This window comes from Streptomyces sp. NPDC018026, from assembly GCF_044327745.1.
Lineage (GTDB): Bacteria > Actinomycetota > Actinomycetes > Streptomycetales > Streptomycetaceae > Streptomyces > Streptomyces rubrogriseus.
The window spans coordinates 1-55281 of the sequence record NZ_JBIRFY010000010.1 but is presented as its reverse complement, the minus strand read 5'-3'; the positions used below and the strand labels follow the sequence as shown (position 1 = coordinate 55281).

Annotated in this window: 55 protein-coding genes (1 of these 55 only partly in view); 26 read left to right on the top strand and 29 right to left on the bottom strand. The window is 72.8% G+C overall.

All coding sequences use genetic code 11. From position 1 onward, the window contains the following. On the top strand, nucleotides 1–482 hold the final stretch of the coding sequence (locus ACH4D3_RS27775) for a TRAP transporter large permease subunit (protein WP_398327233.1). Its footprint begins 799 nt before the window's first position; only the last 482 of its 1281 coding nucleotides appear in the window; the start codon falls outside the window, past its left edge; the stop codon is at nucleotides 480–482. Between the two features lie 40 nt (nucleotides 483–522). Then, a complete protein-coding gene (locus ACH4D3_RS27770) occupies nucleotides 523–1527 on the top strand; it encodes a twin-arginine translocation signal domain-containing protein (protein ID WP_398327230.1) in 1005 nt (334 codons plus the stop codon). 80 nt (nucleotides 1528–1607) lie between these two features. On the opposite strand, the gene ACH4D3_RS27765 is transcribed toward ACH4D3_RS27770, so the two are convergent. The 3 genes from ACH4D3_RS27765 to ACH4D3_RS27755 form a co-directional block, all read right to left on the bottom strand. Then, complete coding sequence (locus ACH4D3_RS27765; RefSeq protein WP_398327830.1) at nucleotides 1608–3179, bottom strand: MDR family MFS transporter; 1572 nt, start codon at nucleotides 3177–3179, stop codon at nucleotides 1608–1610. Between the two features lie 96 nt (nucleotides 3180–3275). Further along, nucleotides 3276–3935 (bottom strand): TetR/AcrR family transcriptional regulator, encoded by a 660-nt coding sequence (locus ACH4D3_RS27760; RefSeq protein WP_398327228.1) that lies wholly within the window; start codon nucleotides 3933–3935, stop codon nucleotides 3276–3278. 79 nt (nucleotides 3936–4014) lie between these two features. Then, nucleotides 4015–4599, bottom strand: coding sequence for a rhodanese-like domain-containing protein (locus ACH4D3_RS27755; protein WP_398327225.1), 585 nt, complete (start codon nucleotides 4597–4599; stop codon nucleotides 4015–4017). 110 nt (nucleotides 4600–4709) lie between these two features. On the opposite strand from ACH4D3_RS27755, the gene ACH4D3_RS27750 reads away from it, so the two are divergent. Beyond that, nucleotides 4710–4988 (top strand): metal-sensitive transcriptional regulator, encoded by a 279-nt coding sequence (locus ACH4D3_RS27750; RefSeq protein ID WP_398327222.1) that lies wholly within the window; start codon nucleotides 4710–4712, stop codon nucleotides 4986–4988. 17 nt (nucleotides 4989–5005) lie between these two features. Here ACH4D3_RS27750 and ACH4D3_RS27745 read toward each other — a convergent pair whose 3' ends face one another. Next, entirely contained in the window at nucleotides 5006–5749 is a 744-nt protein-coding gene (locus ACH4D3_RS27745) for a sulfite exporter TauE/SafE family protein (protein ID WP_398327219.1), read from the bottom strand. Continuing rightward, nucleotides 5746–7131, bottom strand: coding sequence for a rhodanese-like domain-containing protein (locus ACH4D3_RS27740; RefSeq protein ID WP_398327216.1), 1386 nt, complete (start codon nucleotides 7129–7131; stop codon nucleotides 5746–5748). The genes ACH4D3_RS27745 and ACH4D3_RS27740 overlap by 4 nt, the downstream gene beginning before the upstream one ends. 431 nt (nucleotides 7132–7562) lie before the next feature. Here ACH4D3_RS27740 and ACH4D3_RS27735 point away from each other — a divergent pair, with 431 nt between their 5' ends. Both ACH4D3_RS27735 and ACH4D3_RS27730 read left to right on the top strand, forming a co-directional pair. Beyond that, nucleotides 7563–9953, top strand: coding sequence for a phosphoketolase (locus ACH4D3_RS27735; protein WP_398327213.1), 2391 nt, complete (start codon nucleotides 7563–7565; stop codon nucleotides 9951–9953). After that, nucleotides 9950–12325: a glycoside hydrolase family 65 protein gene (locus ACH4D3_RS27730; RefSeq protein ID WP_398327210.1), complete on the top strand. Its 2376-nt coding sequence runs from the start codon at nucleotides 9950–9952 to the stop codon at nucleotides 12323–12325. Before ACH4D3_RS27735 ends, ACH4D3_RS27730 begins: the two co-directional genes overlap by 4 nt. Before the next feature lie 49 nt (nucleotides 12326–12374). Here the strand turns inward: ACH4D3_RS27730 and ACH4D3_RS27725 are convergent, their stop codons facing one another. After that, complete coding sequence (locus ACH4D3_RS27725; protein WP_398327207.1) at nucleotides 12375–12833, bottom strand: hypothetical protein; 459 nt, start codon at nucleotides 12831–12833, stop codon at nucleotides 12375–12377. Nucleotides 12834–13115: 282 nt separating this feature from the next. Between ACH4D3_RS27725 and ACH4D3_RS27720 the strand changes: the two genes are divergently transcribed. Beyond that, nucleotides 13116–13400 (top strand): hypothetical protein, encoded by a 285-nt coding sequence (locus tag ACH4D3_RS27720; RefSeq protein ID WP_398327205.1) that lies wholly within the window; start codon nucleotides 13116–13118, stop codon nucleotides 13398–13400. Nucleotides 13401–13411: 11 nt separating this feature from the next. On the opposite strand, the gene ACH4D3_RS27715 is transcribed toward ACH4D3_RS27720, so the two are convergent. From ACH4D3_RS27715 to ACH4D3_RS27675, 9 genes are all read right to left on the bottom strand, one after another. Next, the gene (locus tag ACH4D3_RS27715; protein WP_398327202.1) at nucleotides 13412–14674 is read right to left on the bottom strand and encodes an arginine deiminase; all 1263 of its coding nucleotides are present in this window, start codon (nucleotides 14672–14674) and stop codon (nucleotides 13412–13414) included. A gap of 102 nt (nucleotides 14675–14776) precedes the next feature. Further along, nucleotides 14777–16231: a basic amino acid/polyamine antiporter gene (locus ACH4D3_RS27710; protein ID WP_398327199.1), complete on the bottom strand. Its 1455-nt coding sequence runs from the start codon at nucleotides 16229–16231 to the stop codon at nucleotides 14777–14779. Between the two features lie 73 nt (nucleotides 16232–16304). After that, the gene (locus ACH4D3_RS27705; RefSeq protein WP_398327196.1) at nucleotides 16305–17069 is read right to left on the bottom strand and encodes a sulfite exporter TauE/SafE family protein; all 765 of its coding nucleotides are present in this window, start codon (nucleotides 17067–17069) and stop codon (nucleotides 16305–16307) included. Between the two features lie 31 nt (nucleotides 17070–17100). Next, nucleotides 17101–17871 (bottom strand): GntR family transcriptional regulator, encoded by a 771-nt coding sequence (locus ACH4D3_RS27700; protein ID WP_398327193.1) that lies wholly within the window; start codon nucleotides 17869–17871, stop codon nucleotides 17101–17103. 100 nt (nucleotides 17872–17971) lie between these two features. Beyond that, complete coding sequence (locus ACH4D3_RS27695) at nucleotides 17972–18835, bottom strand: DMT family transporter (protein WP_398327190.1); 864 nt, start codon at nucleotides 18833–18835, stop codon at nucleotides 17972–17974. 85 nt (nucleotides 18836–18920) lie between these two features. Next, the gene (locus ACH4D3_RS27690) at nucleotides 18921–19823 is read right to left on the bottom strand and encodes a hypothetical protein (RefSeq protein WP_398327187.1); all 903 of its coding nucleotides are present in this window, start codon (nucleotides 19821–19823) and stop codon (nucleotides 18921–18923) included. Nucleotides 19824–19978: 155 nt separating this feature from the next. Beyond that, entirely contained in the window at nucleotides 19979–20317 is a 339-nt protein-coding gene (locus ACH4D3_RS27685; protein WP_398327184.1) for an SCO0607 family lipoprotein, read from the bottom strand. A gap of 73 nt (nucleotides 20318–20390) precedes the next feature. Next, complete coding sequence (locus ACH4D3_RS27680; RefSeq protein ID WP_398327181.1) at nucleotides 20391–21365, bottom strand: hypothetical protein; 975 nt, start codon at nucleotides 21363–21365, stop codon at nucleotides 20391–20393. A 195-nt stretch (nucleotides 21366–21560) separates the two neighbouring features. Beyond that, complete coding sequence (locus ACH4D3_RS27675; protein WP_398327178.1) at nucleotides 21561–22496, bottom strand: GlxA family transcriptional regulator; 936 nt, start codon at nucleotides 22494–22496, stop codon at nucleotides 21561–21563. A 214-nt stretch (nucleotides 22497–22710) separates the two neighbouring features. Between ACH4D3_RS27675 and ACH4D3_RS27670 the strand changes: the two genes are divergently transcribed. Then, nucleotides 22711–23886, top strand: a complete 1176-nt coding sequence (locus ACH4D3_RS27670) for a GDSL-type esterase/lipase family protein (protein ID WP_398327175.1) — start codon at nucleotides 22711–22713, stop codon at nucleotides 23884–23886. Between the two features lie 17 nt (nucleotides 23887–23903). Here the strand turns inward: ACH4D3_RS27670 and ACH4D3_RS27665 are convergent, their stop codons facing one another. Together ACH4D3_RS27665 and femY are read right to left on the bottom strand one after the other, a co-directional pair. Then, the gene (locus ACH4D3_RS27665) at nucleotides 23904–24605 is read right to left on the bottom strand and encodes a type 1 glutamine amidotransferase (RefSeq protein WP_398327172.1); all 702 of its coding nucleotides are present in this window, start codon (nucleotides 24603–24605) and stop codon (nucleotides 23904–23906) included. Nucleotides 24606–24650: 45 nt separating this feature from the next. Further along, nucleotides 24651–25772 (bottom strand): peptidoglycan bridge formation glycyltransferase FemY, encoded by a 1122-nt coding sequence (femY, locus tag ACH4D3_RS27660; protein ID WP_398327169.1) that lies wholly within the window; start codon nucleotides 25770–25772, stop codon nucleotides 24651–24653. A gap of 250 nt (nucleotides 25773–26022) precedes the next feature. Between femY and ACH4D3_RS27655 the strand changes: the two genes are divergently transcribed. After that, nucleotides 26023–27078, top strand: a complete 1056-nt coding sequence (locus ACH4D3_RS27655; RefSeq protein ID WP_398327166.1) for a Ku protein — start codon at nucleotides 26023–26025, stop codon at nucleotides 27076–27078. Between the two features lie 14 nt (nucleotides 27079–27092). On the opposite strand, the gene ACH4D3_RS27650 is transcribed toward ACH4D3_RS27655, so the two are convergent. The 3 genes from ACH4D3_RS27650 to ACH4D3_RS27640 all read right to left on the bottom strand — a co-directional run bounded on the left by ACH4D3_RS27650 (nucleotide 27093) and on the right by ACH4D3_RS27640 (nucleotide 29347). Beyond that, a complete protein-coding gene (locus ACH4D3_RS27650; protein ID WP_388515498.1) occupies nucleotides 27093–27938 on the bottom strand; it encodes an RNA polymerase sigma factor SigF in 846 nt (281 codons plus the stop codon). Between the two features lie 129 nt (nucleotides 27939–28067). Then, complete coding sequence (locus ACH4D3_RS27645; protein ID WP_398327163.1) at nucleotides 28068–28997, bottom strand: anti-sigma factor RsbA family regulatory protein; 930 nt, start codon at nucleotides 28995–28997, stop codon at nucleotides 28068–28070. Further along, nucleotides 28994–29347, bottom strand: a complete 354-nt coding sequence (locus ACH4D3_RS27640; protein ID WP_398327160.1) for a hypothetical protein — start codon at nucleotides 29345–29347, stop codon at nucleotides 28994–28996. Before ACH4D3_RS27640 ends, ACH4D3_RS27645 begins: the two co-directional genes overlap by 4 nt. Before the next feature lie 183 nt (nucleotides 29348–29530). On the opposite strand from ACH4D3_RS27640, the gene ACH4D3_RS27635 reads away from it, so the two are divergent. Continuing rightward, nucleotides 29531–29887, top strand: a complete 357-nt coding sequence (locus ACH4D3_RS27635) for a PRC-barrel domain-containing protein (protein ID WP_003978264.1) — start codon at nucleotides 29531–29533, stop codon at nucleotides 29885–29887. Between the two features lie 70 nt (nucleotides 29888–29957). Here the strand turns inward: ACH4D3_RS27635 and ACH4D3_RS27630 are convergent, their stop codons facing one another. Beyond that, nucleotides 29958–30521, bottom strand: a complete 564-nt coding sequence (locus ACH4D3_RS27630; protein WP_398327157.1) for a Dps family protein — start codon at nucleotides 30519–30521, stop codon at nucleotides 29958–29960. 94 nt (nucleotides 30522–30615) lie between these two features. Next, nucleotides 30616–31221: a flavodoxin family protein gene (locus ACH4D3_RS27625; RefSeq protein ID WP_398327154.1), complete on the bottom strand. Its 606-nt coding sequence runs from the start codon at nucleotides 31219–31221 to the stop codon at nucleotides 30616–30618. Nucleotides 31222–31265: 44 nt separating this feature from the next. On the opposite strand from ACH4D3_RS27625, the gene ACH4D3_RS27620 reads away from it, so the two are divergent. From ACH4D3_RS27620 to ACH4D3_RS27610, 3 genes are all read left to right on the top strand, one after another. Next, on the top strand, nucleotides 31266–32006 hold the full coding sequence (locus ACH4D3_RS27620) for a class I SAM-dependent methyltransferase (protein WP_398327151.1): 741 nt from the start codon (nucleotides 31266–31268) through the stop codon (nucleotides 32004–32006). 106 nt (nucleotides 32007–32112) lie between these two features. Next, complete coding sequence (locus tag ACH4D3_RS27615) at nucleotides 32113–32904, top strand: hypothetical protein (protein ID WP_398327148.1); 792 nt, start codon at nucleotides 32113–32115, stop codon at nucleotides 32902–32904. 170 nt (nucleotides 32905–33074) lie between these two features. Continuing rightward, complete coding sequence (locus ACH4D3_RS27610) at nucleotides 33075–33797, top strand: FAD binding domain-containing protein (protein ID WP_398327145.1); 723 nt, start codon at nucleotides 33075–33077, stop codon at nucleotides 33795–33797. A 27-nt stretch (nucleotides 33798–33824) separates the two neighbouring features. Here the strand turns inward: ACH4D3_RS27610 and ACH4D3_RS27605 are convergent, their stop codons facing one another. Both ACH4D3_RS27605 and ACH4D3_RS27600 read right to left on the bottom strand, forming a co-directional pair. Next, nucleotides 33825–34670 (bottom strand): lysozyme, encoded by an 846-nt coding sequence (locus tag ACH4D3_RS27605; RefSeq protein WP_398327142.1) that lies wholly within the window; start codon nucleotides 34668–34670, stop codon nucleotides 33825–33827. A 69-nt stretch (nucleotides 34671–34739) separates the two neighbouring features. Further along, the gene (locus tag ACH4D3_RS27600) at nucleotides 34740–35600 is read right to left on the bottom strand and encodes a PhzF family phenazine biosynthesis isomerase (protein ID WP_398327139.1); all 861 of its coding nucleotides are present in this window, start codon (nucleotides 35598–35600) and stop codon (nucleotides 34740–34742) included. 85 nt (nucleotides 35601–35685) lie between these two features. Here ACH4D3_RS27600 and ACH4D3_RS27595 point away from each other — a divergent pair, with 85 nt between their 5' ends. From ACH4D3_RS27595 to ACH4D3_RS27570, 6 genes are all read left to right on the top strand, one after another. Further along, nucleotides 35686–36573, top strand: a complete 888-nt coding sequence (locus tag ACH4D3_RS27595) for a LysR family transcriptional regulator (protein WP_398327136.1) — start codon at nucleotides 35686–35688, stop codon at nucleotides 36571–36573. A gap of 280 nt (nucleotides 36574–36853) precedes the next feature. After that, a complete protein-coding gene (locus tag ACH4D3_RS27590; RefSeq protein WP_398327133.1) occupies nucleotides 36854–38584 on the top strand; it encodes a sensor histidine kinase in 1731 nt (576 codons plus the stop codon). 164 nt (nucleotides 38585–38748) lie between these two features. Continuing rightward, nucleotides 38749–39168, top strand: a complete 420-nt coding sequence (locus ACH4D3_RS27585; RefSeq protein ID WP_398327827.1) for a roadblock/LC7 domain-containing protein — start codon at nucleotides 38749–38751, stop codon at nucleotides 39166–39168. Next, entirely contained in the window at nucleotides 39165–39521 is a 357-nt protein-coding gene (locus ACH4D3_RS27580; protein WP_398327130.1) for a DUF742 domain-containing protein, read from the top strand. Before ACH4D3_RS27585 ends, ACH4D3_RS27580 begins: the two co-directional genes overlap by 4 nt. After that, nucleotides 39502–40140, top strand: coding sequence for a GTP-binding protein (locus ACH4D3_RS27575; protein ID WP_398327127.1), 639 nt, complete (start codon nucleotides 39502–39504; stop codon nucleotides 40138–40140). Before ACH4D3_RS27580 ends, ACH4D3_RS27575 begins: the two co-directional genes overlap by 20 nt. Beyond that, nucleotides 40137–41399, top strand: a complete 1263-nt coding sequence (locus ACH4D3_RS27570; protein WP_398327124.1) for a cytochrome P450 — start codon at nucleotides 40137–40139, stop codon at nucleotides 41397–41399. The genes ACH4D3_RS27575 and ACH4D3_RS27570 overlap by 4 nt, the downstream gene beginning before the upstream one ends. Nucleotides 41400–41415: 16 nt before the next feature. Here ACH4D3_RS27570 and ACH4D3_RS27565 read toward each other — a convergent pair whose 3' ends face one another. The 3 genes from ACH4D3_RS27565 to ACH4D3_RS27555 all read right to left on the bottom strand — a co-directional run bounded on the left by ACH4D3_RS27565 (nucleotide 41416) and on the right by ACH4D3_RS27555 (nucleotide 44370). Continuing rightward, complete coding sequence (locus ACH4D3_RS27565) at nucleotides 41416–42639, bottom strand: cytochrome P450 (RefSeq protein WP_398327121.1); 1224 nt, start codon at nucleotides 42637–42639, stop codon at nucleotides 41416–41418. Nucleotides 42640–42766: 127 nt separating this feature from the next. After that, nucleotides 42767–43498, bottom strand: a complete 732-nt coding sequence (gene pepE / locus ACH4D3_RS27560) for a dipeptidase PepE (protein ID WP_398327118.1) — start codon at nucleotides 43496–43498, stop codon at nucleotides 42767–42769. Between the two features lie 38 nt (nucleotides 43499–43536). Next, the gene (locus ACH4D3_RS27555) at nucleotides 43537–44370 is read right to left on the bottom strand and encodes an IclR family transcriptional regulator (RefSeq protein WP_398327115.1); all 834 of its coding nucleotides are present in this window, start codon (nucleotides 44368–44370) and stop codon (nucleotides 43537–43539) included. A gap of 149 nt (nucleotides 44371–44519) precedes the next feature. On the opposite strand from ACH4D3_RS27555, the gene ACH4D3_RS27550 reads away from it, so the two are divergent. The 5 genes from ACH4D3_RS27550 to ykgO all read left to right on the top strand — a co-directional run bounded on the left by ACH4D3_RS27550 (nucleotide 44520) and on the right by ykgO (nucleotide 48661). Then, nucleotides 44520–45473, top strand: coding sequence for a DUF1177 domain-containing protein (locus ACH4D3_RS27550; RefSeq protein WP_398327112.1), 954 nt, complete (start codon nucleotides 44520–44522; stop codon nucleotides 45471–45473). A 2-nt stretch (nucleotides 45474–45475) separates the two neighbouring features. Then, nucleotides 45476–46870, top strand: a complete 1395-nt coding sequence (locus ACH4D3_RS27545; RefSeq protein ID WP_398327109.1) for a cytosine permease — start codon at nucleotides 45476–45478, stop codon at nucleotides 46868–46870. Further along, nucleotides 46867–48201, top strand: a complete 1335-nt coding sequence (locus ACH4D3_RS27540) for a M20/M25/M40 family metallo-hydrolase (RefSeq protein WP_398327107.1) — start codon at nucleotides 46867–46869, stop codon at nucleotides 48199–48201. Before ACH4D3_RS27545 ends, ACH4D3_RS27540 begins: the two co-directional genes overlap by 4 nt. A 105-nt stretch (nucleotides 48202–48306) precedes the next feature. Then, a complete protein-coding gene (gene rpmG, locus ACH4D3_RS27535; protein WP_007389579.1) occupies nucleotides 48307–48471 on the top strand; it encodes a 50S ribosomal protein L33 in 165 nt (54 codons plus the stop codon). 67 nt (nucleotides 48472–48538) lie between these two features. Next, a complete protein-coding gene (gene ykgO / locus ACH4D3_RS27530) occupies nucleotides 48539–48661 on the top strand; it encodes a type B 50S ribosomal protein L36 (protein WP_003978293.1) in 123 nt (40 codons plus the stop codon). 74 nt (nucleotides 48662–48735) lie between these two features. Here ykgO and ACH4D3_RS27525 read toward each other — a convergent pair whose 3' ends face one another. Continuing rightward, complete coding sequence (locus tag ACH4D3_RS27525; RefSeq protein ID WP_398327103.1) at nucleotides 48736–50622, bottom strand: TerD family protein; 1887 nt, start codon at nucleotides 50620–50622, stop codon at nucleotides 48736–48738. A 176-nt stretch (nucleotides 50623–50798) separates the two neighbouring features. Between ACH4D3_RS27525 and ACH4D3_RS27520 the strand changes: the two genes are divergently transcribed. Together ACH4D3_RS27520 and ACH4D3_RS27515 are read left to right on the top strand one after the other, a co-directional pair. Next, nucleotides 50799–51872 (top strand): polyprenyl synthetase family protein, encoded by a 1074-nt coding sequence (locus ACH4D3_RS27520; protein WP_398327100.1) that lies wholly within the window; start codon nucleotides 50799–50801, stop codon nucleotides 51870–51872. Nucleotides 51873–52004: 132 nt separating this feature from the next. Next, nucleotides 52005–53438 carry a WGR domain-containing protein gene (locus ACH4D3_RS27515; RefSeq protein WP_398327097.1) on the top strand — a complete coding sequence of 478 codons (1434 nt, stop codon included), beginning with the start codon at nucleotides 52005–52007 and terminating at the stop codon, nucleotides 53436–53438. 36 nt (nucleotides 53439–53474) lie between these two features. Here ACH4D3_RS27515 and ACH4D3_RS27510 read toward each other — a convergent pair whose 3' ends face one another. After that, nucleotides 53475–54575 carry a DUF475 domain-containing protein gene (locus ACH4D3_RS27510; RefSeq protein WP_398327094.1) on the bottom strand — a complete coding sequence of 367 codons (1101 nt, stop codon included), beginning with the start codon at nucleotides 54573–54575 and terminating at the stop codon, nucleotides 53475–53477. 132 nt (nucleotides 54576–54707) lie between these two features. On the opposite strand from ACH4D3_RS27510, the gene ACH4D3_RS27505 reads away from it, so the two are divergent. After that, entirely contained in the window at nucleotides 54708–55163 is a 456-nt protein-coding gene (locus tag ACH4D3_RS27505; RefSeq protein WP_398327091.1) for a Fur family transcriptional regulator, read from the top strand. Nucleotides 55164–55281 lie beyond the last annotated feature (118 nt).

Below are 55281 nucleotides of genomic sequence, written 5' to 3'. Positions count from 1 at the left end.
CCGGCGAGATGAACAAGCGGCTGCTGCGCACCCTGTACGGCGGCTTCGAGGTGGCCGCGCCGCCGCTCGCCCTGTTCGTGGCGATCGGCATCCTGCTCGCGGCCGTCAAACTCCCCGGCGCGGTGGACGCGCTGGAGCCGCTGATGAAGGCGGTCAGCCCGCAGAACCCGGTGCTGTTCGTCGTCGTCTTCACCGTGCTGGTGCCGCTGTGCCTGTACCGCGGCCCGCTCAACGTGTTCGGCCTCGGCGCGGGCATCGCGGGCGTCCTCATCGCCACCGGCATCTACCCGGCCGTCGCCGTCCTCGGCATGGCCACCTCGTACAACCAGGTCTTCGGCGTCGCCGACCCCACCAGCACGCAGACCGTGTGGGCCGCGCAGTACGCGGGCGTCAGCCCGCAGCAGGTCATGGTCCGCACCCTGCCCTACGTGTGGCTGGTCGCCCTCGGCGGCATGTGCGTCACCGCCGCCCTGTACCTGTGACACCTCCGTACGTGTGACATCCCCTCACCCAGGAGACGACATGCACGAGCCGCACCTCGACCGCCGTCTGTTCCTGAAGGGCACGGCCGCCACCGGCGCTGCCCTCGCGCTGGGCGCCACCGCCGTGCCCACCGCCTCCGCCGCACCCGGCGGCTTCCCCGACTACACCTACGTCCGCACCCTGCTGACGCCGTCCAAGCTGGCCTACAACCCGACCGGCGAGATCATCTTCCCGACCGTCCGGGGCGTCTACGACCGGCTGCCCGCGAGCGGCCGGCTGGGCCGCTACTACCTCTACTACGCTCCGCACGACGCCCCCGGCGGCATCTGCTTGGCCTACGGGGACTCGCTGGAGGGGCCCTTCACGGAGTACCCGCACAACCCGATCGTCTCCAACAAGTGGTCGCCGCACTACTCCGTCAGCCACGTCTCCTCGCCGCACGTGATGTGGCACGCCGGGCGGAAGGAGATGTGGCTGTACTTCCACGGCGAGAACACCACGACCAGGCTCGCCCGCTCCACCGACGGCATCCACTTCACCTACGACAAGACCGTGCTGACCACCTCGATGCTGCCGTCCGGCACCACCGAGACCTCCTACGCGCGGGTCTTCCCGCACGAACTGCCCGCGCACGGCGCGCACTACGTCATGGTCTTCATGGTCAACAACACCACCAACCACCGTGACATCGGCTGGGGCCGGTCCGCCGACGGCCGCACCTGGACGTTCTCCCAGGAGCCCCTCGTACGCCACGGCGACGTCGGCGCGGTCAACATCGGCGGCCCGCACCTGCTGCACCGGAACAACAGCACGTACGTCGTCTACAACAAGGACAAGGAGAGCGGCGGCGACCTGATGATCACCGAGGTCGGCAACGACTTCTCGCTCCGCAGGCACCTCGGCGTCTTCTACGACTCCCGGGGCGCCGCCCCGGAGAACGGCCGTGCGGCCTCCCCGTCCTTCGGCACCGACCACGGCGTCCCGTACATGATCTACGAGGCGGGGGAGCGGCTGGCCGGTTCGATCGCGATGGCCCGCGGCTGACCCCTGGCCGCCGCGCCCACGGCAGCGGGGCCGCCCGTCCGGATCGGACGGGCGGCCCCGCTGTCTTCGCGTCGGGTGCCTCAGGCGACCGGCGCCGGGTCCTTGTCGGTCGGCGCGGCGGGGCCCTCGCCGGACTCCTCGGCCAGGCGCTCCATGCCGCTGGTGGTCTTCAGCGGCTTCTCCTTGATGAACACGACGGCGACCAGCGCGAGCACCGCGAACGGCGTGGCGACGAGGAACAGGTCGGCCGTGGCGACGGCGTAGGCGTGCTCGATGATCGTCCGCATCGGGCCGGGCAGCGTGGACATGTCCGGGACGCTGCCCTCGCCGGAGCCACCGCCACCGGGGGCCGTGACACCGGCGTTGGCGAGTCCCTTGGCCGTCTCGTCGGCGACCCGGTTGGCGAGGATCGCGCCGAGGACGCTGACGCCGATGGTGCCGCCCATGCTGCGGAAGAACGACAGCACCGAGGTCGCCGCGCCCAGGTCGGCGGCGGGCACGTCGTTCTGGGCGGCCAGCACCAGGTTCTGCATCAGCATGCCGACGCCGACACCCAGGATCGCCATGTAGAGGCTGAGCAGGCCGAAGCTGGTCCTCGCGTCGATCGTGGCCAGCAGCGCCAGGCCGACGGCCATGATCACCGCGCCCGCCACCAGGTACCGCTTCCACTTGCCGGTCCGGCTGATCACCTGTCCGGCGACGGTGGAGGACACCAGCAGGCCGAGGATCATCGGCAGGCTCATCAGGCCCGCGACGGTCGGCGACTTGCCCAGGGAGATCTGGAAGTACTGGGAGAGGAAGACGGTCCCGCCGAACATGGCGACACCGACCAGGAGGCTGGCGACGGTGGTCAGGGTGACCGTGCGGTTCTTGAAGATGCCGAGCGGGATGACCGGCTCGGCGGTGCGGGCCTCGACGAACACCGCCGCGACCAGCAGCAGCACGCCGCCGCCCGTGAGGACACCGGTCTGCCAGGACGCCCAGTCGAACTCGTTGCCGGCCAGCGACACCCAGATGAGCAGGGCGCAGACACCGGCGACGATCAGGAAGGCGCCGAGCCAGTCGATGCGCACCTCGCGCTTGACCGTGGGCAGGCGCAGGGTGCGCTGGAGCAGGGCGATGGCGAGCAGCGCGAACGGCACGCCGATGAAGAAGCACCAGCGCCAGCCCAGCCACGAGGTGTCCACCAGGACACCGCCGACCAGCGGTCCGGCCACGGTGCCCACGGCGAAGACGGCGCCGAAGATGCCGGCGTACTTGCCCAGCTGACGGGGCGGGATGACGGAGGCCATCACGACCTGCGCGAGCGCGGTCAGACCGCCCGCGCCGATGCCCTGCACGACCCGGCTGAAGATCAGCAGCCCGACCCCGTGCGAGAAACCGGCCAGCAGCGAGCCGACCACGAACATGCTCAGCGACAGCTGGAGCAGCAGCTTCTTGTTGAAGAGGTCGGACAGCTTGCCCCACAGGGGCACCGTCGCGGTCATCGCGAGCAGCTCGGAGGTGACGACCCACGTGTACGACGACTGGCTGGCGCCCAGGTCAGCGATGATCGTGGGCAGCGCGTTGGCCACGACGGTGCCGGCCAGGATCGCGACGAACATGCCGGCCATCAGGCCCGACATGGCCTGGAGTATCTGCCGGTGGGTCATCGAGGTGGGAGGCGCGTCGGCGGGCGCCTGGGTAGCGGTCACGGCATCTCTTTCGTGTGTGGTGGGTCCTGAGGGGTCGCGAGCCCGGCGCGGAGGCTACGCGGAGGGTGCCGGGAGACCGGCGGCGAGGAGGGTGAACACCTCGTGGAAGACGTCGAGGAAGGCGGCTTCCTCCTGGTGGGCGGACCAGTGGTCCATGCTGGTGCGCACCGCGGCGCCCGCCACCGCGGCCAGCAGTCGCGGGTAGAGCCCCGGCCCGTCCCCGCCGTTGCCGCCGGGCCCACCGATGCCGCCGTCCCCGCGCAGGCGCAGGGCGATGGCGTCGGCCAGGTCCGCCTCGGCCGCCATGTGGGCCCCGACGCCGCGCGCCAGGAGGTGCGGTGAGGCGTGCAGGACCTCGGCGTGCAGCCGCCACAGCTCGTGCTGCTGTTCCGCCTCGGCCAGCTCCGCCGCCATGGCCTCGCGCAGGGCTGCCAGCGGGGAGAGTTCGGCCGGTGCTTCCAGGACGGCGCGCCGCATGCGGGCGCCCGCGTCCGCGTCGATGACCACGAAGGCCTCGTCGCGGCTGTCGAAGTAGTTGAAGAAGGTGCGCACGGACACCCCGGCCGCGGCGCTGATCGCCTCGACGGTGACCTTCTCCGCCCCGTGTTCGGCGGCGAGACGCACCGCGGCCTCGGCCAGAGCGGCACGTGTGGCCCGCTTCTTCCGCTCCCGCAGACCGCCCCCCGCGGCACCCTTCTCCGACATAAGTTGCATGGTATGCAAAGATGCACGACATGCAAAATGGCGGGCGCCGACCCCGGAAGGGATCGGCGCCCGCCGTCGTCGGTGCGGCTCAGGCGGCCAGTCGGGCCAGCGTCTCCTCGAAGGAGGCGACCTCCCCGGTGGGCCGGTTATGGGGCAGCCGGGCCAGTGCCGCGGCCATGCCGCAGGTGTTGGTCACCCCGGAGAAGACCAGTCCCGCGCCTATCGCGCCGGACAGCCAGTGCGCGGGCCGCCAGAAGCGCCCGGCCACGAAACCGGCGGCGACGAGCGACCCGGCCGCGAGGCGCACCTGCCGGTCCATGGGCCACGGCGTACGCGCCCCGGCCGGACGCTCGACGGGATGACCGGCCGCCGCCCAGGCGCTCGTGCCGCCCTCGAGCGTGGCCGCCGCGACGTCGCGCGCCGCGAGCCGCTCGCAGCCCTTGGCGGACCGGTTCCCGGAGGCGCACACGAGCAGCAGCGGCCCGCGCGCGGCGGCCGCCGCCAGGGTGTCGGCGGCCTCGTCGAGGCGCTCCAGCGGAACGTTGTGGGCGCCGGGCAGATGGCCGCCGGAGTACTCGCCGGGGGAGCGGACGTCGACGACGGTGAACTCGGCCAGGCGGGCCGCCGCCTGCCCGGTGGTCAGGGCGGTGGCGGTTGCTGCGGAGGTGATCACGGAGCGAAACCTTTCTCGTTGTTCGTCCCCCCGCGCGGTAGGATACCCGCGGGGGTATGTGGGGTTCGGTGAGTTATCGGTGTGGTACCGGGTGGAGGAGAGGGAGAAGCGTGGAGCTCGACATGTCGGCCGACGAACTGAAGTCGGCGCTGAACCGGCTGCGGCGTGCCCAGGGGCAGCTCGCGGGAGTCATCCGGATGATCGAGGAGGGCCGGGACTGCGAGGAAGTGGTCACCCAGCTCGCCGCCGTCTCCCGCGCCCTGGACCGGGCCGGGTTCTCGATCATCGCCACGGGGCTGCAGCAGTGCATGACCAGTGACGACCCCGAGGTGCGCGACTCGGCACAGATGCGGGCCCGGCTGGAGAAGCTCTTCCTCTCCCTGGCCTGACGTCGGCGGTCGGCGGGTCACAGTACCGCCGTCACGCCCATCGCCACGGCCACGGCGAGCAGCACCGCACCGAAGACGCGCCGCAGCGTCCCGGCGGAGACCTTCGCGGCCAGCCGCCTGCCGTCCCACGCGCCGAGGACCGCGGCCGCCAGGAACGGCAGGAGCAGGGTGAGGTCCAGGTGCACGGAGGAGTACGCCCGGGCGGCCAGGGCCACCAGCGCGTTCGCCCCGACCACCAGCAGACTCGTGCCCACCGCGGCGCTCATCGGCACCGCGAGGACGGTCACCAGCGCCGGTACCGCCAGGAAGCCGCCGCCGACCCCGAGGAAGCCGGTCACCGCGCCGAGACCGGCCCCGGCCCCGGCCGCACGCGCCCCCGACACGGTGCCGTTCTCGCGCGGCGCGCGGCGGCCCAGCATGTGCAGGCCCGCCAGCGCGGCCAGGGCGGCGAACAGCAGCGTCAGCACCGTCGCCGGGACCCGCGAGGACAGGGCTCCGGCCCCGGCCGCGGGCAGCACACCCGCGGCCGCGAACAGCAGCCCGGCCCGCCACCGCACGGCTCCCGCCCTGGCGTGGGCCACCAGAGCGGTGACCGACGTGACGATCACGACGACCAGGCTCGCGGTGGTCGCCGCCGCCGGGGTGAAACCGAGCAGGTAGACGAGCGCGGGCACGGTGAGGATGCTGCCGCCCGCCCCCAGCGCGCCCAGGGACACACCGGCCGCGGCACCGGCGAGCAGGGCGAGGATCAGCGGCGTCATGCCGCGGTGGCGTCCGAGGGCGTCACGAGCGGCAGCCCCGCCCCGGCCGCCGCGGCGAAGCCGTCGTCGACCGCGACCACCTCGCGCCCGGCGGCGTCCAGCACGGACGCGGCGACCGCCGCGCGCATCCCGCCCGCGCAGTGCACCCACACCGTGCCCGGCGGCACCTCGGCCAGGCGCCGGTGGATCTCGTGGACGGGCAGGTGCACGCTGCCCCGGACCCACCCGTGGGCGCGTTCCGCGTCCCGCCGTACGTCGACGACCACCATGTCGTCCGCGCCCTCCCGCCGCGCCGCGGCCAGCTCGGCGAAGGTGGCGCGCCGGAACGAGCCCGGGCGCTCCCCCTGCGCGACCCAGTCGGCCGGGGAGCCGACCGCCGCCGCGGCCGGGCGGTCGATGCCCACCCGGGCCAGCTCGCGCTGGGCGCGGGCCAGGTCGTCGGCGTCGTGCGCGAGCAGCGTCACCGGCCTGCCCCACGGGACCATCCAGGCCAGGTAGGTCGCGAGCTGACCGTCGACCTCGAAGTTGAGCGACCCGGCGACGTGTCCGGCGGCGAAGGCCACTCGGGAGCGCAGGTCCACGACCCACTCGCCGGCGGCCAGACGCCGGGATATCTCGTCCGCGTCCGCGCGGCGGGGCTCGGTCAGGTCCAGGGGAGCGGGGCCGTCACTGTTCACCGGCGCCATGTGGGCGTAGTAGGCGGGCACGTCGTCCAGCCCGGCCAGCAGCTCCCGTACGAAGCTCTCCACGTCCTGGACGAGCGCCGGGTTGGCGGCCTTCTCGGCGCCGATGGTGCTGTGCTCGCCGCCGGAGGCCGAGGAGGAGCAGAAGCTGCCGAAGCCGTGCGTGGGCAGCACGCTCACGCCGTCCTCGAGCTGCCCCGCGAGACGGTGTGCGGAGGCGTGCTGCGCGCGGGCCAGCTCCTCGGTCAGCCGCGGCTCCACGAGGTCGGGCCGGCCCACGGTGCCGATCAGCAGCGAACCGCCCGTGAAGGCGGCCACGGCCCGCCCCGCCTCCTCAAGGACGTACGAGGTGTGGTGCGGGGTGTGACCCGGTGTGGCCACCGCCCGCAGCTCCAGCCCCGCGTCGACCGGCTCCACGTCGCCGTCGGCCACCGCCACGCGTGCGTACGCCACCTCGGCCCCGGCCGGCACCAGATAGCGCGCGCCGGTGAGGCGGGCCAGCTCCAGGCCGCCGGTGACGTAGTCGTTGTGGACGTGGGTCTCGGCGACGGCGGTGATCCGCACCCCGCGCCGGGCGGCCGCGGCGACGACGCGGTCGATGTCCCGCGGCGGGTCCACGACCACGGCCGAGCCGGGGCCGCCTGCCAGGTAGCTGCGGTTGCCCAGTCCCTCGGTCTCCAGGACGTCGACAAAGAACACGGCACGCTCTCCTTCCGCTTCCGAATTACCCCCTGGGGTATCTCTCCCGCCCACCGTAACAGATATACCCAGGGGGGTATTCTCGATGCTCGTGCGGCACGTCACGGGCCCGCCGCCCCGACGCACCGGAGCCCCGCCGTGAATCCTGGGCAACTCCTGTGTGAGCCAGAGAAGTTGGGGTACCCGGTGCGTCGGCACGGTCGACACCGGGGTCGGCGCCGGTGACGGCCGTGCTGTTCTCGTCACGCACCGCCGCCCACCGCACCGCCGCCCACCGCACCGCGGCAACGGCGCTCCGTGACCCGTTCGGGACACCACGTGACCCGAACGGCCCTCCCGGGTACCCGCCCGGTCGGCGCAGGGTTGGGATGTGGACGGGCACCCCGTGCCCGCGCGCCCCGACCGGCTGTCCCGACACGGAAGGACCACCGATGTCCGTCGACACGCAGCAGGCGCCCACCGAACTCACCGACGAGGAGCTCGCCGGCCTGGACGCCCACTGGCGCGCCGCGAACTACCTCGCCGTCGGCCAGATCTACCTGATGGCCAACCCCCTGCTGGCCGAACCCCTGCGCCCCGAGCACGTCAAGCCGCGCCTGCTGGGACACTGGGGGACCTCACCCGGCCTCAACCTGGTCCACACCCACCTCAACCGGGTGATCAAGGCCCGCGACCTCGACGCCCTGTGCGTCTGGGGCCCCGGCCACGGCGGGCCCGCCGTACTGGCCAACGCGTGGCTGGAGGGCTCGTACACCGAGACCTACCCGGACATCACCCGGGACGCGGCCGGCATGGCCCGGCTGTTCAAGCAGTTCTCGTTCCCCGGCGGCGTACCGAGCCACGTCGCGCCCGAGACGCCGGGCTCCATCCACGAGGGCGGCGAGCTGGGCTATGCCCTCTCGCACGCCTACGGCGCCGCCTTCGACCACCCGGACCTGGTGGTCGCCTGCGTGATCGGGGACGGCGAGGCGGAGACCGGACCGCTGGCCACGTCCTGGCACTCCAACAAGTTCCTCGACCCCGTGCACGACGGCGCCGTCCTGCCGATCCTGCACCTCAACGGCTACAAGATCGCCAACCCGACGGTGCTCGCCCGCCTCCCCGAGACCGAGCTGGACGAACTGCTGCGCGGCTACGGACACGACCCGATCCACGTCACCGGCGACGAACCCGCCGCCGTCCACCGCGCGACCGCCCGCGCCATGGACAGCGCCCTGGACCGCATCGCCGCGATCCAGCGCGCCGCCCGCGAGGAGGGGGCCACCGGCCGCCCCCGCTGGCCGATGATCGTCCTGCGCAGCCCGAAGGGCTGGACCGGCCCCGCCGAGGTCGACGGACAGCCCGTGGAGAACACCTGGCGCGCCCACCAGGTGCCGCTGTCCGCCGTACGCACCAACCCGGAGCACCTCGCGCAGCTGGAGCGGTGGCTGCGCTCCTACCGCCCCGAGGAGCTGTTCGACGACGCCGGGGCGCCGCGGCCCGCCGTCCTCGCCGCGGTGCCCGAGGGGTCCCGCCGGCTGGGCGCCACCCCGTACGCCAACGGCGGACTCCTGCTGCGCGAACTGCCCGTGCCCCCGCTGGAGAAGTACGCCGTGCCCGTCGAGGAACCCGGCGTGCGCATGCACGAACCCACCCGGGTCCTCGGCGACCTGCTCCGGGACGTCATGGCGGCCACCGCCGACCGGCGCGACTTCCGCCTCGTCGGCCCCGACGAGACCGCCTCCAACCGGCTCCAGGCCGTCTACGCCGCCAGCGGCAAGGCCTGGCAGGAGCGGACGCTGCCCGTCGACGAGGACCTGGACCGGCACGGCCGCGTGATGGAGATCCTGTCCGAACACACCTGCCAGGGCTGGCTGGAGGGCTACCTCCTCACCGGCAGGCACGGACTGTTCTCCTGCTACGAGGCGTTCGTCCACATCGTCGACTCGATGGTCAACCAGCACGTCAAATGGCTGCGCGTCACCCGCCGCCTGCCCTGGCGCGCACCCATCGCCTCCCTCAACTACCTGCTCACCTCGCACGTGTGGCGCCAGGACCACAACGGCTTCTCCCACCAGGACCCCGGCTTCGTCGACCACATCCTCAACAAGAGCCCCGAAGCCGTACGGGTCTACCTGCCGCCGGACGCCAACACCCTGCTCTCCGTCGCCGACCACGCGCTGCGCAGCCGCGACTACGTCAACGTGATCGTGGCGGGCAAACAGCCCTGCTTCGACTGGCTGACCATGGACCAGGCCAAGGCACACTGCGCGCGCGGCGCCGGCGTCTGGGACTGGGCCGGCACCGAGGACGGCAGCCGCGAACCCGACGTGGTCCTCGCCTGCGCGGGCGACGTACCGACCCAGGAGATCCTGGCCGCCGCCCAGCTGATCCGCCACCACCTGCCCGAGCTCGCCGTGCGCGTGGTCAACGTCGTCGACATCGCCCGTCTGCTGCCCAGCGGTGAACACCCGCACGGCATGAGCGACTTCGAGTACGACGCCCTGTTCACCGCCGACAAGCCGGTGATCTTCGCCTACCACGGCTACCCCTGGCTGATCCACCGGCTCGCCTACCGGCGCACCGGCCACGCCCACCTGCACGTGCGCGGCTACAAGGAGATCGGGACCACCACCACGCCGTTCGACATGGTGGTCGGCAACGACCTGGACCGCTACCGCCTCGTCATGGACGTCATCGACCGCGTTCCCGGCCTCGCCGTGCGCGCGGCGGCACTGCGGCAGCGGATGGAGGACGTCCGGCAGCGGCACCACGACTGGATCCGCGAACACGGTGTGGACCTGCCCGAGGTCGCCGACTGGACCTGGGAGGCCCCGCGGTGACCGCGACCCCGTCGACCTGGGACTACGACCACTACGACGCCGCCGAGGAGCGGCTGCGCGAGTCCCTGTGCACCCTCGGCAACGGCTACTTCGCCACCCGCGGCGCGCTGCCCGAGTGCGCCGCGGACGACACGCACTACCCGGGCACCTACGTGGCCGGCTGCTACAACCGGCTCACCTCCACCGTCGCGGAGCGCGAGGTCGAGAACGAGGACATGGTCAACCTCCCCAACTGGCTGCCGCTGCGCTTCAGGCCGACCGGAGGGGACTGGCTCACGCCCGACACCGCCGAGGTGCTCGACCACCGCCAGACCGTGCACCTGGACTCGGGCGTCCTGGAACGGCTCACCCGCTTCGGTCTCGACGGGGAGCGCGTGCTGTCCGTACGCCAACTGCGGCTGGTGCACATGGCCGACCCCCACCTCGCCGCCCTGCGCACCGAGTTCACCGCCGACGGCGGCCCGGTCGACCTGGAGGTGGAGGCGGTCCTCGACGGCGGCGTCACCAACTCGGGGGTGCCGCGTTACCGGGACCTCGACGGCCACCACCTCACGCACGTGCACACCGGCAGCGCCGACGACGACACGGTGTGGCTGCGCTGCCGGACCCGCACCTCGGACATTCGGATCGGCATGGCCGTCCGCACCACCGCCGACGCGCCGGTCACCGCGGCCCGCGAGCACCTGTGCGTCACCCAGCGCGCCGCCCTGCGCGCCGAACCGGGCCGCACCGCCACCGTCGACAAGGTCGTGGCCCTGCACACCTCGCGCGACCCGGCGATCAGCGACCCGCTCCAGGCCGCCACCGAGCGGGTCTCCGAAGCCCCCGGCTTCGACGACCTGCTGGTGGCGCACCGCGCCGCCTGGGGCCAGTTGTGGCGCCGCGCCGAACTGGAGGTGCCCGGCGAGGCGGGCAGCATCCTGCGCCTGCACCTCTTCCACGTGCTCCAGACCCTGTCGCCGCACACCGCCGACCTCGACGTGGGCGTACCGGCGCGCGGACTGCACGGCGAGGCCTACCGCGGCCACGTCTTCTGGGACGAGTTGTTCGTCCTGTCCTATCTGAACCTGCACTTCCCCGAGGTGTCCCGGGCCCTGCTGCACTACCGGCACCGCCGCCTGGAGAGGGCCAGGACCGCGGCCCGCGCCATCGGCAGGCGCGGCGCGCTCTACCCCTGGCAGAGCGGCAGCGACGGCCGCGAGGAGACCCAGCGGCTGCACCTCAACCCGCGCTCGGGCCGCTGGCTCCCCGACCACTCCCACCTCCAGCACCACGTGGGCTCCGCCATCGCATACAACGTGTGGCAGTACTGCGAGGCCAGCGGCGACGCCGAGTTCCTGCACACCAAGGGCGCCGAGATGCTGCTGCAGATCGCGCGCTTCTGGGCCGACTCCGCCACCTGGGACGAACGCCTCGGGCGGCACCGCATCCGGGGCGTGGTCGGCCCCGACGAGTACCACGAGGCCTACCCCGGCGCCGACCGGCCGGGTCTCGACGACAACGCCTACACCAACGTCACCGCCGCCTGGGTCCTCTCCCGCACCCTCCACGTCCTGGACGACCTGCCCGAACCCCGCCGCCGTGAACTCGTCGAGCGCACCGCGCTGGACGACGCGGAACTGGAACAGTGGGACAGCGTCTCCCGCACCCTGCACGTCCCCTTCCACGAGGGCGTCGTCAGCCAGTTCGAGGGGTACGGCGACCTCGCCGAACTCGACTGGGAGGGCTACCGCGACCGGTACGGCGACATCCGGCGCCTCGACCGTCTCCTGGAGGCCGAGCACGACAGCGTCAACAACTACCAGGCCTCCAAACAGGCCGACGTCCTCATGCTCGGCTACCTGTTCTCCCCCGCCGAACTCCGGTCCCTGTTCCGTTGCCTGGGCTACACCCTCGACGAGCGGACCTGGCAGCGCACCGTCGACCACTACCTGGCCCGCACCAGCCACGGGTCCACCCTCAGCGGACTCGTCCACGGCTGGATCCTGGCCCGCGCCCGCCGCGCCGAGGCCTGGGACTACTTCCAGGAGGCGCTCAAGGGCGACGTCGCCGACCTCCAGGGCGGCACCACGGGCGAGGGCATCCACCTCGGCGCCATGGCCGGCACCCTCGACCTCGTCCAGCGTGGCCTGACCGGCCTGGAGACCCGCGCGGGCGCCCTGTGGCTGGACCCGGTGCCACTGCCGGAACTGTCGTCGTACGGGTTCTCCGTGCGCTACCAGGGGCACTGGGGCGTGCGGTTCCGGCTGGAGCACGGCCGGCTGGAGATCGCCGTGCCCGCGGCCGGACCGCTGCCGATCGACGTCCGGCTGCCGGACCGCGAGGTGCGTCTCCAGCCGGGGGACACCTGCCGGCTGGTGCTGCCGGACTGACCTGGCCCGCCCGTCGGCCGGTCGGTCAGCCGGTCAGCCGGTCAGCCGGTCAGCCGGGCAAGGGGTACGCCACCGTGCGCGGGGACCCGTCCGGGCTGCCGTCGGTGTAGGTCAAGGTGATCCGGGTGAAGTGCGACTGGCCCGTGCCCCGCTCCCCGCCCGTCGGCATGTCGAGCCGCACGGTCACCGGGTAGGAGTGGAAGGCGCCCGCGGCGCAGTACGGGTCGCAGTCGTTGACGGCGTTGGTGCCCCGGCCCACCGCGGCCTGCGCGTCCCAGCGGAACCAGCGCAGGGAGACCAGTCGGCTGTTGCCGTCCCCGCAGGCGAGCACGTACGCCTCGGGCCCGATCTGCGGCTGCCCGGCGCAGTCCACCAGCACCGGATCCCGCGTCTGCTGGGTCGGTGCCGAGGGCTGTGCCGACGGCGCGGCGGAGGCCGTGCCCAGGGGTACTGCGAGCGCGGCGGCGGCACAGAGAGTGACCGCTGCCCTCATCGGGTTCCTGCCCATGTCTGCTCCCGCCGTCTCGGGGTCGCTTGTCTCCGCTTCCCGTTTTCCCCGTTCGACCGTACGACCGCCTCGGTGAACGCACCACTCGTACGGAGCAGCGGGCGCGGCTGCGAGGCCGCCGACCTGGGCGTCCGCCCGGCCGGCCGGTTCGTGCGACAAGACGCCCATTGCATCCCCCGTGTGGTCCTCGCGCCGGCCCGCAACCGCCGTGCGTCCCCCGGTGTCTCATGCCGTCAAGAACGGCGACCCGACCGGGCGCCCCTTCACGTGGAGGACCGCGGTATGCACCCGACGACTGCTCCGACCGCCGCCGCCCCGACGCACTCGCGCTCCCGCGACGCGCGGGGCGACTTCCTGCTCCAGCCGCCCGACCCCGCCCGGCGCGTCCCCTGCCGCGTCGACCCCGTCGACCTGCGCCGCCTCGACCTGCTCGCCCTGCTGACCGCCGCCGGCATCGCGCCCTCGGCCGGGGACCGGGCCGCCATCGAGCAGCTCAGCGTGCTCCCCGGCAGCGTGCACACGGCACTGCACCGGTGGCTGGAGCAGGCGTACGGGTTCTGCCGCTGAGTTCGCCGAGGTCAGAAGTCGACGGGGTCACGCACCAGCGGACACGTCATGCAGTGCCCCCCGCCGCGGCCCCGGCCCAGTTCCGCGCCCACGATGGTGACGACCTCCACCCGGGCCTCGCGCAGCAGCGCGTTGGTGAGGGTGTTGCGGTCGTAGGTGAACACCACACCCGGTTCCACCGCGACGGCGTTGTTGCCGCTGTCCCACTGCTGGCGCTCGGAGGCGTAGGCGTCGCCGCCGGTCTCCACCACCCGTAGCTTCGGCAGCCCGAGAGCCTTGGCGACGACGTCGACGAAGGGTGCCGAACCCTCGTCGACCACGTCGAAACCGGGGGCCCGGTCGCCGGGCCGCAGCGAGAAGGTGTGCACCGCGTCCATGATGCGGGGGTAGAGGGTCACCACGTCGCGGTCGGCGAAGGTGAAGACCGTGTCCAGGTGCATGGCGGACCGCAGCTTCGGCATTCCGGCGACGACGACGTGCTCGGCGGCCCCGCTGCGGAACAGCGCGGCGGCGACCTGGGTGACGGCCTGCCGGGAGGTGCGCTCGCTCATGCCCATGAGGACGACCCCGTTGCCCACCGGCATGATGTCGCCGCCCTCGAAGGTGGCCTGCCCCCAGTCCCGCTCGGGGTCGCCCCACCACACCTTCGAGCCCTTGAAGTCGGGGTGGAAGGTGTAGATCGCCTTCATCAGCAGCGTCTCGTCGTGCCGCGCGGACCAGTAAAGCGGGTTGAGGGTGAGACCGCCGTACAGCCAGCAGGTGGTGTCGCGCGTGTACAGGGTGTTGGGCAGCGGCGGCATCAGGTACTCGCGGGCGCCGGTGGACTCGCGGGCCAGCGCGAGGTGCGGGGAGCGGAAGTCCTCGGGCAGGTCACCGGTGGCGAGCCCGCCGACGAGGTACTCGGCGAGTTCCCTCGGCGAGAGGGTCTCCAGATACGTCCGGGCCGCGTCGATGAGTCCGACGCCGACCTGATTCGCGGTGATCTTCCGGTCCAGGAGCCACGCCTTGGCCTCCGGGAGCGCCATGATCTGCGCCAGCAGGTCGTGCAGCTCCACCACCTCCACCCCGCGCCGGCGCAGTTCACCGACGAAGGCGGCGTGGTCGCGCTGGGCGTTCTCCACCCACATGACGTCGTCGAAGAGCAGCTCGTCGGAGTTGGTGGGAGTGAGCCGCCGGTGCGCGAGACCGGGGGAGCACACCAGGACCTTGCGCAGCCTGCCGACCTCGGAATGGACGCCGAGCGCGGGGCTCACGGCGCTCTCGTTGCTGGTCACACGGCCTCCTGGAGGGATGCGTACGAGGGAAACGAGCGGGGAAGACGAGCGAGGGAAACGAGCGGGGGAGACGAACGGGGAAGACGAACGGGGGACAAGGAGTCACAGGCTGATCCACCCGGCCACCAGGGCGAGGAGGCCGACCGCCGCGCCGGTCGCGGAGACGGCCAGGACGACCAGTTCCCCCGGCGAGAACAGCCGGCGGCCCTGCTCCCGGCGGGCCATCACGAACAGGACGGTCGCCGGGGCGTAGACGACGAAGGACACCAGCACGAACTTCAGCCCCGCCGCGTACAGCAGGAACGCCGTGTACAGCGTCGCGACGACACCGACGGCCAGCTCGCGCCGCGAGGTGCGGCCGCCCTCGGTGCGCGGGTCGTCCCGGCTGCCGATCCGCACCGCGAAGGCCGCCGCCAGCAGGTACGGGATCAGGGAGAGGGCGCTGGTCAGGTTGAGCGCGAAGTCGAAGGCGTCGCTGGAGAAACTGGTGGCGATCAGCACCAGCTGGGTGAGCAGCGACGTCATCAGCAGCGCGGGCACCGGCACGTCGGCGGCGTTGGCACCGCGCAGGAAGCGCGGCATGTCGTCGTCCTTGGCCGCGACGAAGAGCACCTCGGCCGCCATCAGCGTCCAGGCCAGATAGGCGCCGAGGACCGACACGATCAGACCGACGCTGATGAACACCCGGCCCCAGGTGCCGACGGCCGCCTCAAGGACACCCGCCATGGACGGCTGGCGCAGGTCGGCGATCTCCGCCATCGGCATGATGCCGTACGACACGATGGTCACCGAGGCGAAGACGGCGAAGACGCTGAGGAAGCCGAGCACCGTCGCCCTGCCCACGTCGGAGCGGCGGCGGGCGTGCCGGGAGTAGACGCTGGCGCCCTCCACGCCGAGGAAGACGAAGACGGTCGCCAGCATGGTGCCGCGCACCTGTGAGAACAGGGAACCCGCGTAGTCGGCGCCGCCGAAGTTGTCCGCGAAGACCCCCGGATCGAAGTACACCAGGGCCAGGACCACGAAGAAGACGATGGGGACGAGCTTGGCCACCGTGACGATCCGGTTGATGGCCGTCGCTTCCTTCACCCCGCGCCGGATCAGCCAGAAGAACGCCCACAGCCCGGCGGAGGACAGCACGACCGCCACGGCGGTGTCCCCGTCTCCCAGCTCCGGCCAGATCGACCCGGCGGTCGACATGATCAGGACCCAGTAGGTCACGTTGCCCACGCACGAGCTGGCCCAGTAGCCGAAGGCCGCGAAGAAGCCGAGGTACTCGCCGAAGCCCGCCTTGGCGTACGCGTACACGCCCGCGTCCAGGTCGGGTCTGCGCACGGCGAGGGACTGGAAGACGAAGGCCAGCGTCAGCATGCCGGTGCCCGCGATCGCCCAGGCGATCAGCGCGCCCGCGACGCCGGTCTCCTCGGCGAAGCGCCCCGGCAGCGAGAACACCCCGGCGCCCACCATCGACCCGACGACCATGGAGGTCAGGGTGAACAGACCCACCTTCGCGGCGGGCGGGGTTGCGCCGTCGACGTCGGAAGCAGCGGCCTGCGACATGCCGTCCCTCCGGATGGCCGATCGATTGTGACCACTGTGCAACATGTGGTGGCTCGGGGCATCTTGTTCGCGGTCAGCCGTGCAGGGCCAGGTAGGGGGCGAGCGCGAGCAGCGTCGTGATCAGGGCGTACTTCAGATGGCGGGTGGGCAGCGCGTGCGCGATCCGCCAGCCCAGCAGCACCCCCGCCAGCTCGGGAACCCCGACCAGCACCGCCAGCGGCCAGTCGACGGCCCCCTGGGCCAGGTAACCCACCGTGCCCACACCGGCGATGACGACGGACTGCGCCTGCGCCGAGGCGAGGGACTCCAGCACGGGGACGCCCAGCGCCACCAGCAGGGGGACGGTGAGCATCGGCCCGCCGATGCCGACCACCCCGGCCGCGACGGCCACCGCGCAGCCCATCCCCGCCACCACCGCCGTCGGCGGGTGGGCCTGCGAGGCGGCCGGACGGCGGTGCTCGCGGAACCACACCAGGCCCGCCACGCCGGCCACGAACACACCGAGCACCAGCCCGAACATCCGCTTGGACACATACGAGTTGACCAGGACGCCGAGCGGGGTCCCGGCGACCGCGCTCACCGCGAGGACCAGTGCCGTGCGCCGGGTCCCGGGCTCGCGCAACTGCCCGGAGCGGGTGTAGGCGGCGGTCGCCAGGATCCCGGTGGCGACATGGGTGACGATGGCCGTCCCGGCCACTTGCGCCGGTGTCAGGCCGGTCAGGGCGAACAGACCGATGGTGGGCAGCACACCGCCCGGCCCGACGGCGGTGATGCCCACTCCGCCGACCAGTCCCAGCAGCCCCAGGGCCACCAGTACGGGCACACTCGCACCGGCCATCACCGGCCTCCTCTCATGGGGTCCGCGGCTCTCATGGGCTCCGCGGCCCAGCCCGGTGCAGCGTGGCGCGCAGGGCCATCCGGTCCGCGCGGATCCGGATCGACTCCGCGTCCACCGGCCGGCCGTCCGCCAGCCGGGTCAGCCGTTCCAGGGCGAACACCGCCGCCCCGGGCTCGATCCCCAGCAGCCGTGCCGTGCCGGGGTCCGCGTTGACCGCGTGCACGGCCACCTCGGCGCGCCCGAGCCGGGCGCCCGCGGCCTCCTCGATCAGGTCGAACACGTCCCGGTCCCGCAGGTCGCCGGAGAGCACGGCACGGCCGACGTCGACGGTCAGATAGCTGCTGTCCAACGACAACGGCAGCCCGTCCAGCCACCGCAGCCGCTCCACGTACACTCCGCCCGCCCCGACCGGCAGCTCCAGCCGGGCGGCGATCGCGGCGGGCAGCGACGGCACCTCCGCCGCGACCCGCACCTCGTTGGTCACGGTGCCGCGGCCGGTCAGCTCCTCGGCCAGCCCGGTGAGCCGGTCGAGACCGTGCCCGTACTTCGGCAGCAGCACCGTCGTCCCGACCCCGCGCCGCCGGGTGATCAGGCCCTCCTGGCGCAGCAGGGCCAGGGCGTCCCGCACCGCGTTGCGCGAGGCCCCGAACCGGCGGCCCAGGTCCCGCTCGTCGGGCAGCACGCCGTCGGCGAAGGCATCGTCCGTGATCTGCTGCCGCAGCGCGTCGGCCAACTCCCGGGCCCGCTCGGCGCGCGGCCGTCCCCCGTGGTGGTCCATGCCGCTCACGGTAACCCGAGTCATGTTTCGCCGAAGTTACGCCACCCTCATTGACCTGCGGAAACGACTGACCTGCGGGTTCGCGGGGAGCGTGGCGCGCTTCGCCACCCGGCCGTCGGCGCGCTCACTGCGCGGTGCGCAGATCCGCACCGCGTCTGGACAGGCTGAGGACGCCCACGACGACCAGTGCCACCCCGAGCAGTTGCGGCACGACCCACCAGTCGCCGCGCACGTCCTCGCGGTAGAGGACCACGCCGAGCAGCAGGCTCACCGTCGCGTCGCCCAGGGTGAGGGCGGGCTGGGAGGCGACGAGCGGGCCGCCCTGCATGGCGTGCTCCAGCAGCAGCACGGCACACACCCCGGCCACGGCGAATCCGTAGGTCTGCCAGGCGGTGAAGAAGCCGACCACACCGTCGGAGTCCAGGGCGCGCATGGAGTCCTTCATCAGACCGGCCGTCAGCGCGTAGCACACCGCCGTGGCCGCGCCGAGGCAACCGGCACGGGCCTTGCCGACGGGGCGTTTGAGGCCCGCGGCGGCCAGCAGCACGGCCGCCCCGGCGCAGGCCACCAGGGCCGGTACCCAGCGGTCCAGAGGTACTTCGGCCTCGCCGCCCTCCGGCGCGGCCGAGGCGAGCGCGACACCCAGCCCCACCACCACCCCGCCCACGGCGATCCACAGGGCCTCCGGCAGCCGGTTGCCGGTCAGCAGCGAGGCCAGCAGCAGGGCCAGCGGAAGTTCCAGCACGAACAGGGGCTGGACGAGTGACAGCGGCCCCGTCGCCAGGGCCACCGCCTGCCCCACGCCGGCCACCACGACGGCCAGCATTCCGCCCAGCCACACGGGCCGCCGCAACAGGTCGAGGACGAGCCCGGGGCGGAATCCCCGGGACTGCGGCACGCTCAGCGCGGCGCGCCGTTGGAGCACGGTGGCCAGCGCGTTGCTGAACGCGGCGAGGAGTGCGAAGAGCACCGGCAGGACAACACCCATCCACCGATACTCACCCCGAATCCCCCCGGCCGCGCGCCCGCGGACGGGGACGCAGGGGGCGGCTCAGCTGTCGCTCAGCACTCGCTCAGCTGTCGCCGCGCGCGGACTGAGCCCCGGCCGCGGGCTCCTGCTTCCGCTCGGACGCGGGGGCCTCGGTGGCGGTGTAGTAGACCGAGGTGCCCTGCTTGGTGCGCTGCGCCTGGTTCTTGGCGACGAGTCCCTCAAGCGTGGTGCGCACGACCGTGGTCTTGACGGTGCGTTGGGCGTGGGCCTCGCTCAGCGCCGTGGTGACCTCGGCGGCGGACCGCGGTTCCCGCTGCCCGACGAGGTGCTCGCGCACCAGCTCCACCAAGGTGGGCTGGGCGGTGGCCCGCGCCGACGCCTTCTTCGCCGCGGGCTTGGCGGCGGGCTTGGCGGCCGACTTGGCCGGTGCCGCGGTGGCCGCGTCGGGCGACGTCTTCGTGCCGGTCTTCGTGCTCGGCTTCGGCACCGCCTTCGTGTCCGGCTTCGTGTCCGGCCTTGTGTCCGTCTTCGCGGTGGCCTTCGGGGTGGCCGTGGCGGTGGACCTCGTGGCCTTCTTCGCCTTCGGCTTCGAAGCAGGCTTGGCACCGGGCTTCGGGGCCGCGGCACGCTTGGGTGCGGTGGTGGTCTTCCTGCCCCGTGTCCGCCTGCCCGTCTCCGACTGCGGGGCGGCACTGTCGCGCGGCGCCGGCACGGTGGCCGCCCCGGCCGCGGAGGCCGATTCGGGCGCGGAGGCCGATTCGGGCGCGGATGCGGCCTGGGCCGGCTGCGGGGTGAGGCCGAGGGCCTGCTGCATGTTCACGAGCAGGGCGTGGTCGTGCTGCAGCGCGGCCAGTTGCTGCTGGAGAGCCGTGATCTCCGTGCTGACACGTTCCTGCTCCTTGACGTTGCGCTCCAGGTCGTCGGTCACCTGGACGCTGTACTGCGAGGCCAGTTCCGTGGCGGACTGCATCGTGCTCTCGGACATGGTGTTGACTCTCCTTGGTTCGCGGCCGTGAAGGCTGACGCGCAGCCCCCGGTTGTTGCCCTGTTCGCTGCCGAGTCGGTATACCACGTATGGCCGCCCTCGTGGTATGTGCCGCCGCAACCCCGTGTGTGTGTTCGGACCGCGGAGCGCGTCGTTCACCCGCCCTCGGGCACCTCCACGACCTTGCCGTGTTCGTCGATGGTGTGTGTCTGCCAGTAGGTGTCCCACTCGTCACCGACGTGTTCCGGGACCTTGCCCTCGGGGTAGCGGGTGTAACCCTCGGGCGGTTCCTCGCCGTTGGGCACACACGCGCTGCCGGTTTCCCCGACGGACAGCACCGGGTACTCACCGCCGCCGCAGGTGGCGTCCTCCATGGAGCAGCCGGTCAGAACGGCCGCGGCGGCGACACAGGCCAGGACGAGACCGGGAACGGACCGCCTCGTGCGGACGGGGGGCGCGGCCGACGCTCGGTGAACCGGATTGCTGGTACGCACGATTGACTCCCTGTGGGTGACTGGTGCGGCAAGCGTCCCCCGCCGGGGGGAAGCACCTCATGAGTACGAGTACTCAATCGGACGAGCCGTATGACCCGTCACGGCCGGCCAATCGGTCCCGTCGGCGTGTGCTCGCCCGCGCTTCCCGCTCGGCCCCCGCGACGGCGTCCGCGGCCGTCCGGTGCCGCTCCCGCGCCACCCGCCGGTCCCGTTCGGCCCGGTCGAGGTCCTCGCGGGTCTCGTGCAGTTTCCTTTCGGCGGCGGCCACCGTCTCGCGGATCCGGTCCAGCTCGTCATCGGCCCGGTGGAGCGACTCCTGCGCGCCGGTCTGCTCGGCGCGTGCGTCCCGCAGGTGTCCCGCGGCCCGCTCCGCCTCCCGCTCGGCGCGCTCCAGTTCCTCCTGCCGTTTGCGGCGGCGCTCGGCGAGTTCGTCCTTCGCCCGGGTTCCGGACGCGGTGCGGGGCGGCTTCGGGCGCGGTGCCGGTCCGGGTCCCGCGGTCCGGGCCGGTTGCGCCGGGGCCGTGCCCGGGGGGAAGTCCGAGGGCGGGGTCAGGGAGACCTCCAGGCGCCCCCCGGCCCACTGGTCGGCCGCGTCCGGGTCGGCGAGGACCGCGCGCAGGGTCGACTCCACCTCCCGCTGCGCCGCCTGGGACAGCCGGTGCCCGGCCTCACCGGCCAGCTGTGCGGCCTGCCGGGAGAGGGCGGCCACGATGCGCCGGCGCTGCGCCGAGAGTTCCTTGAGCCCGGCGGCGTCCAGGGTGCGGTGCGCCTCGCGCAGCGCCTGCCCCAGTTCCAGGAAGCGCCGGGTCTCCTCCGGCCGGGAGCGGGTCAGGAGATTGGCCGCCCAGGCCGCGAGCGTGGGCCGGCGGGCGGCATGGATGCGACGGGCGTCCTCCTTGCGGCCGGCCGTTCTGGCGGCCGCGGCGTGCTCCTCGCGGCGCGGGACGAAGGCGGCCGGCGGCGTGCCGTACAGCTCGTCCAGGACCTGCTCGACCCCGCCCGCGTCCGGTCCGCCGGTGTCCCGGCGACGCCCTCCCGTGCGCGGCATGGCCTCGACCCTCCGTCCCTTTCGCTCGGCACTCGGCACTCGGTACTCGGCGCTCGGCACTCGGCCCTTGGTCTCGGTCCTCGGCTCTCCGTCCTCCGTCGCCGCACACCACCATGCCTTCTGTCTACGGTCACGCGGTCCGCCCCGCGACCCGGGCGGGGCCCACCCGGGAAGGGTGCCGGGCCGGCGGCGCCGTCAGCCGAAGGTGCGCCGGTAGGCGTGCGGGCTGACTCCGGTGGTGCGCTTGAAGCGGTCGCGGAAGGCGGTCGGCGAGCCGAAGCCGACCTGGGCGGCGATACGTTCCACGGAGTGCTCCGTGGTCTCCAGCAGGTGCTGCGCCTGGCGGACCCGGGCACGGTGCAGCCACTGCAGCGGGGTGCTGCCGGTCTGCTCCCGGAAGCGGCGGATCAGTGTCCGCGTGCTCATCCCCGCGTGCGCGGCGATGTCGGCGAGGGACAGGTCGCGGGCGAGGTTCTCCCGCAGCCAGGCGAGCAGGGGTTCGAAGGTGGAGCCGCGCGGCACGGGCGGGTAGTCGTGGACGATGAACTGGGCCTGGCCGCCCTCGCGTTCGAGCGGCATCACCGACAGCCGGGCCGCGTGTGCGGCGACCGCCGAGCCGTAGTCCCGCCGGATCATGTGCAGGCACAGGTCGAGGCCCGCGGCGGCACCGGCCGAGGTGAGGATCTGGCCGTTGTCGACGTAGAGGACGTCCGGGTCGACGTCGATCTCCGGATGGGCGCGGGCCAGGGCCTCGGCGGCGATCCAGTGGGTGGTGGCCCGCAGCCCGTCGAGCAGCCCGGTGGCGGCCAGCGGGAAGGTGCCGGAGCAGATGGAGGCGATCCGGGTGCCGTTCCCGGCCGCCGTGCGCAGTGCCTCCCGGACGGCCGGGGAGAGCGGGTCGGCGGCGGCCGTACCGGGCACGACGATGGTGTCCGCGTCCCGCAGTCCCTCCAGGCCCCAGGGGGCCCGCAGCGTGAACGCGCCGGCGTCGATCTCGGGGTGCTCGGCGCACACCCGGATCCGGTAGCCGGGACTGCCGTCGGGCAGCCGGGTACGGGTGAAGACCTCGATCGGGGTGGACAGGTCGAACGGAATCACCCGGTCCAGCGCGAGAACGGCGACGGTGTGCATGGCCGGAAAGTACCTCCTCGGGGGCCGGTGATCGGTGGGCGTGGCGTTTTCCCGTCGAAAGCTGTCACTCCTGCCACCGGCGGCAGCCGGAACGGCCACCGGGCCGACCACCAGTCGTCTATCACGATAAGCAATTTGCCTAATTCAATTAGGTCAATGCACAATCAACGAAGGAAGGCGCTACGCAGCGAGACGCACCACCGCCGGAGGCGACATGCACACCACGGACGACTGGATCACCACGCCCCTCACCCGGGACCTGCTGCGGGGCGCCCTCGACGTGGAGCGCACCGAGCGCGGCCTGCTGCCCCACCGGCTGCCCGCCAGGGCCCGCGCGCAGAACAACGACGGCCAGCTGGCCATGGCCGAGTCCCAGCCCTCCGGCGTACGCCTGGCCCTGCGCACCCGTGCCACCGTCCTGGAACTGGACACCCTGCCCACCAAGCGGGTCTACGTCGGCGTCCCGCCACGTCCGGACGGCGTGTACGACCTGCTCGTCGACGGCCGTCCGGCGGGCCGGGGCAGTGTCGTGGGCGGCAACACCCTGACCATCGACATGACCACCGGCACCGCGGCCATCGAGCCCGGTGAGGCCGGTACCCTGCGCTTCGCGGACCTGCCAGAGGGCACCAAGGACATCGAGATCTGGCTGCCGCACAACGAGACCACCGAACTCGTCGCCCTGCGCAGCGACGCCCCCGTCGAGCCCGCCCCCGACCCCGGCCGCCGGGTCTGGCTGCACCACGGCAGCTCGATCAGCCACGGCTCGGACGCCGCGAGCCCCACCACCACCTGGCCCGCCCTGGCCGCCTCCCTCGGCGGCGTCGAACTGATCAATCTGGGCCTGGGCGGCGGCGCCCTGCTCGACCCGTTCACCGCACGGGCGATGCGCGACACCCCGGCCGACCTGATCAGCGTGAAGATCGGCATCAACGTGGTCAACGCCGACCTCATGCGTCTGCGCGCCTTCGGCCCCGCCGTGCACGGCTTCCTGGACACCGTCCGGGAGGGCCACCCCACCGCCCCGCTGCTGGTCGTCTCGCCCATCCTGTGCCCCGTACAGGAGGACACCCCCGGTCCCCTCGCCCCCGACTTCTCGGGCATCGCCGAGGGCCGCCTCCGGTTCGTCGCCACGGGTGACCCGGCGGAGCGCAGGAGCGGGAAACTGACCCTGAACGTCATCCGCGACGAGCTGTCCCGGATCGTGTCGGAGCGGGCCGCCGACGACGAGAACCTGTACTACCTCGACGGCCGCGAACTCTACGGACAGGCCGACGCGGTGGACCTGCCCCTGCCGGACGACATCCACCCGGACGCCGCCACCCACCGTCTCATCGGCGCACGCTTCGCCGAGCTGGCCTTCGCCGACCGGGCCCCCTTCGGCGACTGAGCCTCATGCGCCGGGGCTCACGCCCCGACGACGACCGCGGCGAAACGCCGGGCCACCTCGCGCCACACCACCTCGGCGGCGGGCTCGTCGAGCCGCGCCCGGCGGGAGAGCTCCACCGGGTCCAGCCCCCGGGCCTCCAGCCGGGCCGCGTCCCACGACCCGACCCGGTCCGCCCCCGCCTCGGGGTGGAACTGCACGCCCCACGCCCGCTCGCCGACCCTGAACGCCTGGTACGGGCACCCCTCGCTCGACACGAGCCAGGCCGCGCCGGGCGGCAGGGCGGTGACGGCGTCCACGTGGTGCTCGATCGCCGTCACCCGCTCCGGCAGTCCGCCGAAGAGCGGATCGGCACCGGCCTCGGCGCGCACCGTCAACGGGGTGCTGCCGAACTCCGGTCGGCCGTGCTCACCGCGCACCGTGCCCCCGGCGACCCGGGCGAGGAGCTGCCCGCCGAGGCAGATCCCGAAGACCGGGGCACCCCGGTCCACCGCCTCGGCGACCAGGGCCCGGGTGGGCGCGAGCCAGGGGGCGCGCACGTCGTCGTCGGGCAGGTAGCCACCGCCGAGCACCATGACGCCGTCGTGCTCCGGACGCCGGGGGAGGGCCCCACCGGCGTACGCGTGCACCACGTCCAGGGACACCCCGTCCGCGGTCAGCCAGTCACCGAACCGCCCCGGCCCACCACCCCGATGGTTCTGCACCACCAAGAGCCGTGCCATCTCCCCACCCCGCCTCACCTCGTCCGGACCCGGCCTCGCGCCGGCTCAGCGGCGCGCCAGGTACAGGGCCACGGCCTTGTGCAGCACCCTGTTCAGTGGATACTCCCACTCGCCGAGGTACTCGACGGCCTGGCCGCCCGCACCGACCTTGAACCGGAGCAGCCCCAGCAGGTGGTTGTCCTCGTCCAGGGTGTCGGTGATGCCGCGGAAGTCGTAGACGGCCGCGCCCAGTTCACGGGCGTCGCACATCATCCGCCACTGGAGGGCGTTGTTGGGCTGCACCTCGCGCCGCCGGCCGGTGGACGCGCCGTAGGAGTACCAGACGTGGTCGCCGACCGTCAGCATCGTGGCCGCGGCGAGCACCTCACCGTCGTGATGGGCGAGGTACAGACGCATGCGGTCCGGGTCCTCGGCCGTCAGCGCCTGCCACATACGCTGGAAGTAGGCGAGGGGCCGCGGTACGAACCGGTCCCGTCGCGCGGTCTCCACGTACAGCTCGTAGAAGGCGGGCAGGTCCTCCAGGTCACCCCGGACGACCTTGACACCGGCCTTGTCGGCCTTCTTGATGTTCCGCCGCCACTGCTGGTTGAAGCCGTTCTGCAGTTGCTCCAGGGTTCGTCCGGCGAGCGGCACCTGGCAGACGTGGCGCGGCTGGCCCGCGGCGAAGCCGTCCGCGCCGCCCGGCTCGGTGCGCCGCCAGCCCATCCGCCGCAGCCGCTCGGCGAGGTCGTCGGCGCCGGGCTCGTGCTCGGTGGCCGCCACGTCGCCCAGCCGCCGGGCCCCGGGGTCGGCGATCGCCGCCTTGACCGCGTCGGCGCTCCAGCGCCGCGCCACCACCGGCGGCCCCATCCGCACCGTGAACGCGCCGCGTTCCCTCAGGTGCGCGAGCATCGGCTCCAGCCACCGCTCCAGACCGTCCGCCGTCCAGTCGATGACCGGCCCCTCGGGCAGATACGCCAGGTACCGCTTCAGCCGCGGCAGCGGCCGCAGCAGCACGAGACCGGCGCCGACCAGCTCGCCGCCCTCGTTGAACCACCCCAGGCTCTCCGCCCGCCAGTCCGGCTTCACGTCGCCCCAGGAGGGGACTTGGAGGTGGCTCACGGAAGGCCGGGCCGCGACGAAGCGCAGATGCTCCTCGCGGGTGATCGGCTTCAGACGACAGCTCATGGGGTGTCCCTCTGTTCGGTTCGTTCGACGGCGCGATGGTGCGGCTGTTCAGCGGTGAGGTGGCCGGGAGGCGGGCGCGGTCGCCGGCCCGCACACCTCACAGGGAACAACGACGGACGCCGATCCGCGCGCTGTCGTCCGCCCGGCCACCCGTGTGCTCCGTCCGGCGCGCCGGGCCGCGGACCGGATGGCAGCGTGGCAGCACCGGGCGGTGCGGCGGGACGGACGGGACGGACGGAGCGGAGGCGCCATGGCGCGGGCGATCTGGACGGGCGTGATCACCTTCGGGCTGGTCTCGGTGCCCGTCGGTCTGTTCACGGCGACCGAGGACCACACGGTCCACTTCCACCAGTTGCAGCGCGGCACCTCGGACCGGATCCGCAACCGGCGCGTCAACGAGCGCACCGGCAAGGAGGTCGGTTCCGACGACATCGTCAAGGGCTACGAGGTGAGCGAGGGCGAATACGTCGTCGTGGAGCCCGGGGAACTCGACGAGATCGCGCCGGGACGCTCCCGCACTCTCGAGATCACCGACTTCGTGGACCTGGACCGGATCGAGCCGGTCTACTTCGGCCGCACCTACTACCTCGCCCCGCGCGGCAAGGAGTACCTCAAGGTCTACGAGCTGCTGCGCACCGCGCTCGCCGAGACCGGCAAGGCGGGGGTCGCCACCTTCGTCATGCGCAACCGGCAGTACCTGACCGCGCTGCGCGCCGAGGACAGGGTCCTGCTGCTCCAGACGCTGCACTGGGCCGACGAGGTCCGCGACCCGGTCGAGGAGCTTGCGGAACTGCCGTCCGACCGGGTGGGCCGCGGCAAGGAGCTGGACATGGCGCTGCGTCTCGTCGACGCCCTCAGCGGCGACTGGGAGCCCGCCCGCTATCGCGACACCTACCAGGACAAGGTCCGCGAGCTGGTCCGGGCCAAGGCCGAGGGCGAGGAGGTCGCCGTCGCCGAGGAGGCGCCCGGGGCCACCAACGTCGTCGACCTGATGGAGGTCCTGCGCGGCAGCCTGGAGCAGGCGAAGGGCACAGGCACGGGCACGGGTACGGGCGGCAAGCGGTCCGCCGCGTCGCGGAAGAAGGCCACGGCTCCCTCCCGCCGGACCCCGCCCGAGCGGGGCGGGCTGCGGGAACTGAGCAAGGCCGAGCTGTACCGGCGGGCCACCGAACAGGACATCGCCGGCCGGTCGAGGATGAGCCGTCAGGAACTCGTCGACGCGCTCACCGACCGCGACCGCGACCACGGCCGCGGCAGGGGAAGCGGCAGCCGCGGCCGCCGGAAGAAGAAGACGACCGCGGCCTGAGGCCCGAGCCCCGCTCAGGCGGTGCTGAGCATGCCTTCCCGCAGCCGGGCCAGCAGCCGGGAGATCAGCCGGGACACATGCATCTGGGAGACGCCGAGCCGTTCGCCGATGTCCTTCTGGGTGAGTTCCTCGACGAACCGCCAGTGGATGATCTGCCGGTCGCGTTCGTCCAGCTCGGCGATCATCGGGGCCAGGGCGTGGAAGTCGTCGACCAGGGCCAGGGCTGCGTCGTCGGCGCCGATGAAGTCGGCGAGCGCCGACTCGCCGTCCTCGCTGCCGTTGATGGCCGCGTCCAGGGAGGCGGAGTTGTAGCCGTTGGCCGCCAGACGGGCCTCGACGACTTCGTCCTCCGGCAGGCTCATCAGCTCCGACAGCTCCTGGGTGGTGGGAGTGCGGCCGAGCCGGCTGCGCAGTTCCTCGGTGGCGCGGGCGAGTTGGACGCGTGCCTCCTGGAGGCGCCGGGGCACGTGCACGGCCCAGGAGGTGTCCCGGAAGAACCGCTTGATCTCCCCGACGATGTACGGCACGGCGAACGAGGTGAACTCGACCTCCCGGGTCAGTTCGAACCGGTCGATGGCCTTGATGAGGCCGATCATGCCGACCTGGACGATGTCCTCCATCTCCTCCGGCCCACGGCTGCGGAACCGGCCGGCCGCGAAGCGGACCAGGGACATGTTCATCTCGATCAGCGTGTTGCGTGCGTACTGGTGCTCGGGCGTGCCCTCCTCCAGCACGGTGAGCTGCTCGAAGAACAGCTTCGACAACTCCCGCGCGTCCCTGGGCGCCACCTTGGACGGGTCCGCGATCTCCGGCATGTCCGTCGTGGCATGGTCGGTGGCCTGCGCGGTCGTCGTCGTCATGATGTGCCCTCCCGGTGGATCGGTCGTCGTTGTCACCTTGTCGGCCGACGACCGATCGCCTACCCCGGGTCAGGCCCCACACACCTGACGGAGTGCCGCGACACTCGGCGCGGGGTCCGGGCCGGTGCCTCAGAGACCCAGGTAGAAGCGGACCGCGGTGCCCTCGTCGGTCGTGTGAACCCGCACCAGATCGGCGACGTAGTGGACGAGCAGGAGGCCGCGGCCACCGATCTGCCCGTGCTCCGGGGGCCGTCGGCCGGCGAGCAAATCCGTGAGCCGTCCCGCGTCGCGGACCTCGCACACCACCTGACCCGCCTCGGCCCAGACCGCCAGCGTTCCGCTGCCGCCGCCGTGGACCACGCTGTTGGTGGTCAGCTCGGCCACCGCCAGTTCCGCGTCCTGCAGCCGCCGCCCGGACAGTCCGAGCGAGGCGGCCAGGCCGACCGCGAAGCGGCGTGCCTCGGGCAGCTCCCCGGACCCGAAGGCCAGGACGCGCGCGTCGGGAGCGTGCCCGAGCGGCTCGTTGTAACGGGCCACGACCGCACGCCAGTCGTACCCCTCACTGACCCGCTCGCTCCCCTCGGTGATGACCGTCGGGTGGGTGACCAGGGCGTCGGCCAGGACGTCCGCGGCCAGCCGGGTCTCGTCGTACGGGCACAGGATGGTCGCCCGGCGGCCCGCGAAGGCCGCGTTGATCAACGCCTCGTGCTGGGCGCACGCCGGGTACTCGGCGGCGCTGCGCCCGGGCCAGACCGGTTCCCCGACGATCCGTACCCGGACCCGCGCGTGCGCGTCGGCGAACGCCCTCAGCACGCCCGGGATGATCCGCCCCGGATTGCGTCCGGCCTCGGTCATGTCCAGGAAGGTGACGTCCCGCGCGTCCGTGCCCAGTCCTGCCCGGACCAGTTCCAGGTGCGGGCCCGGCACGGCCACCGCCACCGGCTCGCCAGCGGCCAGTCCCTCCCGCACGAACGCCGCCGTCCGGTCGGTGTACTCGGCCTGTGAACGGTAGAACAGCGCCGGATGGGTGAATGTCCCGCCGGCGGTCGCCGTACTCATCGTGGCGCCACCTCGATCCGGTGCAGGGACGGCCAGAACAGGTCCAGTACCCGCGGCAGTTGCGGGGGCGGCCGCTCCACCACGACGCGGCCGACGGGCAGGTTCAGGGCCGTGACGGCCAGCGCCGCCACCCCGGCCACGTCGACGAACCGCACCGCCGACAGTTCCACGTAGGACACGTCCGTGTGCCGCCGGGACAGCTCGGTCAGGGCGTTCTGCCAGGAGAGCCGGGTGCTCACGTTGATCTCACCACTGGCCCGGATGCCCGGACGGCCGGGCAGCGGACCCACGTCCAGCAGGACGGCGCCGCCCGTGCGGGCCGGACCGCCCGTGGCGCCTGTGCCATCCACACTCGATCCCCTTCGGAACCCCACCGGGCACGAGTCGGCGGCCCGGGCACTTCTTCCGGCCAGGCAGCCTATCCCGACCGGAGCGCCGTACGCCGGTGAGGGGACAAACCGGCGACAGTCGGGCGGATCGGGGAACACAGGAGAGTGAGCGCGTCCCCGGAAGGTCGGAAGGGAAGACTGGGCATGTTTGAAGCCGAGAACATTCGTGACTGGCGTGGCCTCGACGTCGTGGACTACGACGGCCGCAAGATCGGAACCCTGGAGTCCATCTACTTCGACACCCTCACCGACCGGCCCGCGTTCGCCACGGTCACGATCGGGCTGCCGACCCGCCGGCGGCTCGTCTTCGTGCCGGTGGACAAGGCCACCGTAGGACCGTCGTACCTGAAGGTCACCTACGACAAGTCCCTGGTCAAGGACGCACCCGGCATCGACCCGGACGGTGAGCTGGCCGCCGAGGACGAGGGCGCGGTCTTCGCCCACTACCACCTGCCCCACGAGCCGGGCAGCCGCGGCGAACGCCGCCTCGGCCGCCGCTGAACCCCGTGGGGGGGGGGGGGGGCGCCCCGCGCCCCCCCCCCCCCCCCCCCCCCGGGTCCGGGCGGTCCGGCTACGCGACTTCCGCGCCGCGTGCCGCCGCCTCCGTCTCGGAGGTCGCGCTGCCCGTGGCAAGGGTGCCGCCGGCGCTCTCGAGATGCGCCCGCACGAACCACTGGAACTGCTCCAGGTCCCTGAGCCGGCCGATCAGGAGGTCCTCCGTGGCCGTGTCGATCCGGCCGGCCTCCTCGACCGCCGCGCGCATGCCCTCGACCACGCCGGTGTACACGACGTCGAGCGCGCCGAGATGGGCGATGGCGTCGGCCCGTCCGATGGAGTAGTCGTCCCACTTCCGCTCGGCCACCAGCGCCCCGGGCGTGCCCTGCGCCACCCCGCCGAGCGCGGCGATGCGCTCCGCGACCTCGTCGGCCATGTCGCGCACCTGGTCGACCTGGGGGTCGATCATCTCGTGGACCGCGATGAAGTGCGGACCCACGACGTTCCAGTGCACGTGCTTGAGGGTCAGGTGCAGGTCGTTGAGGGCGTGCAGGCGCAGCCGCAGCACACCGATCAGCCGTCCGGCCGCCTCGCGCTCGATGCCGGGGACCGTGTACTTCGGGGTCAGGTCGTGCGTCATGGCGGGCCTCAGCTCCTCATGCGTGTCATACGTCATTGCTCGTGCACGAATGCCCCGTATCGGCTCGGGCAGACATGCGCGGGCGCGGCCGGGATCAGGACGGCGGGGCCGGCAGCGGCATCGCTTCGAGGGCGCGCGCCGCGTGCACCAGGTTGGACGCCATGGCGCGGCCGGTGGAGACCGACCAGTCGTGACCCCGCTCGTCGTCGAGGAAGTCAGGACCCGGTCCCGGGCCGAGGTGCCAGTAGGTCCAGGCCTGGCCGGGAATGGTGTAGCCGATGTCCGCGAGGCCGCCGCCGATCTCGCTGATGACGTGGTGGGCACCGTCCTCGTTCCCGGTGACCAGGACACCGGCGACGCGGTTGTAGGCGACCGGACGGTCCTCGTCGTCGGTCTCACCGAGCATGGCGTCCATGCGTTCCAGGACCCGCTGGGCCACGGAGGAGGGGCGGCCGAGCCAGGTCGGCGACGCGATGACCAGGATCCGCGAGGCCAGCAGCTTCTCGTGCACCCCAGGCCAGTCGTCCCCGTCGCCCATGTCGGTCTCGACCCCCGGTTTCAGGTTCAGGTCGACGGCCCGTACGACGTCCACCTCGGCCCCGTGGCCCTTGAGCGCCGCGATGACCGTGGCGGCCAGCGCCTCGGTGTTCGACGGCTGGGGGGAGGGTTTGAGAGTGCAGTTGATCACGAGTGCGCGCATGCCCACCCGTGTTCCCCGCCGGGCCTGACGCTATGGTCGGCCGTATGGCTGACGAGTGCTTCCGGCATCCGCGGCTCGCCGCGCTCTACGACGTGTTCGACACCGACCGCGGCGACCTCGTCCCGTATCTGCGCATGGCCGACGAGTTCGGCGCGCGGAGCGTGCTGGACATCGGCTGCGGAACCGGGGTGTTCGCCCTGCTGCTGGCCGACCGCGGCATCGAGGTCGTCGGCGTCGACCCCGCCGGGGCCAGTCTCGACGTGGCGCGAGGCCGCGGGGGTGCCGACCGGGTGCGCTGGATCGAGGGCGACGCCACCGCGCTTCCCGCGCTGCGCGTCGACCTCGCGACCATGACGGCGAACGTCGCCCAGGCGATCACCGGCCGGCCCGCCTGGCAGGGGACGCTGCGTGGCGCGTACGAGGCCCTGCGCCCCGGCGGGCACCTGGTGTTCGAGACCCGGGACCCGGCCCGGCGCGCCTGGGAGGAGTGGACCCGCGAGCGCACGCACCGGGTGGCGGAGTACCCCGGCACCGGCACCGTCGAGAGCTGGTGCCGACTCCTGGACGTGAGTGGACCGCTGGTCACCTTCCGGTGGACCTACGTCTTCGGCGCGGACGGCGAAGTGCTGACCTCCGACTCCACCCTGCGCTTCCGCGAGCGGGACGAGGTCGCGGCCGACCTGGCCGAACAGGGGTACGTGGTACAGGAGGTGCGCGGCGCCCCCGACCGCGCGGGGCGGGAGTTCGTCTTCGTCGCGCGGCGGCCGGAGACGGAGGGGGCCTGACGTCGCCCGTACCGGGCAGACCTCCCGGAACCGGCAGCCAACGCCGCCCGCTCACTGCCCGGCCCACCCCGTGACGCGGCACCCTCCGGGCGGCCATCCTCACCGCATGGCCCGATTCCAGCACACCGTGACCCTCGCCCCCGTACCGCGCCGCTGGTTCGAGTCGTGCGTCGCCACGCTGCACGACCTGGCGGAGGGCACGGACGCCGAGGGAGGCCGGCTGACGCTGCCCGACGGACGTCCGCTGCCCGGCCTGGTGCTGGCGGAGGGGCGGCATCTGAGGCCGGGCGCGCGGTACCGGCCGGTGAACGAGAAGGACGGGGAACCGGACGCGGACCAGTGCCTCACCGTCCTCGCCCGGGACCGCCGCGGGGAGACGGCGCTGGAGGTCGTCGCCCTCGACGACGACCCGGCCCACCGCGCGCGACTGGTCTGCGCCCTCGGGCTCACGAGCGTCGAACGGCCGCGGGAGGCCTGGCTGTCGGCGACGCTGCACTCGGACGGCGGCAAGCGGGCGAAGTACCTGGGCGGCACCGGATGCCTGCGCCTCGACCTCGGTCGGTGGTGGCAGGCGACGGGCCACGGCCGGCACCCTTCCCGCGCACCCCTGAGCGGGACCCTGACGCACGCGCTCGTCCGCATCTCGGTGACCGTCGTTCCACGCCCCGCCCCCGACGGACGCTGGCGGGTGACCGTGAAGGCACGGGTCAGGGGCCGCTCCTTCGCCCGCCCGCTGCTGCCCCTCGCCACGGCGGTGCTGGGGCGCCGCGCCCGGCGGGCCGGTGCCGAGGCACTGGAGCGTGCCGCGACGGCGTGGAACGCACAGGTCCCCGCACTGGTCCGCAAGGACAGCGAGCGGCTGAGCGCCGAGCTGGCCGACGCGCTGCTCGGTCCCTGAACCGGCGCCGCGCGTTCGCCCGCGCGGCAGCGCGCGAAGGGCGCACACGAGAATCGAGTGAGCCCTGTACGCGCCCCCTTCGCGGTACGGACAATCCCAGTGACCGTGTTCACCCGGCGGAAGACGCGGTGTCGTCCGGCCGCCGACTCCCGGGAAGCAGGTCGATCGTCATGCTCCTGCGTCAGCCCACGACCGTGACCGAAGCGCAGGAGTGCATGGCACAGGGCGCGGTGCCCATCGGCGGGGCCACGCTCGTGTGGGCCACCTGGCAACGCGACGGCTTCCCGGAACTGGCCATGTCGCTGCGCGCACTGCCGGAGGCGACCGCCGTCGAACCCGAGTCGCTGGGCGCGGCCGTGGTGCTGCACCGTATAGACGACCGGGTGCCCGAGGTGCTGCGCCGGGCGGCGGGCTCGGTCGGCACCGGAGCCGTACGCCGGACCGCGACGGTGGGCGGCAACCTCGTCGGCAGCAGCCTGCGCTGCCTGCTGCCAGCGGCCCTTGTGCTGGACGCCCGCGCCACGGTGCTGGGCCCGGACCGCCCCTACGAGACCGATCTGGGCGAGGTGATGGCGAAGCGTCACCTGCTGCTCGGCCTGCGCTGGCGCACACCGCTGGCCAGCGGCTACCGCAAGGAGCCCGCCGAAGCCGGCGGTCCGCCGCCCCTGGTGGTCGCCACCGCCGTGCACGCCGATGCCGAGGGCGGGCTCCGGCTGCGCGTCGCCGTGCGCGACGGCTACGACGTGCTGAGCGGGACCACCGGGTGCGGCACGGACGCCGAGGAGACCTTCGACGCCCTGGGCCGGACGGACATCGGCTCGCTGCCCGCCGGGGCCCGGGACGTGGTGCGCGAGCAGGTCGCCGGTGTCCTGGGCCCCCTCGCCGACCGCTGAACCGGCGGCCGGCTCCGTGCGTCCGCGTCAGCCGTTGGCCAGGGCCTTGACCCGGTCCAGCGCGCCGTTGAACTTGTCGTGGTCCCCGACGGTCGGCCCGGACGAGGTGTACTGCCACATCGTGTGGAAGTCCCAGCCGGCCGGGAGCGTCCCCGCGGTCGAGGCGTACCGGGCGATCCACAGCGGGTTGTTCGCGCCGAAACCGCTGTAGTTCCCGGTGCACTGCGTCCACCAGTTGGTGGAGGTGTAGATGGCGGCGTGGCGGCCGGTGCGCTGCTTGTACCGGTCCAGGAACGCCCGGATCCAGCTGACCATCTGACTGTGCGTCCGTCCGTAGCAGGTGGCCCCGTACGGGTTGTACTCGATGTCGAGGACACCCGGCAGCGTCTTGCCGTCCTTGGACCAGGCGCCGCCGTGATCGACGAAGTAGTCGGCCTGGGCGGCGCCGCCCGCGGTGTCCGGGGTCGCGAAGTGGTACGCGCCGCGGATCATCCCGGCGTCGTACGAACCGCCGTACTGCTGGGCGAAGTACGGGTTCCGGTAGGAGGTCCCCTCGGTGGCCTTCACATAGGCCCACTTCACGCCGCTGTTCCAGAGGGTCGACCAGGCGACGTTGCCCTGGTGGCTGGAGACGTCCACCCCCTCGGTCTGGGCGACGCGGGTGCCGACGGGGCGGCCCTGGACCCCTTCGTGGGCGAGAACGCCGGTGCCCATGTGGGCGGTGCCGCGAGCGGGCGTCCTGGTGTCGTCGGCGGAGGCGGCGGCCGTGGCCGGGACGGCGGCCAGGGTCAGGAGGAGTGACTGGGCGGCGAGGATGACGCCTGAGGTGAGCAGGCGTGAGTGGCGTCGAGCCACTGTTATGGGTCTGCGCATGGCACCCATCCGAACCGCAGTCGGGCGCCACCGCATCCCACAGTCGCCCAGACGGTGTTGGGGGTGGTCTCAGACCGGCGCCCCGAAGACCGGCACGGCCTGTCCGGTGACCCGTGTGCGCGGATCGTGCGGACCCACCTCGATCAGCAGCTCGCTGGTCCGGCCCATGTCCTCGCCCTGGCGGACCGCGATCGCGGCCGGGCCGGTGACCAGGCCCAGTTCGCGCAGGTACCCGCCGAACGCCGCGGCCGCCGCGCCCGTCGCCGGGTCCTCCACGACGCCGCCGACGGGGAACGGGTTGCGGGCGTGATAGCGCTCGGCCGACTCGCGCCACACCAGGTCCACCGTCGTCCAGCCGTGGCGCCGCATGACCTCGGCGAGCGCGTCGAAGTCGTAGTCGAGGTCGGCCAGCCGGGCCCGGGACGCCGCGGCGAGCACCAGGTGGTCGTTTCCCCCGAACGCCACGTGGGCGGGCAGGTCGGGATCCAGGTCGGCCGCCGTCCAGCCGAGCGCCGCGAGCGCGGCGTCGCGTTCGGCGGGCAGCGCCGGGCGCGAACGCGTCGGCACGCTGGTGAGGGTGGCCCGCACCGCTCCGGTCCCGTCGACCGCGGTGGACACCGGGATCTCACCGGCGGGCGTGTCCAGGACGATCTCGCCGGGACCCAGCCGCTCGGCGAGGGCGACGGCCAGCGCAACCGTCGCGTGCCCGCAGAACGCCACCTCGGCCAGCGGACTGAAGTAGCGGACCCGGAACCGCCGTCGCTCGGCGTCGCCGCCGGTGACGAACGCGGTCTCGGAATAGCCCACCTCGGCGGCGATCGCGAGCATCTCCGGGTCGTCCAGCCCGGACGCGTCGAGGACCACCCCGGCCGGGTTGCCGCCCGCCGGGTCGTGGGTGAAGGCCGAGTAGCGCAGGATCTCCGTCGTCATGGGGGACACGCTGCCAGCCGCCCGCCGATCGTGTCCAACGATCGTTCGCGATCTCTTCCATCGGGGAACCGCATACCCTGGCTCCGTGGACACCCGACTGCTGACGACCTTCACCGTGCTCGCCCGCACCGGCGGCTTCACCGCCGCCGCGGCCGAACTGCACCTGGCCCAGTCCACCGTCACCGTGCACATCCGCACCCTGGAACGGGACCTCGGCGTGCGGCTCTTCGACCGCCTGCCCACCGGAGCGCTGCTCACCGACGCCGGGCGCCGCCTCCTGGAACGGGCCGAGGAGGTGCTCGACGCCGTGGCGCGGCTGCGGGCCGGGAGCGCGGAGGGCGGCGCGGTGTCGGGGCGGGTGGTGATCGGCAGCCCCGAGTCCCTGTGCGCGAGCCGCCTGCCGGGACTGGTCGCGGCGCTGCGCACGAGCCACCCCGAGGTGGACGTCCACCTGTACGCGGCCGGGACCCGGGAGTGCGTCGAGGGGCTGCGGTCGGGACGCCTCGACCTCGCCCTGCTGCTGGCGGAGGAGACGGAGTTCCCCGACGTGACGTCGGAGCCGGCCGGCCGTGAGCCGCTCGCCCTCGTCGCCGCTGCCGGACACCCGCTGGCCGCCCGGGAGCGGGCGGCGAGCTGGCCGGAACTCGCCCAGGAGAGCTTCTTCCTGCTGGAGGAGGGCTGCTCCTACAGCGACGCGCTGGCCCGGCGGCTGCTCGAGGTGCCGGACACCAGGCCCCGGCTGACCAGGTTCGGCAGCGTCGACGCGGCGCGCAACTGCGTCGCGGCCGGGCTGGGGCTGACGCTGCTGCCGCTCACCACGGTGACGGAGGAACTCCGCCGCGGGCGCCTGGTACGGGTCGAGGGGCCCGGCTTCCCCGCCGTACCGGTACGACTCGCCCGGCACCGCAGGCGCTGGACGGCACCCGCCGCACAGGAGGTCGCCCGGGCGCTCGTCCGCCATCTGGGCGACTGAAGGCCGCCCACCCGGCGCCCGGCCCGAACCGTCCGCCCGGAACACCTGCCCCAGGCAGAACGCCTGTACCACATCGGTGCGTTCGATGGGCGAGATGTCGGGAAAGTTCGCTCCTCGGTGGGGTCTGCGGCCGGTCCGGCATGCGCGGTCAACCCGGTGACTAGCATGAGCCGCAAGCCCGCCGGAGTGATCACCACTCGCCGGCGGCCCGGCTCCGGCCCGCGGTCGACCCCGGTCGACCGGCCCCTTCCCCGCTCTCAAGGACCCGAGGGACCGCGGAATGTCAGTGTCTGCACCCCCCACCCCGCCCCGGACGCAGAAACCTCACCGCTCCACCCCAGCCGTCCCGCTGCTCGTGCTGCCGGCCACGGCCGCTGCCGCCGGAGCCGCCTGGGCGGCCGCTCCCGAGACCGCCCGGAGCTGGACCGCGACCCTCGCCGTGACGTCCTGGCTGTGCGTCGCCGTCTCCGTCGTCCTCGGCTCCCACCTGGTCGGACGGGCACGCCGGACCGCGGCGGCCCGGCGGACGGAGATCAGCGCCCTCAAGGCCCAGCTCGCGCAGGAGAACGCCGGGCTGGTGCATCTGGTCAACGTCGCGTTACCGGGTATCGCGCAGCAAGTGCGCGACGGCACCGGCGCGGACGAGGCCGTCGCCAACACCGCCCCCACCTCCGGGCCGCACCTGCGGCAGGTCGTCCAGAGCTTCGCCGTCCTGGTGGAGGACGCGGTGCGGCAGGCCGCGGACGCCGAGTCCCGGCGGCAGCAGGCACTGGGGGAGACCCGCCGCGGCGTCGCCGAGCTGGAACACCTGACCAACAGCACCCTGCCCGCCGCCGTGGGCAAGCTGCGGGACGGCACCTCGGCGGAGATCGTCCTCGCCGAACTGGACTGGCCACGCGGAGCACAGGCCCGCGCCTGCGCCGAGCTGTTCGTCCGGGAACTGGCCCACAGCGAACGGCGTACCGCCGCCGCGCAGGCCGCCTCCGCCAAGTCCCTCAGCCGCGTCCAGGCCAAGGCCGTCAGCATGCTCGCCGACCTCAGGGACATGCAGGATCGTCACGGCGAGGAGGTCCTCGGCGATCTGCTGCGCCTGGACCACAGCACCTCGCAGCTCGGCCTCATCACCGACCGGCTGGCGCTCCTGATGGGCGGGCGCTCCAGCCGGGCCTGGAACAGACCCATCGTGATGGAGAGCATCCTGCGCGGCGCCGTCGGCCGGATCGCCGCCTATCAGCGGGTGCGGATGCACTGCTCCACCGACGCCGCGATCTCCGGCTACGCGGCCGAGGGCGTCATGCACCTGCTGGCCGAACTCATGGACAACGCCGCCAACTTCTCACCGCCCATCGACGAGGTCCACGTCTACGTGGAGGAACGTACCGCCGGAATCGTCGTCACCATCGAGGACAGCGGGCTGAAGATGGCCGACGCCGCCATGCGCCACGCCGAACAGGCGGTGTCGGGGCGGACGAACGACCTGGCCTCGCTGCAGGGCACCCGCCTCGGCCTCGCCGTGGTGGGACGGCTGGCCGCCAAGTACGGCGTCGGCGTGAGCTACCGGCCCTCGTCGCGCGGCGGCACCGGCGTCGTCGTCCTGGTGCCGCCCCAACTGCTGGCCCAGCAGCGGGACCCCGGGCCCGCCCTGACCGGCCGCACCTTCGGCGGTGGTGGTGCCTCCACCGTCCCCGGCCCCGCACCGGCCGCGGAGGCCCCGGCGTACCCGCGGCGGATCCCGGACGTACGGCCGGCGGAGCGGACCGTCCTGCCCGAACAGGCGGTACGCCCCGGTCCCGCTACCGCCACGCCGGGCGGCCTGCCCATGCGCTCCCCGGGCCGCACGATGGCCGAGGCGGAGGCCGAGCGGGAGCACCGCGACCACCACCGGCCGCCCGTCGACCCGGCGGCGTCGGCCGCCCGCGACGCCGGGGCCAGCTTCGGCGCCTTCCACCGGGGGCGGCAGTCCGGGGCGTCCGGCGGAGCGTCGGAGTCCGAACCGCCCGCCCCGGGCTAGCAGGCGGGCAGGACCGCGCCCCGTCGCATCGCACCAGCCGTCGCACCCGCAGCACGCCCCCGGCGCGCACCGGTGCCCCCTCGCCCCACCGCTCGTGTCGCTCGTGAGATTGGAGGAACGGGACGGTGACCGCAACACCAGGAACCACCGCCCCCGCACCCATCATGCAGACCACCGACAACAGCCTCACCTGGCTCCTGCAGAACCTCCTGGACCGCACCCCCGGTACCCGCCACGCCCTCGTCCTGTCCCGCGACGGACTCAGGCTCTGCTGGACCGAACACCTCACCCTGGACCGGGCCGACCAGCTCGCCGCGATCTGCTCGGGCATCCAGGCCCTCGCCCAGGGCGCCTCCGTCGAGTTCGGCAACGGCACCGGCGGCGTGCGGCACTCCATGACCGAGTTCCACGGCGGGCTGCTGTTCATCGTGGAGGCGGGCGAGGGCGCACACCTGGCCGTCGTCGCGGTGGAGGACGCCGACCCCGGCGTGGTCGGCCACCAGATGACCGAGCTGGTCGAGCAGATCGGCGAACACCTGAGGGCCGAGCCGCGGCACGCCGTTCCCGGGGGCAGCCCGTCGTGACGCGCAGGCCCGTGGACACCGGCGCACCCGACCGGCTCTACACGGTCACGGGCGGGCGCAGCCGTGCCGACGACTCCTTCGACCTCGTCACCCTGGTCGTCGCCGAGTGCGCGCCGTCGGCCGGCATGCAGTCGGAACACGTCCGCATCCTCGACCTGTGCCGGCACCCCACGGCCGTGGTGGAACTCGCCGCCGAACTGGCCCTGCCGATCACGGTCGTGCGCATCCTGCTCGGCGATCTGCTCGCCACCGCGAGCATCACCGCGCGCCACCCGCGCCTGGGGCAGACCGCCGCGTCCCAACCCGATACCGCCCTTCTCCAGGAGGTGCTCCATGGGCTCCGCAACCTCTGACCCGACCGCCTCCGGCACCACCACGACCTCCGGCCGCAAGCCCCTGACCGACGCCGCGGAGACCGGACTGAAGATCGTCGTCGTGGGCGGCTTCGGAGTCGGCAAGACCACCCTCGTCCGCTCCGTCAGCGAGATCCGGCCGCTCAACACCGAAGAGGTCATGACCCAGGCCGGGGTCGGCGTCGACGAGACCGGCGGGGTCACGTCGAAGACCACCACCACCGTGGCCTTCGACTTCGGCCGGATCAGCCTCAACGACCGCATGGTGCTGTACCTGTTCGGCGCCCCCGGCCAGGAACGCTTCTGGTTCCTGTGGGACCGGCTGTTCTCCGGCACCCTCGGCGCGGTCGTCCTCGTCGACACCCGCCGGATGGACGACTCCTGGTACGCGATAGACCGGCTGGAACACCATCGCACCCCGTTCGTGGTGGCGGTCAACCGCTTCGACGACGACACCGCCCGGCACTCCCTGGACGAGATCCGGCTGGCCCTCGCGCTGCCCGACCACGTGCCGCTGATCGACTGCGACGCGCGGGTGCGGACCTCGGGCAAGCACGTGCTGGTCACCCTCGTGGACCACCTCTACCAACTGGCCCTGGCCCAGGAGAGCGCATCGTGACCGACATCGACCCGTCACCCCACCCCGTCGCCGCACCGGGCTGCCCCGCGCACCCGGACGCCGTGCCGCTGGCCGGACTGGAGTACCAGCAGACGCCGTCGGAGCTGTACCGGGGTCTGCGGGCCCGACACGGCGCCGTCGCGCCCGTGCTCCTGGACGGTGGCATCCCCGCCTGGCTGGTCCTCGGCTACCCCGAGGTCAGCTATGTGACCAGTCACGACGAGCTGTTCGCCCGGGACTCGCGCCGCTGGAACCAGTGGGGCGGCATCCCGCCCGACTGGCCCCTGCTGCCCTACGTCGGCCACCAGCCGTCCGTCCTGTTCACCGAGGGCGAGGAGCACCGGCGGCGGGCCGGCGTCATCACCCAGGCACTGGCGGGCATCGACCAGTTCGAACTGGCCCGGGACTGCAGGCACCTCGCCGACCGGCTCATCGCCGCCTTCGCCGGAAGCGGCCGGGCCGAGCTGATGAGCGGCTACGCGCACCCCCTGCCGATGCGCGCCGCCGTACGCATGTGCGGGATGCCGCACACCGGCGCCGACACCCAGCGGCTCGTCGAGGACCTGCGCATCTCCCTGGACGCGGCCGAGTCGGACGACCCGGTCGCCGCCTACACGCGCGTGGGAGAGCGCATCCACCAACTGGTCCGCCACAAGCGCGAGCGCCCCGGCCCCGACGTCACCTCCCGCATGCTCACCCACCCGGCCGGACTGACCGACGAGGAGATCGTCCAGGACCTCATCTCCGTCATCGCCGCCGCCCAGCAGCCCACCGCCAACTGGATCGGCAACACGCTGCGCCTGCTGCTCACCGACGAACGCTTCGCGCTGAACGTCTCCGGCGGCCGCCTCAGCGTGGGGGAGGCCCTCAACGAAGTGCTGTGGCTGGACACACCCACCCAGAACTTCATCGGACGCTGGGCCGTCAACGACACCCAGCTGGGCGGCCGGCACATCCGGGCCGGCGACTGCCTCGTGCTCGGCTTCGCCGCGGCCAACACCGATCCGCAGCTGTGGCCCGAGGCCCACGTCGGCGCCGAGAACTCCGCGCACCTGTCCTTCAGCAACGGCGAACACCGGTGCCCGTACCCGGCACCCCTGCTCGCCGACGTCGTCGCCCGTACCGCGGTCGAGACGCTGCTGGAGCGGCTCCCCGACCTCGTACTCGCCGTCGAGCCCGAGGAGTTGACCTGGCGTCCGTCCATCTGGATGCGCGGCCTGACGACCCTGCCCGCGCACTTCACACCCGTCGTGGCCTGAGAACCGGTGCGGTACCTCAGGCCTCGGGAGTGAAGCGCACCGGCAGCGACTGCGGGCCACGGGTGAACACGCCCCGCTCCACCACCTCGAAGCCCTCCTCGGCCCGCAGGCCGGGCAGCGCGTCCAGGAGCTGCCCGACCCCGGTCTCGACCTCGGCCTTCGCCAGCAGGGCGCCGACGCAGAAGTGCCGGCCGAGCGCGAAGGCGAGGTGGTCGGCGGCGGCCGAGAAGGCGGTCGTCGTGGTCAGGTCGTCACGCATGATGTCGAAGCGGTCCGGATCGCGGTAGCGGCTCTCGTCCCGGTTGGCCGCCCCTATCAGGCAGGTGACGGTGGCACCGGCGGGTATCGTGCCGCCGCTGAGCGTGACGTCGGTCGCCGTCTGACGCATGATCATGTGGACGGGCGGGGTGTAGCGGAGTGTCTCGGCGAAGGCACGCGGGATCAGACTCCGGTCCTCGCGCACGGCCGCCAACTGCTCCGGATGGGCCAGCAGGTTGGCGAAGATGCCGGCGATCGCCTTGTCGGTGGTCTCGCCGCCGGCCGCGAGCAGCAGACTGCAGAACGCCTTGATGTCCTCGTCGCTCATCCGGACCCCGTCCACCTCCGCGGCGCACAGCGTGGACAGCAGGTCGTCGCCCGGGTTCTCGCGGCGCTCCCGGATGATCGGGAACATGTACTCGGCGAACTCCGTCCGGGTGCGCGCACCGGCCGCCGCGACCCCCTGGTCGCCGGAGAGGTTGCCGAGGAACGCGATGACCGACGTGTACCAGCCGTGGAACCGGTCGTGGTCGGCCTTGTCCAGGCCCAGCATGTCCGCGATGACGTTGACCGGGAACCGGGTCGCGTAGTCGGCGACCAGATCGGCGCGGCCGGTGTGCCGGAACGCGTCGATCAGCTCGCGGGAGTTGCGCTCGATGACCGGCAGGAACCGCTCCTGGAGGTCGGCCCCGCGGAAGGCCGGGGCGACCAGGGCGCGCCGGACCGCGTGCTCCCGGCCGCTCAGCTGGAGGATCGTCCGGCCGTGCACGGGCTCGATCTGCCAGTCGTAGTTCTCCGTCGTGAACTGACCCGCGCGGTCCTTGAAGACGCGTTCCACGTCCTCGTAGCGCGAGACGATCCAGCTCTGGGTGGCCTCGTGCCGGATGAGGGGAGCGCTGTCCCGCATCGTCCGGTAGGCCGGGTACGGGTTCGCCGCGAACTCGGGGGAGAGGATGTCGGGGACCTGCTGCGCGGTGGACATGGGACTCCTCGGTCGACAACGGCATTGCCGTACCAGGCTATTGACGACGCGACGCCTCCGACAGACCGCGGGGCGGGGTCCATACCCCCGCGCCCCCGCCGCCCCCGGAGTCGTCCACCGCGTGCGCTCAGCGGCGGGTGCCGGTGTCGAACTCTCCCCGCACGCCGAGCAGTTCGGACAGGTCCGAGCCCACCGCCAGCTCGCGCGGGGCCGTGCCCCGCCGGAACAGCCGGGCATCCCGCTCGCCGCCGAGCACCGCCCGGTCTCCCTCGACCCGCAGCCAGGAACCCTCCCGCAGGCCCAGCACGGGCACGTCGTTCTCCTCCAGGAACTCCGTGAGCCGCTGTTCGCGGGTCTCGCCCTTGTGCGTCGAGCCGGGGTCGGGGTCCAGGTAGTGCGGGTTGATCTGGAACGGGACCAGGCCCAGCGTCTCGAAGGACGGCGGCTCGACGATCGGCATGTCGTTGGTGGTGCGCAGCGAGGGCGCCGCCATGTTGGTCCCGGCGCTGGCCCCCATGTACGGCAGCCCGCCGCGCACGGCCTTGGTCAGCGCCTCCCGCAGCCCCGTCCGGTACAGCGCGCAGAGCAGCCGGAAGGAGTTGCCGCCGCCCACGAACACGGCGTCCGCCTCGTCGAGCCGGGCGAGCGGGTCGCCGCCCTCGTGCACGCCCCGCACGTCGATCCCGGCGTCGGCGAGCGCGCCCCGGACCCGGGCGGTGTAGGCGTCGTGGTCGGCCAGTGCGTACGGGACGAAGGCCAGCCGGGCCCCGGCGGGCAGGAAGCCGGTCACGGTGTCGAGGGCGTGTTCCAGGTAGCCGCGGCCGTGCTGGGTGGAGTTGGACAGGAGCAGGAGGTTCACGGGTTCTTCCTCGTCGACGGGGGTGGATCGGTGGTGCGTCAGGACGTACGGGGGGCGCGCGGGCGCCGGTGGTGCTGGGGCGGGTGGGTCAGGCGCTGTTCCAGCAGCCGGGCGGCGCGGCGCAGCACCTCCAGCCGGTCCTCGGGCCCCTCCGGGAAGCGCTCCTTGGCGGCGCCGAGGCTGAGGCTGCCGTAGGGCTCCGAGCCGAGGAACACCGGCATGGCGACCGTGCCGATACCGGCGTCGTACTCGCCGACCGTCCACGCGTAGCCCTGCGCGCGGACGCTGCGGAACTCGCGCTCCAGCTGGTCCGGGTCGGTGACCGTGCGCTCGGTGAAGCGTGCCATGGGGCGCCCGCGGAAGAGCCGGTGGCGCTGCTCGTCGGGCAGGAAGGCGTAGAACGACTTGCTGGTGGCGCCCGCGTGCGCCGGGTACAGCTCGCCGACCAGCGGGTAGTAGCGCAGCGGCCCCTCCTCTCCCTCCACGGCCGCGACACAGCGCATGTGGAAGCTGTCGGGCAGGCAGAAGAGCACCGTGTCGCCGGTCGCCGCCCGCAACTCCTGCAGCACCGGTTCCGCGAGCAGCTCCAGGGAGCCCGAACGCTCCCAGAGGCGGCCCAGGCGCAGGGCTGCCGGGCCGATCCGGTAGCGGCGGGTCGCCGGGTCGGAGACCAGGAAGCCGCGGCCCGCGAGGGTGGACAGCAGCCGCTGCGCGACCGAGGTGTCCCAGCCGAACTCGGCGGCGATCTCGGTGACCCCCCAGTCCGGGCGGCTGCGCTCGAACGCCAGCAGTACCAGCAGGGCGCGGTCGACGGTCTGCAGCGCCCCGGCCGGCGTCCTGCGGTCCACGGGTTCGACCGGGCGACCGGCCATGACGGCTCCTCTCGGTCACATCCCACCATCGCATCGCATCTCACCATGCAGACCCGTATTGCAGATAGCGGGAAAGAGTTGCGGACAACGCTAGTCCATCCCGAACCTGCTGTGAGCACCGCCCCCGGTGCGGATCAGGAGAACTGCCCATGTTGAAGTACGTCCTGGACCTCGTGGATCTGCTCGACGATCCCGACGTCGACGGCAAGCGCGTCGCCGCCCACCTCGACTCCGTGGCGGGCCCCGAGGGCTCAGGCGCCGAGGTCACCACCGTCACCGGCGAGCGCGGCTCGACGGACTTCGTGCTCGTACGGATACCGGGCCGGGCGGGCCGCACCCGGGGCGGGTCCGCGCGGACGCTCGGCGTGGTGGGACGGCTCGGCGGCGTCGGGGCGCGCCCGGAGGCCGTCGGCCTGGTCTCCGACGCGGACGGCGCGGTCGCGGCGCTCGCCACCGCCGCCAAGCTGCTCGGCATGCGGCGCCGGGGCGACGTGCTCGACGGCGACGTGATCGTGGCCACGCACATCTGCCCGGACGCCCCGACCGCACCGCACGACCCGGTGCCGTTCATGGACTCGCCCGTCGACATCGCGACCATGAACCGGCACGAGGTCACCGGCGAGATGGAGGCCGTGCTCTCCGTCGACACCACCAAGGGCAACCGCATCATCAACCACAAGGGCCTCGCCCTGTCGCCCACCGTCAAGGAGGGCTGGGTGCTCAGGGTGAGCGAGCGGCTCGGCGAGCTGCTGGCCGTGGTGACCGGTGAGCCCTTGGTCACGTACCCCGTGACCACCCAGGACATCACCCCGTACGGTAACGGTGTACACCACATCAATTCGATCCTGCAGCCCGCCACGGCGACGGCCGCACCGGTGGTCGGTCTCGCGATCACCTCCGCGGCGGCGGTGCCCGGCTGCCAGACGGGCGCCAGCCACGAGACCGACATCGCGGCCGCCGCCCGGTTCGCCGTCGAGACCGCGAAGGCCTACGGCGGCGGACAGCTCGACTTCCACGACGACCAGGAGTTCGACGCCCTCGTGTCCCGCTACGGCTCGCTGACCCGGCTGCAGACCCTCGGCCGCGAACCCGGGGGGTCGTGATCATGGCCATGGACAAGAACACCGCCGCGGAATCGGCGCAGGCGGCCACGGGCGCCGTGGGCAGCGACGACTACGCCCTCTCCCGCGTCCCGCGCGACAAGCGGCTCGGCTTCTGGACGATGCTGCTGCAGTGGCTCGCCCAGTCCGGCTCCATCTCGCAGTTCACCCTGGGCGCCACCATCGGCGTCGGCATGACCTTCGGCGACGCCTTCCTCGCCTTCACCCTCGGCGCGGTGATCCTGGAAGTCGTCATCTTCGCGATCGGTCTCGCGGGCATGCGCGAGGGACTGGCGACCCCGCTGCTCACCCGCTGGGCGGGCTTCGGCCGCAACGGCTCCGCGCTGGTCAGCCTGGTCATCTCGGTCAGCCTCGTCGGCTGGTTCGGGGTGCAGAACACGATCTTCGGCGACAGCGTGTCCGCGCTCGTCGGCGGCCCCTCCTGGCTGTGGTGCACGGCCGCCGGCGTCGCGATCACCGTGCTGGTCATCTTCGGCTTCAAGTACATGGCCGTCTTCGCGAAGATCGTCACGCCGCTGTTCTTCGCGATGGTCGCCTGGTCGGTCACCGACGCGCTGAGCGACCACTCGTTCTCCGAGCTGATCCACTCCCCGGCACCCGGCGAGACCATCCCGCTGGCCGTCGCCGCGACCGCCATCGCGGGCGGCTTCATGACCGGCGCGATCGTCTCCCCGGAGATGACCCGCTACAACCGCAAGGGCAGCCACGTCTTCCTGCAGAGCGCGTCGTCGATGATCCTCTCCGAGTACATCGTCGGCCTGACCGGCGTGCTGCTCGGCCACATGGTCGGCAGCGGCCAGGTCTCCCAGATCGTGCTCTCCACCTCCGGCGTCTTCGGCGTCCTCGTCGTCCTGATGTCCACCGCGAAGATCAACGACTGGAACCTGTACGGCTCCTCGCTCGGCGTCGTCAACTTCTTCCAGGTGGTCTTCGGCAAGCGCGTGCACCGCGGCGCGGTCACCATCGTCCTCGGCATCGCGGGCACCCTGCTCTCCGCCGTCGGCATCATGACCCACTTCACCGACTTCCTGTCCGTGCTGGGCGTCGCCATCCCGCCGGTGGGCGGCATCATCGTCGCCGAGTACTGGGTGGTGCGCCGCATGCGGGCACCCCTGGACGCCACCCGCGACGCGGAGACCCTGCCCGCCACCTCGCCGACCTGGGTGCCCATGTCCCTGGTCATCTGGGCGGCCGCCTTCTGCGTCGGCAAGTTCTACGACGGCGGCATCCCCGCCCTGAACTCGCTGCTGACCGCCTTCGTCCTCTACTGCGTCCTCGGCCTCGCCGGCTGGATCAGGACCTACGGCACCACGGCCCTGGACGACACCGCCGAACCCACCCCGGCCGCCTCCGGCACGGCCACCGTAGGAGCACCGTGAGCACCACCGCCCCCGCCCCCGTCCCCGCCCCGGCCTCCGAGGAGGCACAGCGGGAGGTCGTCGACCTGTGCGCGGAGCTGATCCGCTTCGACACCTCCAACCCCACCAGCGACGAGCGGGCCTGCGCCGACTGGGTAGTGGCCCGCCTCGCCGAGGCCGGGATCCCCTCCGAGCTGGTGGAGAGCGCCCCGGGCCGCGCCAACGTCGTCGCCCGCATCCCCGGCGCCGACACCTCACGCGGCGCCCTGCTGGTCCACGGCCACCTGGACGTCGTACCCGCCGACGCGGCCGAGTGGCGGGTGCCGCCGTTCTCCGGGGAGATCCGGGACGGGTACCTGTGGGGCCGCGGCGCCATCGACATGAAGGACACGGTGGCCGTCATGCTGGCCACCGCCCGCCACTTCGCCCGCACCGGTACCCGGCCCGCCCGCGAGATAGTCCTCGCCTTCCTCGCCGACGAGGAGGCGGGCGGCAAGTTCGGTGCCCACTGGCTGGTGGAGCACCGGCCCGAGCTGTTCGCGGGCGTCACCGAGGCGATCGGCGAGGGCGGCGGCTTCAGCTACGCCCTGGACGACACCCGGCGCCTCTACCCGATCGAGAACGCCCAGCGCGGCATGGCGTGGATGGAGCTGACGGCCGCCGGGCGCGCCGGACACGGCTCCTCCCCGAACGACGAGAACGCCGTCACCGACCTGGCCGAGTCCCTCACCCGCATCGGGCGCCACACCTTCCCCGTCCGGCTGATCGAGCCGGTGCGCGCCCTGCTCGCCGAGGCGGCCCGCCTCCAGGGGGTCGACCTCGACCTCGACGCGGAGGACCTGGACGCCGAACTGGCCAAGCTCGGACACGTGGCCGACTTCATGCAGGTCGTGCTGCGCAACTCGGCCAACCCGACCATGTTCACCGCCGGCTACCAGACCAACGTCATCCCGGGCCGGGCCACCGCCCGTGTCGACGGCCGCTTCCTGCCGGGCCACGAGCAGGAGCTGATCGACACGATCGACGCCCTGCTCCTGCCCTCGGTGTCACGCCAGTGGGTCAACCACGACATCGCGATGGAGACCTCCTTCGACGGACCCCTCGTCGACGCCATGTGCGCCGCCGTGCGCGCCGAGGACCCCGACGGCCACCCGGTGCCGTACTGCAACCCGGGCGGCACCGACGCCAAGGCCTTCACCAAGCTCGACATCCGCTGCTTCGGCTTCAAGGGGCTCAAGCTGCCCCACGACCTCGACTACGGGCGGCTCTTCCACGGCGTCGACGAGCGGGTGCCACTGGAGGGCCTGCGCTTCGGGGTGCGGGTGATGACCCGGCTGTGGCAGGACTGCTGACCCGTCCGGCCGACGGGGAATGCCCCGGCGGCCGTCGGCGTTGTGCCCCTTGACTGACATGCGCGGGACAGAACGGCAGCCCGCGCCGCGGTCGGAAGAAGCACCATGGCACGCAGCACCGCACGCCCGGTCGTCAGACTGAAGTCGTCCGCCGGGACCGGCGTCACCTACGTCACCCGCAAGAACCGCCTCAACGACCCCGACCGGCTCGTCCTGCGCAAGTACGACCCGGTGGCCGGGGAGCACGTGCCGTTCCGCGAGGAGCGCTGAACGGCACCGAGAAGTGCTGAGCAGCACCGAGAAGTGCCGAGAAGTGCCGAGAAGTGAGGAGGCAGTCGTGAAGGTCCGCAACTCCCTGCGCGCCCTCAAGGCCAGGCCCGGCGCCCAGGTGGTGCGCCGCCGCGGCGTGACGTACGTGATCAACAAGAAGGACCCGCGCTTCAAGGCCCGCCAGGGCTGAGCACGCGCGCTTCCCGGCCCGGCCCGCGATCCACGGGGCCGGGCCGTGGCGTCTCCGCGCGCATGCGGCCGGGATCAGCCGTCCACGTCGACGCCGTAGCTCCGGGCGAGGACGCCCAGGCCGTGGTCGTAGCCCTGGCCGACGGCCCGCAGCCGCCAGCTCTGCCCGCGCCGGTAGATCTCCGCGAGCAGCATCGTGCGTTCCGTGGTGGCGGCGTCCAGTGTGGCCTGCGCCAGGGACGCCGCACTCGTGCCGGGGCCGGAGACGATGTGCAGGGCGCCCACCTCCCCGAAGGCCGGGGAGCCGTCGATCGCGGCGGCGACGACGACCTTGCGGGCGGAGGGCGGCAGCGTGGCGAGGTCCACGCTCACGGTCTGCTCGGTCGGGCCGTCGCTCAGCAGCCGCACCGTGCCGCCCGGGTTCTCCGGGGCGCCGTAGAAGACGAAGTCCTCGTCGAAGGCGACCTGGCCGTCCTCGTCCAGCACGAACGCGACCACGTCGATCTCGCACGCGGTCTGCTGCGCCCAGGACGCGGTGACCGTCCAGCGGTGCTCCGCTCCCCGCCCCTTCGGCAGCGGCAGGTCGACGACGCCACCGCGCGGCAGCACGTGGGCGGCCGCCCGCCCGCCCACGGTGCCGGGCGCCTCCGTCACCACCGGCGCCGTCAGCCACGCGGCCTCGTGGGCGGGCAGGAGCAGCGCGGTGATCCGGGGCATTCCGCGGTCCGTGCGGCCGCCGTCGAGGACGACCACGTCGGTGACGCCGGCGGAGAGGTTGATGGCCGCGGCGCCGCCGAGTTCGACGACGCGGGTGCGGGCGGCGACCGCCTCGGGGTGGGTGCCGCCGAGCACGAGGACCCGCCGCCCGGTCAGCGGCCCGCGCGGCTTCGCGGAGCGCTTCCGGCCGGACTGCGCACCGGCCGCCCCGCCCGGCTCCGGCTCCGGCTCCGGTGCGCGTGGCGTCGGCACGGCCGGCAGCGCGGTGGCGGGCTCCGGGGCCGGTGCGGCTCCGGGCGCCGGTACCGGGGCCGCCGTCCCCTCGTGGGCCGTGCCGGGGCGGACGTCGCCGAGCAGCCGCAGGAAGGCCGACTCGTCGATCACCGTGACGCCCTCGGCGTGTGCCCGGCGGGCCTTGGCCGAGTCCGCGGCCGAGTCGTTGGTGACCAGCGCGCTGGTGTGCCTGCTGACCGAGCCCATCATGTTGAGCCCCGCCGCGACGCCCCGCAGCACCAGGTCCGCCCGGGCGGTCCGGGTCTCCCCGGTGACGGCGACCTTCATGCCCTGCACCAGCGGCCCGCCCGCGGTGAGCCGCCCCGGGTTGCGGAAGGCGCACGGCGTCTTCGGCGGCTTGGGCGCGAACTGCGCGTCCTGCCGCGGCGGGCACGCCACCAGGGGCAGCGCCAGGTCGAGTTGGGCCGCCTCCCGCAGCGAGGCGCGCAGCACCCCCGCCAGCACCCGGGTGTCGTCCAGCGCGTCGTGCGCCTTGAGCCGGGGCACACCGTAGTGCGCGGCGAGCGTGCCGAGCTTCAGGTCGTCGGTCGGCGGGTCGACGCGGCGGTTCAGCGCCAGGGTGCACAGCCGCCTGGCCACGGGCAGCCGCAGCCCCGCCCGCGTGAACTCGTGGGCGAGGAAGTCGTAGTCGAACTGGGCGTTGTGGGCGACCAGTACCCGGCCCTCCAGCAGGGCGCCGATCCGCCCGGCCACCTGCTCGAAGGCGGGCGCCCCGCGCAGCCGCTCGGCCGTCAGCCCGTGCACGTGCACCGGCCCCGGATCACAGCCGGGGTCCAGCAGGGTCGAGAACTCGCCGGTCTGCTCACCGTCCGCGCCCAGGGTCACCACGGCCACGGACAGCACCCGGTCACGGCGCGGGACGAGACCCGAGGTCTCCACATCGACCAGCGCCCATTCGAAGGCGTAGTCGCGCAGGTCGGACAGATCGGAGGCGGCAGACGCGAGAGACATGGAGGAATGATGGAGGTATCTCCACATCTCCTTCAACTCGAACGGCCATTGATCCCGATTTGCGGCACCCGTACCCCGTGCCCCCGGACAGATGGCCGGACAGGTAGCCGGACACTCCGGGCCTCCTGACACACTGCTGGGCGCGCCACCCGCCCAGGCCCCAGGAGGACTTCGTCATGACCGAGCAGCCGCTGGACCGTGCCGCCCGGATCGAGCACCGGTTCAACGCGCTCTTCGCCGAGTACTTCGACACGCTGGGCACGGCACTGGACGCCCCGTCCGCCAGCCGGTTCACCCCCGACTGCGTCCAACTGCTGCGCGACCTGTCGCTGCGCGGCGGCAAGCGGATGCGGGTCGTGCTGCTGCACGAGGCGGCGCGCCTGGTGACCGCCGGCCCGGTGGACGGGCTGGACGCCGCCGCGCTGAGCATCGAACTGCTGCAGACCCACGGCCTGGTGCACGACGACCTCATCGACGACAGCGCCACCCGCCGGGGCGGCCCCACCACCTACTACGCCTACCGGGAGCGGTTCCCCGGGCGTCCGCGGGCGGCCCTCGGCCTCACCGTGCTCGCGGGCGACCTCGCCCTCGCCCTCTCCCTGCGCGTACTCCTGGAGGCCGAACTGCCCGTCGAGGTGCGGCAGGCCATGGTCGAGGTCCAGACCCGGGCGGCGACCGACACCTTCGTGGGCCAGATCGCCGACCTGGAACGGGACTTCACCGCCACGGTCCCGGACGCGGAGGTGCTGCACGACGTCGCCGACCACAAGACCGCCCGCTACTCGGTCCTCGCACCGATGCGCCTGGGCCTCCTGGCCGCGGGCGTCGAACCGGGCGCCCACGAGGCGGAACTGCGCCGGTACGCGCGGCTGGTCGGCATCTGCGGGCAGATGCGCGACGACTGGCTGGACCTGTTCGGCGACGAGGAGACCACGGGCAAGCCGACGGGCGGCGACATCCGCGAAGGCAGGCACACCTACACCGTCGTCCGCCTGCTGTCCGCCGTGAGCGGCGCCGAGCGGGACTTCGTCAACCAGGCCCTGGGCGATCCGGCCTGCACGCCGGAGACCGTCGCCGAGATCCGCGCGATCGGCGAGCGCACCGGCGTCGCCGACCGGATGCGTGCCGACATGCGGCAGTACGCCGAGCGGGCCCGGCTGGTGGCGGAGGGCTGGCGTCCGCGGTGGCGCGAGGACGCCGTCGCCTTCTTCGAACTGCTGCCGCGATGGAGCGTCGAGCGGACCGCCTGACACCTTCCGGTGTCCTCCGGGCCGAGGCACCCGCCGGTCCACCGGCGCGGCCGACTGTCAGTGGGACCTCGTACGGTGTGATCAGTGGAACCCGCGGAACACGCCGCGGGACCGACCGGGGAGAGGTCTGCCATGTCGAGGACGTACCTGGAGCTGTCGCAGGACGACGGGAGCGCGCACAAGTTCTACGAAGTCACCGTCCAGGGGCAGGCCGTGACGGTGCGCTACGGCCGGATCGGCGCGGCAGGACAGACCCAGACGTCGACCTTCCCCACCGCCCAGAAGGCGGCGGCAGCGGCCGCCAAGAAGATAGGCGAGAAGGTGCGCAAGGGCTACGAGCCCGCCGTGCAGGGACAGCGCGCGCCCCGCGCCGTCACCCGCCGGCAGGTCGCCTCCGCGCCGTCCACCGCCCGCGCGGTCGCACCGGTCCTGTGGCGGTTCCGCACCGGCTCCGCGGCCTTCGGCATCCACATCGACGAGGACCAGTGCTGGGTGGGCAACCAGTCGGGCGACGTCTTCACCCTCGCCCACGGCGGCGAGGTCCTCGCCCGCTACCAGCTGCCGGACGGCGTCAAGTGCCTGGTCGCCGACGACTTCTGGATCTACGCCGGCTGCGACGACGGCCGGGTCTACGACCTGTCGTCCAAACTGCCCTTCGCCGCCTACGACATCGCGGCCGACGTGGACATCTTCTGGCTCGACATCCACGAGGGCGTGCTGAACGTCGCGGACCGCGCCGGACGGCTCACCGTGATCGACCACGAGGACGAACACCAGTGGTCGCGCGGCGGACGCGGTGAGCACGCCTGGATGGTGCGGGCCGACGACCGGGCCGTCTACCACGGGCACACCCGCGGCGTGACCGCCCACTCCCCGGACGGCGGCGCCGAGTTGTGGCACACGCCCACCCAGGGTGCCGTGCTCTTCGGCTGGCAGGAGGACGACGCGGTCTACGCGGGAACGGCGCGGCACACGGTCCAGCGGCTGTCCAAGGCCACCGGCGGCATCGAGGCGACGTACCACTGCGACAGCCCGGTGTACTCGTGCGCCACCTCTCCCGGCGGCCGGTTCGTCTTCGCCGGCGACTCCGCGTCCTCGGTGTACTGCTTCGACCGGGACGGCACCCGGCTGTGGAAGCTGGGCACGGGCGGCGGCTCCGCCCTGTCCATGCAGTACCGCGACGAGCGGCTGTTCCTCGTCACCACCGACGGCTCCCTGGTGTGCGTGGACGCGAGCGAGGCGGCGGTCACGGCGGCGCAGCAGGGCTCGGTGCCCGTCGCCCGGGACGTGAAGCTCGCCGCCACCCTGCCGACGTACGCGCCTGCCACCGCCGCCACCGCCGTGACGACCGTGACCGCGGCGCCCGCGGGCTCCGTCGTGGTCGAATGCGTCCAGGAGAACGGCCGTACCCGGATCCACGTGGTGTCGGAGGGGTACGACCACTCGTGGAACGTCCAGTTCCCGAGGGCGATCCGGGAGCCGGGCGCGCGTTACGTGGTCGACGCGCTGCACGCCGCGTCGGGCGGCTTCTACCGGGTGCGCGGTGACATCAGGCGCCTGCGGTGACGGCGCGGGGGCGCCTGGGGCGATCGACGCCGCCCCTCAAGAGGCGTTCCGCAGCGCGCGGTTGCGGCGCACCGAGGACCAGAAGGAGGCGCCGATGAGGACGACGCCGACGAGGCCGGTGACGATCTCGTTGATCTCGTACTGGATGGTGACCAGCAGGATCAGCGACAGGGCGCCGATGGCGTAGTGGGCGCCGTGCTCCAGGTAGACGTAGTCGTCGAGGGTGCCCTGGCGGACCAGGTAGACGGTCAGGGACCGGACGTACATGGCGCCGATGCCCAGGCCGAGGGCCATCAGGACGATGTCGTTGGTGATGGCGAAGGCGCCGATGACGCCGTCGAAGGAGAAGGACGCGTCCAGGACCTCCAGGTAGAGGAACATGAAGAACGCCGCCTTGCCCGCCAGCTTGACGGGGGATCCGGGCCGCCCCGCCCGTTCCGCCTTCTCCTCCGCCTCCTGTTCGCGCTCCTCCTCGTCCTCGAGGCGTTGCTCGAAGAAGCCGGAGAGACCGCCCACGACCATGTAGGTGATCAGACCGCCGACGCCCGCGAGCAGGACGGTCTCCGCCTTGTCGGCGTGCGTGCCGCCGTGCTGGTGGGCGTGGGCGCCGAAGGTGGTCGCGGAAATCAGCAGCACGATCAGGGCGATGCAGACCGACAGCATGTCGACCCTGCCGAGTCTGGCCAGCGGACGCTCCAGCCATCCCAGCCACTTGATCTCCCGGTCCTCGAAGACGAAGTCGAGGAAGATCATCATCAGGAACATGCCGCCGAATGCCGCGATCGACGGATGGGCGTCCGTCACCAGCTCCTGATAGCGGTCCTTGTCGGTGAGCGCCAGGTGCACCGCGCTCCAGGGGCTCAGCCGGGCACTGACCGCCACGATCACCACCGGGAAGACCAGTCGCATCCCGAACACCGCGATCACGATGCCCACGGTGAGGAAGATCCGCTGCCAGAAGGCGTTCATCTTCTTCAGGATCCCGGCGTTGATCACCGCGTTGTCGAAGGACAGCGAGATCTCCAGGACGGACAGGATCGCCACGATGCCGAGGGCGGTCCAGCCGTCGTAGAGCACGCCCGCGGCCAGGCCGAGGGCCGTGACGGCGAAAGCCCAGCGGAACGTCTTCACAAGCACCGGCCACTCACTCCTGTCGTCGTGCCCTGCGGGGCGGCATCACCTGCCGGTGCCCGCCACGCACGTTGTTTACCACGCTGGAGTCGTTCGTTTCCTTGAGTCGTTCGTGTCCCAGGGAGTAGGTTCGCCGCCATGACGGCATCCCGGAACTCCCGGAATCCGGCCACCGCCGACGAGCTGCGCCGGGCGGGACTGCGGGTGACCGCCGCCCGTGTCGCGCTGCTCGAGACCGTCCGGGCGGGGGACCACCTGGACGCCGAGGCCCTCACGTCCGGGGTGCGTCGGCGCGTGGGACACGTCTCCCTCCAGGCCGTGTACGACGCCCTGCACGCCCTCACCGCGGCACGGCTCGTGCGCCGCATCGAACCGCCCGGCGGCCCCGCGCGGTTCGAGGGACGGGTCGGTGACAACCACCACCACGTCCTGTGCCGGTCCTGCGGCGCCGTCGCCGACGTCGACTGCGCCGTCGGCGACGCACCCTGTCTGACCGCCTCGGACGACCGCGGCTTCGTGATAGACGAGGCCGAGGTCATCTACCGGGGCCTGTGCCCCGACTGCTCCACCCCCGGCAGTTCCCCCGCACCTTGATCCGCCCCGTTCGGAAGGATTTTCCTCCCATGTCCGAGAACCACGACGCCATCGTGACCGACGCGAAGACCGAGGAGACGGACGGCTGCCCGGTCGCCCACGGACGCGCCCCGCACCC

What these genes read in the sequence shown, in the direction of transcription:
- ACH4D3_RS27650 (WP_388515498.1), bottom strand. Translation starts at nt 27,938, where the DNA reads ATGACGACGACGACCGCGCAGGCCACCGACCATGCCACGACGGACATG.
- ACH4D3_RS27765 (WP_398327830.1), bottom strand. Translation starts at nt 3,179, where the DNA reads ATGACCCACCGGCAGATACTCCAGGCCATGTCGGGCCTGATGGCCGGC.
- ACH4D3_RS27710 (WP_398327199.1), bottom strand. Translation starts at nt 16,231, where the DNA reads ATGTCGCAGGCCGCTGCTTCCGACGTCGACGGCGCAACCCCGCCCGCC.
- ACH4D3_RS27610 (WP_398327145.1), top strand. Translation starts at nt 33,075, where the DNA reads ATGCTCCTGCGTCAGCCCACGACCGTGACCGAAGCGCAGGAGTGCATG.
- ACH4D3_RS27605 (WP_398327142.1), bottom strand. Translation starts at nt 34,670, where the DNA reads ATGCGCAGACCCATAACAGTGGCTCGACGCCACTCACGCCTGCTCACC.
- ACH4D3_RS27725 (WP_398327207.1), bottom strand. Translation starts at nt 12,833, where the DNA reads ATGGGCAGGAACCCGATGAGGGCAGCGGTCACTCTCTGTGCCGCCGCC.
- ACH4D3_RS27590 (WP_398327133.1), top strand. Translation starts at nt 36,854, where the DNA reads ATGTCAGTGTCTGCACCCCCCACCCCGCCCCGGACGCAGAAACCTCAC.
- ACH4D3_RS27545 (WP_398327109.1), top strand. Translation starts at nt 45,476, where the DNA reads ATGGCCATGGACAAGAACACCGCCGCGGAATCGGCGCAGGCGGCCACG.
- ACH4D3_RS27690 (WP_398327187.1), bottom strand. Translation starts at nt 19,823, where the DNA reads ATGTCCGAGAGCACGATGCAGTCCGCCACGGAACTGGCCTCGCAGTAC.
- ACH4D3_RS27645 (WP_398327163.1), bottom strand. Translation starts at nt 28,997, where the DNA reads ATGAGTACGGCGACCGCCGGCGGGACATTCACCCATCCGGCGCTGTTC.
- femY (WP_398327169.1), bottom strand. Translation starts at nt 25,772, where the DNA reads ATGAGCTGTCGTCTGAAGCCGATCACCCGCGAGGAGCATCTGCGCTTC.
- ACH4D3_RS27505 (WP_398327091.1), top strand. Translation starts at nt 54,708, where the DNA reads ATGACGGCATCCCGGAACTCCCGGAATCCGGCCACCGCCGACGAGCTG.
- ACH4D3_RS27665 (WP_398327172.1), bottom strand. Translation starts at nt 24,605, where the DNA reads ATGGCACGGCTCTTGGTGGTGCAGAACCATCGGGGTGGTGGGCCGGGG.
- ACH4D3_RS27575 (WP_398327127.1), top strand. Translation starts at nt 39,502, where the DNA reads ATGGGCTCCGCAACCTCTGACCCGACCGCCTCCGGCACCACCACGACC.
- ACH4D3_RS27680 (WP_398327181.1), bottom strand. Translation starts at nt 21,365, where the DNA reads ATGCCGCGCACGGGAGGGCGTCGCCGGGACACCGGCGGACCGGACGCG.
- ACH4D3_RS27625 (WP_398327154.1), bottom strand. Translation starts at nt 31,221, where the DNA reads ATGCGCGCACTCGTGATCAACTGCACTCTCAAACCCTCCCCCCAGCCG.
- ACH4D3_RS27520 (WP_398327100.1), top strand. Translation starts at nt 50,799, where the DNA reads ATGACCGAGCAGCCGCTGGACCGTGCCGCCCGGATCGAGCACCGGTTC.
- ACH4D3_RS27735 (WP_398327213.1), top strand. Translation starts at nt 7,563, where the DNA reads ATGTCCGTCGACACGCAGCAGGCGCCCACCGAACTCACCGACGAGGAG.
- ACH4D3_RS27705 (WP_398327196.1), bottom strand. Translation starts at nt 17,069, where the DNA reads ATGGCCGGTGCGAGTGTGCCCGTACTGGTGGCCCTGGGGCTGCTGGGA.
- ACH4D3_RS27555 (WP_398327115.1), bottom strand. Translation starts at nt 44,370, where the DNA reads ATGGCCGGTCGCCCGGTCGAACCCGTGGACCGCAGGACGCCGGCCGGG.
- ACH4D3_RS27770 (WP_398327230.1), top strand. Translation starts at nt 523, where the DNA reads ATGCACGAGCCGCACCTCGACCGCCGTCTGTTCCTGAAGGGCACGGCC.
- ACH4D3_RS27670 (WP_398327175.1), top strand. Translation starts at nt 22,711, where the DNA reads ATGCACACCACGGACGACTGGATCACCACGCCCCTCACCCGGGACCTG.
- ACH4D3_RS27525 (WP_398327103.1), bottom strand. Translation starts at nt 50,622, where the DNA reads ATGTCTCTCGCGTCTGCCGCCTCCGATCTGTCCGACCTGCGCGACTAC.
- ACH4D3_RS27620 (WP_398327151.1), top strand. Translation starts at nt 31,266, where the DNA reads ATGGCTGACGAGTGCTTCCGGCATCCGCGGCTCGCCGCGCTCTACGAC.
- ACH4D3_RS27700 (WP_398327193.1), bottom strand. Translation starts at nt 17,871, where the DNA reads ATGACTCGGGTTACCGTGAGCGGCATGGACCACCACGGGGGACGGCCG.
- ACH4D3_RS27630 (WP_398327157.1), bottom strand. Translation starts at nt 30,521, where the DNA reads ATGACGCACGACCTGACCCCGAAGTACACGGTCCCCGGCATCGAGCGC.
- ACH4D3_RS27615 (WP_398327148.1), top strand. Translation starts at nt 32,113, where the DNA reads ATGGCCCGATTCCAGCACACCGTGACCCTCGCCCCCGTACCGCGCCGC.
- ACH4D3_RS27565 (WP_398327121.1), bottom strand. Translation starts at nt 42,639, where the DNA reads ATGTCCACCGCGCAGCAGGTCCCCGACATCCTCTCCCCCGAGTTCGCG.
- ACH4D3_RS27550 (WP_398327112.1), top strand. Translation starts at nt 44,520, where the DNA reads ATGTTGAAGTACGTCCTGGACCTCGTGGATCTGCTCGACGATCCCGAC.
- ACH4D3_RS27600 (WP_398327139.1), bottom strand. Translation starts at nt 35,600, where the DNA reads ATGACGACGGAGATCCTGCGCTACTCGGCCTTCACCCACGACCCGGCG.
- ACH4D3_RS27635 (WP_003978264.1), top strand. Translation starts at nt 29,531, where the DNA reads ATGTTTGAAGCCGAGAACATTCGTGACTGGCGTGGCCTCGACGTCGTG.
- ACH4D3_RS27760 (WP_398327228.1), bottom strand. Translation starts at nt 3,935, where the DNA reads ATGCAACTTATGTCGGAGAAGGGTGCCGCGGGGGGCGGTCTGCGGGAG.
- ACH4D3_RS27745 (WP_398327219.1), bottom strand. Translation starts at nt 5,749, where the DNA reads ATGACGCCGCTGATCCTCGCCCTGCTCGCCGGTGCCGCGGCCGGTGTG.
- ACH4D3_RS27675 (WP_398327178.1), bottom strand. Translation starts at nt 22,496, where the DNA reads ATGCACACCGTCGCCGTTCTCGCGCTGGACCGGGTGATTCCGTTCGAC.
- ACH4D3_RS27585 (WP_398327827.1), top strand. Translation starts at nt 38,749, where the DNA reads ATGCAGACCACCGACAACAGCCTCACCTGGCTCCTGCAGAACCTCCTG.
- ACH4D3_RS27655 (WP_398327166.1), top strand. Translation starts at nt 26,023, where the DNA reads ATGGCGCGGGCGATCTGGACGGGCGTGATCACCTTCGGGCTGGTCTCG.
- ACH4D3_RS27695 (WP_398327190.1), bottom strand. Translation starts at nt 18,835, where the DNA reads ATGGGTGTTGTCCTGCCGGTGCTCTTCGCACTCCTCGCCGCGTTCAGC.
- ACH4D3_RS27515 (WP_398327097.1), top strand. Translation starts at nt 52,005, where the DNA reads ATGTCGAGGACGTACCTGGAGCTGTCGCAGGACGACGGGAGCGCGCAC.
- rpmG (WP_007389579.1), top strand. Translation starts at nt 48,307, where the DNA reads ATGGCACGCAGCACCGCACGCCCGGTCGTCAGACTGAAGTCGTCCGCC.
- ACH4D3_RS27720 (WP_398327205.1), top strand. Translation starts at nt 13,116, where the DNA reads ATGCACCCGACGACTGCTCCGACCGCCGCCGCCCCGACGCACTCGCGC.